53 protein-coding genes (1 of these 53 running past the window's edge) are annotated in these 57671 nt (G+C 54.2%); 47 read left to right on the forward strand and 6 right to left on the reverse strand.

Annotated features, from left to right (window positions below):
* Positions 1-47: 47 nt before the first annotated feature.
* From SNR34_RS08250 to SNR34_RS08270, 5 genes are all read left to right on the forward strand, one after another.
* Entirely contained in the window at positions 48-803 is a 756-nt protein-coding gene (locus tag SNR34_RS08250) for an ABC transporter ATP-binding protein (RefSeq protein ID WP_486181671.1), read from the forward strand.
* A complete protein-coding gene (locus SNR34_RS08255) occupies positions 800-2725 on the forward strand; it encodes an FtsX-like permease family protein (RefSeq protein WP_486181672.1) in 1926 nt (641 codons plus the stop codon). The genes SNR34_RS08250 and SNR34_RS08255 overlap by 4 nt, the downstream gene beginning before the upstream one ends.
* A gap of 457 nt (positions 2726-3182) precedes the next feature.
* Complete coding sequence (locus SNR34_RS08260; RefSeq protein ID WP_486181673.1) at positions 3183-4151, forward strand: hypothetical protein; 969 nt, start codon at positions 3183-3185, stop codon at positions 4149-4151.
* Between the two features lie 86 nt (positions 4152-4237).
* Positions 4238-4738 (forward strand): GNAT family N-acetyltransferase, encoded by a 501-nt coding sequence (locus SNR34_RS08265; protein WP_486181674.1) that lies wholly within the window; start codon positions 4238-4240, stop codon positions 4736-4738.
* Between the two features lie 43 nt (positions 4739-4781).
* Complete coding sequence (locus SNR34_RS08270; protein WP_486181675.1) at positions 4782-5216, forward strand: GNAT family N-acetyltransferase; 435 nt, start codon at positions 4782-4784, stop codon at positions 5214-5216.
* Positions 5217-5297: 81 nt separating this feature from the next.
* On the opposite strand, the gene SNR34_RS08275 is transcribed toward SNR34_RS08270, so the two are convergent.
* Positions 5298-5474, reverse strand: coding sequence for a hypothetical protein (locus SNR34_RS08275; protein WP_486181676.1), 177 nt, complete (start codon positions 5472-5474; stop codon positions 5298-5300).
* A gap of 457 nt (positions 5475-5931) precedes the next feature.
* Between SNR34_RS08275 and SNR34_RS08280 the strand changes: the two genes are divergently transcribed.
* Together SNR34_RS08280 and SNR34_RS08285 are read left to right on the forward strand one after the other, a co-directional pair.
* Positions 5932-7152 (forward strand): RtcB family protein, encoded by a 1221-nt coding sequence (locus tag SNR34_RS08280; protein ID WP_438286757.1) that lies wholly within the window; start codon positions 5932-5934, stop codon positions 7150-7152.
* A 25-nt stretch (positions 7153-7177) separates the two neighbouring features.
* The gene (locus tag SNR34_RS08285; RefSeq protein ID WP_486181677.1) at positions 7178-8377 is read left to right on the forward strand and encodes a DUF4272 domain-containing protein; all 1200 of its coding nucleotides are present in this window, start codon (positions 7178-7180) and stop codon (positions 8375-8377) included.
* A 191-nt stretch (positions 8378-8568) separates the two neighbouring features.
* Here SNR34_RS08285 and SNR34_RS08290 read toward each other — a convergent pair whose 3' ends face one another.
* On the reverse strand, positions 8569-9603 hold the full coding sequence (locus tag SNR34_RS08290; protein ID WP_339277006.1) for a LacI family DNA-binding transcriptional regulator: 1035 nt from the start codon (positions 9601-9603) through the stop codon (positions 8569-8571).
* Positions 9604-10154: 551 nt separating this feature from the next.
* Between SNR34_RS08290 and SNR34_RS08295 the strand changes: the two genes are divergently transcribed.
* The 16 genes from SNR34_RS08295 to SNR34_RS08370 all read left to right on the forward strand — a co-directional run bounded on the left by SNR34_RS08295 (position 10155) and on the right by SNR34_RS08370 (position 34001).
* Positions 10155-11537 (forward strand): ABC transporter substrate-binding protein, encoded by a 1383-nt coding sequence (locus SNR34_RS08295; protein WP_486181678.1) that lies wholly within the window; start codon positions 10155-10157, stop codon positions 11535-11537.
* Between the two features lie 116 nt (positions 11538-11653).
* Positions 11654-14584 carry an extracellular solute-binding protein gene (locus tag SNR34_RS08300; protein WP_486181679.1) on the forward strand — a complete coding sequence of 977 codons (2931 nt, stop codon included), beginning with the start codon at positions 11654-11656 and terminating at the stop codon, positions 14582-14584.
* Between the two features lie 81 nt (positions 14585-14665).
* Positions 14666-15571, forward strand: coding sequence for a carbohydrate ABC transporter permease (locus SNR34_RS08305; RefSeq protein ID WP_236416334.1), 906 nt, complete (start codon positions 14666-14668; stop codon positions 15569-15571).
* Between the two features lies 1 nt (position 15572).
* Positions 15573-16436, forward strand: coding sequence for a carbohydrate ABC transporter permease (locus tag SNR34_RS08310; RefSeq protein ID WP_236416089.1), 864 nt, complete (start codon positions 15573-15575; stop codon positions 16434-16436).
* Between the two features lie 10 nt (positions 16437-16446).
* Complete coding sequence (locus SNR34_RS08315; protein WP_486181680.1) at positions 16447-17946, forward strand: NHL repeat-containing protein; 1500 nt, start codon at positions 16447-16449, stop codon at positions 17944-17946.
* Positions 17927-18547, forward strand: coding sequence for a Yip1 family protein (locus SNR34_RS08320; protein ID WP_343259811.1), 621 nt, complete (start codon positions 17927-17929; stop codon positions 18545-18547). Before SNR34_RS08315 ends, SNR34_RS08320 begins: the two co-directional genes overlap by 20 nt.
* A 14-nt stretch (positions 18548-18561) precedes the next feature.
* Positions 18562-21159, forward strand: coding sequence for a DUF5696 domain-containing protein (locus SNR34_RS08325; RefSeq protein ID WP_486181681.1), 2598 nt, complete (start codon positions 18562-18564; stop codon positions 21157-21159).
* Positions 21156-22055: a carbohydrate ABC transporter permease gene (locus SNR34_RS08330; protein WP_486181682.1), complete on the forward strand. Its 900-nt coding sequence runs from the start codon at positions 21156-21158 to the stop codon at positions 22053-22055. The genes SNR34_RS08325 and SNR34_RS08330 overlap by 4 nt, the downstream gene beginning before the upstream one ends.
* An 82-nt stretch (positions 22056-22137) precedes the next feature.
* Positions 22138-23094: a carbohydrate ABC transporter permease gene (locus SNR34_RS08335; RefSeq protein ID WP_438286770.1), complete on the forward strand. Its 957-nt coding sequence runs from the start codon at positions 22138-22140 to the stop codon at positions 23092-23094.
* 299 nt (positions 23095-23393) lie between these two features.
* Entirely contained in the window at positions 23394-23936 is a 543-nt protein-coding gene (locus SNR34_RS08340; RefSeq protein ID WP_486181683.1) for a hypothetical protein, read from the forward strand.
* 191 nt (positions 23937-24127) lie between these two features.
* Positions 24128-25750, forward strand: a complete 1623-nt coding sequence (locus tag SNR34_RS08345) for an extracellular solute-binding protein (protein ID WP_486181684.1) — start codon at positions 24128-24130, stop codon at positions 25748-25750.
* 30 nt (positions 25751-25780) lie between these two features.
* The gene (locus tag SNR34_RS08350; protein WP_236416076.1) at positions 25781-26755 is read left to right on the forward strand and encodes an ABC transporter permease; all 975 of its coding nucleotides are present in this window, start codon (positions 25781-25783) and stop codon (positions 26753-26755) included.
* A 148-nt stretch (positions 26756-26903) separates the two neighbouring features.
* Positions 26904-27773: a carbohydrate ABC transporter permease gene (locus SNR34_RS08355; protein WP_236416330.1), complete on the forward strand. Its 870-nt coding sequence runs from the start codon at positions 26904-26906 to the stop codon at positions 27771-27773.
* Between the two features lie 64 nt (positions 27774-27837).
* Positions 27838-30258: a helix-turn-helix domain-containing protein gene (locus SNR34_RS08360; RefSeq protein WP_486181685.1), complete on the forward strand. Its 2421-nt coding sequence runs from the start codon at positions 27838-27840 to the stop codon at positions 30256-30258.
* A gap of 27 nt (positions 30259-30285) precedes the next feature.
* Positions 30286-31809, forward strand: a complete 1524-nt coding sequence (locus SNR34_RS08365; protein WP_486181686.1) for a sulfatase family protein — start codon at positions 30286-30288, stop codon at positions 31807-31809.
* Positions 31810-31883: 74 nt separating this feature from the next.
* Positions 31884-34001, forward strand: a complete 2118-nt coding sequence (locus tag SNR34_RS08370; RefSeq protein WP_486181687.1) for a rhamnogalacturonan lyase family protein — start codon at positions 31884-31886, stop codon at positions 33999-34001.
* 213 nt (positions 34002-34214) lie between these two features.
* Here SNR34_RS08370 and SNR34_RS08375 read toward each other — a convergent pair whose 3' ends face one another.
* Positions 34215-34985 (reverse strand): DeoR/GlpR family DNA-binding transcription regulator, encoded by a 771-nt coding sequence (locus SNR34_RS08375; protein ID WP_339277023.1) that lies wholly within the window; start codon positions 34983-34985, stop codon positions 34215-34217.
* A gap of 60 nt (positions 34986-35045) precedes the next feature.
* Positions 35046-35912, reverse strand: coding sequence for an aminoglycoside 6-adenylyltransferase (ant(6), locus tag SNR34_RS08380; protein WP_343259802.1), 867 nt, complete (start codon positions 35910-35912; stop codon positions 35046-35048).
* A 305-nt stretch (positions 35913-36217) separates the two neighbouring features.
* Here ant(6) and SNR34_RS08385 point away from each other — a divergent pair, with 305 nt between their 5' ends.
* The 24 genes from SNR34_RS08385 to SNR34_RS08500 all read left to right on the forward strand — a co-directional run bounded on the left by SNR34_RS08385 (position 36218) and on the right by SNR34_RS08500 (position 56895).
* Positions 36218-37189, forward strand: coding sequence for a metallophosphoesterase family protein (locus SNR34_RS08385; protein ID WP_486181688.1), 972 nt, complete (start codon positions 36218-36220; stop codon positions 37187-37189).
* Between the two features lie 18 nt (positions 37190-37207).
* Positions 37208-38065, forward strand: a complete 858-nt coding sequence (locus SNR34_RS08390; RefSeq protein ID WP_339277027.1) for an EamA family transporter — start codon at positions 37208-37210, stop codon at positions 38063-38065.
* Between the two features lie 89 nt (positions 38066-38154).
* Positions 38155-39042 carry a glycoside hydrolase family 43 protein gene (locus tag SNR34_RS08395; RefSeq protein WP_486181689.1) on the forward strand — a complete coding sequence of 296 codons (888 nt, stop codon included), beginning with the start codon at positions 38155-38157 and terminating at the stop codon, positions 39040-39042.
* 282 nt (positions 39043-39324) lie between these two features.
* Positions 39325-39879 carry a nucleotidyltransferase family protein gene (locus SNR34_RS08400; protein ID WP_486181690.1) on the forward strand — a complete coding sequence of 185 codons (555 nt, stop codon included), beginning with the start codon at positions 39325-39327 and terminating at the stop codon, positions 39877-39879.
* 480 nt (positions 39880-40359) lie between these two features.
* On the forward strand, positions 40360-41094 hold the full coding sequence (locus tag SNR34_RS08405) for a YdcF family protein (RefSeq protein ID WP_236416059.1): 735 nt from the start codon (positions 40360-40362) through the stop codon (positions 41092-41094).
* Between the two features lie 157 nt (positions 41095-41251).
* The gene (locus tag SNR34_RS08410) at positions 41252-41809 is read left to right on the forward strand and encodes a DJ-1/PfpI family protein (RefSeq protein WP_236416056.1); all 558 of its coding nucleotides are present in this window, start codon (positions 41252-41254) and stop codon (positions 41807-41809) included.
* A 281-nt stretch (positions 41810-42090) separates the two neighbouring features.
* Positions 42091-43740: an ABC transporter substrate-binding protein gene (locus SNR34_RS08415; RefSeq protein ID WP_236416054.1), complete on the forward strand. Its 1650-nt coding sequence runs from the start codon at positions 42091-42093 to the stop codon at positions 43738-43740.
* A 95-nt stretch (positions 43741-43835) separates the two neighbouring features.
* Positions 43836-45209 (forward strand): M20/M25/M40 family metallo-hydrolase, encoded by a 1374-nt coding sequence (locus tag SNR34_RS08420; protein WP_486181691.1) that lies wholly within the window; start codon positions 43836-43838, stop codon positions 45207-45209.
* A 209-nt stretch (positions 45210-45418) separates the two neighbouring features.
* Complete coding sequence (locus SNR34_RS08425) at positions 45419-45952, forward strand: hypothetical protein (protein ID WP_236416051.1); 534 nt, start codon at positions 45419-45421, stop codon at positions 45950-45952.
* Positions 45953-46040: 88 nt separating this feature from the next.
* Positions 46041-46964, forward strand: coding sequence for a TIGR01777 family oxidoreductase (locus SNR34_RS08430; RefSeq protein WP_486181692.1), 924 nt, complete (start codon positions 46041-46043; stop codon positions 46962-46964).
* A 96-nt stretch (positions 46965-47060) separates the two neighbouring features.
* Positions 47061-48062: a beta-ketoacyl-ACP synthase III gene (locus tag SNR34_RS08435; RefSeq protein ID WP_486181693.1), complete on the forward strand. Its 1002-nt coding sequence runs from the start codon at positions 47061-47063 to the stop codon at positions 48060-48062.
* On the forward strand, positions 48052-49341 hold the full coding sequence (locus tag SNR34_RS08440) for an ATP-grasp domain-containing protein (RefSeq protein ID WP_486181694.1): 1290 nt from the start codon (positions 48052-48054) through the stop codon (positions 49339-49341). Before SNR34_RS08435 ends, SNR34_RS08440 begins: the two co-directional genes overlap by 11 nt.
* Before the next feature lie 2 nt (positions 49342-49343).
* Positions 49344-50345, forward strand: coding sequence for an NAD-dependent epimerase/dehydratase family protein (locus SNR34_RS08445; protein ID WP_486181695.1), 1002 nt, complete (start codon positions 49344-49346; stop codon positions 50343-50345).
* Positions 50339-51202 carry an MBL fold metallo-hydrolase gene (locus tag SNR34_RS08450; RefSeq protein ID WP_486181696.1) on the forward strand — a complete coding sequence of 288 codons (864 nt, stop codon included), beginning with the start codon at positions 50339-50341 and terminating at the stop codon, positions 51200-51202. Before SNR34_RS08445 ends, SNR34_RS08450 begins: the two co-directional genes overlap by 7 nt.
* Positions 51199-52512: a F390 synthetase-related protein gene (locus SNR34_RS08455; RefSeq protein WP_339277043.1), complete on the forward strand. Its 1314-nt coding sequence runs from the start codon at positions 51199-51201 to the stop codon at positions 52510-52512. Before SNR34_RS08450 ends, SNR34_RS08455 begins: the two co-directional genes overlap by 4 nt.
* Positions 52513-52561: 49 nt before the next feature.
* Positions 52562-53437 carry an SDR family oxidoreductase gene (locus SNR34_RS08460; RefSeq protein WP_438286756.1) on the forward strand — a complete coding sequence of 292 codons (876 nt, stop codon included), beginning with the start codon at positions 52562-52564 and terminating at the stop codon, positions 53435-53437.
* Positions 53438-53441: 4 nt separating this feature from the next.
* Positions 53442-53588, forward strand: a complete 147-nt coding sequence (locus SNR34_RS08465; protein ID WP_486181697.1) for a hypothetical protein — start codon at positions 53442-53444, stop codon at positions 53586-53588.
* Complete coding sequence (locus SNR34_RS08470) at positions 53581-54123, forward strand: GNAT family N-acetyltransferase (protein ID WP_486181698.1); 543 nt, start codon at positions 53581-53583, stop codon at positions 54121-54123. The genes SNR34_RS08465 and SNR34_RS08470 overlap by 8 nt, the downstream gene beginning before the upstream one ends.
* A 24-nt stretch (positions 54124-54147) precedes the next feature.
* A complete protein-coding gene (locus SNR34_RS08475) occupies positions 54148-54519 on the forward strand; it encodes a hypothetical protein (protein WP_486181699.1) in 372 nt (123 codons plus the stop codon).
* A 39-nt stretch (positions 54520-54558) separates the two neighbouring features.
* Positions 54559-55053: a GNAT family N-acetyltransferase gene (locus SNR34_RS08480; protein ID WP_486181700.1), complete on the forward strand. Its 495-nt coding sequence runs from the start codon at positions 54559-54561 to the stop codon at positions 55051-55053.
* A complete protein-coding gene (locus tag SNR34_RS08485) occupies positions 55050-55220 on the forward strand; it encodes a hypothetical protein (RefSeq protein ID WP_486181701.1) in 171 nt (56 codons plus the stop codon). Before SNR34_RS08480 ends, SNR34_RS08485 begins: the two co-directional genes overlap by 4 nt.
* On the forward strand, positions 55210-55452 hold the full coding sequence (locus tag SNR34_RS08490; protein ID WP_486181702.1) for a hypothetical protein: 243 nt from the start codon (positions 55210-55212) through the stop codon (positions 55450-55452). The genes SNR34_RS08485 and SNR34_RS08490 overlap by 11 nt, the downstream gene beginning before the upstream one ends.
* Positions 55453-55532: 80 nt before the next feature.
* Positions 55533-56309: a glutamate racemase gene (murI, locus tag SNR34_RS08495; protein ID WP_339277051.1), complete on the forward strand. Its 777-nt coding sequence runs from the start codon at positions 55533-55535 to the stop codon at positions 56307-56309.
* 37 nt (positions 56310-56346) lie between these two features.
* A complete protein-coding gene (locus SNR34_RS08500; RefSeq protein WP_236416025.1) occupies positions 56347-56895 on the forward strand; it encodes a histidine phosphatase family protein in 549 nt (182 codons plus the stop codon).
* A gap of 80 nt (positions 56896-56975) precedes the next feature.
* On the opposite strand, the gene SNR34_RS08505 is transcribed toward SNR34_RS08500, so the two are convergent.
* Both SNR34_RS08505 and coaA read right to left on the reverse strand, forming a co-directional pair.
* Positions 56976-57338: a DUF423 domain-containing protein gene (locus SNR34_RS08505; RefSeq protein ID WP_236416023.1), complete on the reverse strand. Its 363-nt coding sequence runs from the start codon at positions 57336-57338 to the stop codon at positions 56976-56978.
* 60 nt (positions 57339-57398) lie between these two features.
* Positions 57399-57671, reverse strand: partial view of a type I pantothenate kinase gene (gene coaA / locus SNR34_RS08510; protein WP_236416020.1) — the final stretch only. 657 nt of this gene lie beyond the right edge of the window; only the last 273 of its 930 coding nucleotides appear in the window; the start codon falls outside the window, past its right edge; the stop codon is at positions 57399-57401.

The raw sequence follows: 57671 nt of genomic DNA on the forward strand, positions 1-57671 counted from the left end.
GGATTTCACTTTATGATGGAAGCATACCTAAGAGGAGTGGATGGGACATGTCGATACTGGAAGCAAAGAGAATTCATAAGGTTTACGGCAACAAATGGAATAAGCAGGAGGTGCTGCGCGGTATCGATCTCGGCGTAGGCAAGGGCGAATTCGTCGGCATCATGGGACCTTCCGGCTCGGGGAAGACCACGCTCTTGAACGTGCTTTCTTCTATCGATCGCGTCAGCCAGGGCACCATCGAGATCGAAGGCCAGGAGTTTACGGGCATGAAGGAGAAACAGTTGGCCGAATTCCGCAAACGCCATTTGGGATTCATTTTTCAGGATTACAATCTGCTGGATACGTTGACGGTCAAGGAAAACGTGCTGCTGCCGCTCTCGATTACCGATCTGCCTAAACAGGAAGCCCATCGGAGGTTCGAGCAGATCGCCCGAGAGCTGGGTATCTATGAATTGAAGGACAAGTACCCGTCCGAGATTTCGGGAGGGCAGAAGCAGCGGACATCGGCCGCGCGGGCGTTCGTTCATCAGCCAAGCATCATTTTCGCGGACGAACCGACGGGGGCGCTCGACTCCAAGTCCGCTTCCGACCTGCTCGGCAAGCTGAGCGACATGAATCGGGCGCGCCAGGCGACCATTATCATGGTGACGCATGATCCGCTGGCGGCGAGCTATTGCAGCAGAGTCATTTTTATCCGCGACGGGCAGATCTATACGCAGCTGCATAAGGGAGATGAGTCGCGGCAAGCGTTCTTTAACGGCATTATCCAAACGCAAGGCGTGCTGGGCGGTGTGCAGCCGTGAGTCTCAATCAGATCATTTTCCGGAATTTGCGCAAAAATTTAAAAAATTATTACCTGTACGTTTTTGCGTTGATTTTCAGCGTGGCGCTGTATTTTTCGTTTGCTACGTTGCAGTACGATCCCTCCATGGACGAAGTGGAACAATCGACAAAAGGAGCTGCCGCCATCGGCGCATCGTCGGTGCTGTTGGTCGTGATCGTCGGCATTTTCCTGCTGTATGCCAACACGATTTTTATCAAGCGGCGCAGCAAGGAGATCGGGCTGTTTCAACTGATTGGCTTGACGAAAGGCCGAATTTTCCGCATTTTGACGGCAGAGAACGCGATCCTGTATTTCGGGGCCATGGTGATCGGGGTGCTGATCGGATTCATCGGCTCCAAGCTGGTGCTTATGATTCTGTTCAAAATATTGGAGATCGAGGCGATCACGAAGCTCTATTTTTCGCCGTTGGCCTTGGCGCAGACGGTTGCCGTGTTTGCCGGCCTGTATGTGCTCATCATGCTGATGAATTACGCGTTCATCCGTGCTCAGAGCATTCTCTCCTTGTTCAAGGTTACGTCGACTGCGGAGCAGCGGATCGGCCGCATGTCCTTCGGTCAAATTGTGATGGGGCTGTTGGGGATTGGATTGATTGCTTACGGTTACGTGCTGTCCGCACGCATGTTCAGCGGGGAAGTGCTCGATATGCAGCAGTTGATGTACACGATGCTGCTGATTCTGTTTTCGGTCATTCTGGGAACATATCTGTTCTATAAAGGATCGGTAAGCTTTGTATTCAATCTGATTCGCAAAAGCAAACAGGGTTACCTTTCCATTAATGAGGTGTTGTCCCTCTCGTCCATCATGTTTCGCATGAAATCCAATGCGCTGCTGCTTACGATCATCACGACGGTGTCCGCACTCGCCATCGGCATGCTGTCACTGAGTTATATTGCGTATTACTCGGCCGAAGCACAGGCCAGGGAAAGCATACCGGAGGATTTTTCCTTTGCGCAGGCGGAGGTCATGGAATCGTTCGTATCGTCGTTAAAAGAGAAAGGCATCGAGGTTGAGGTGCAGCATAGGCAGCCCGTATATATCGAAATTGATGCCAGTCAGGTCATGCATGATTCCTCCGATGGAGAAATGTTGTCCAGTTCCGTAATTAGCGATGCCATGGTCGGCGATCTGGACGTGAAACCTGGCGAGGTTGTATTCATGGGATATGGCAACGTGGTGAGACAACTGATATCCATCGAGGAACAGGGACCGATCGTGCTGCACGGACTGCACCAGGCCCTGGATCAGCAATTGGTTGGCACGTCCAAGCAAGGCGTACTTCCAACCTATTACACCAAAGGTACGCCTGTTGCTGTCGTCGACGAGACCGTCTATGCCAAGCTGGTGCAGGATCTTGACCCGAAACTGCAGAAAGGGGAGCCGACCGATTATTATGGCGTGCGCATTATCGACCGGGGGAAAACGGAAGAGGCATATGGCGTTTTTCAATCACAGAAGCTGGAGGTGCCGAACTTCTCGCAAATCGAAATGCGGAACAATCAGCGAACCACTATGGGGTTGATCATGTTTATTGTCGGTTTCCTCGGTTTGACGTTCCTGATCACGTCAGGCTGCATCCTGTATTTCAAGCAGATGAACGAAGGCGAGGAAGAGAAGGACAGCTACACCATTTTGCGCAAAATAGGGTTCACCCAGGGCAATCTGCTTGGCGGCATTCGCTTCAAGCAAATGTTCAACTTTGGCATCCCGCTCGCGGTGGGGTTAAGTCATAGCTATTTTGCGGTCAAGTCCGGCTGGTTTTTCTTCGGCACCGAGTTGGTTACGCCAATGGTCATTGTCATGATTGTCTATGCGCTGCTGTATTCGGTCTTCGGGCTGTTATCGGTGTGGTACTATAAACGAGTCATTAGGGAATCGCTGTAGTTGGTGGAGGAAGTTAAACGGAGTTAATCGGGATGTTGCTACCGAAGCCCTCAAGCAGCAATACCGTGATTTCCAAAATCTATAGATAGTCGCATTTTACGATGTTGAATATGAAAAAAACTAGTAGGGAGAATGTACCTACTAGTTTTTTTGTGTGATGGACTGCTATGAAGTGCGGACCCTCTAAAAATTGGGGATAGCAGCGATCGGAAGAGGGGACTGCGTTCGCAGTGGCCTTGTGTGATTGATTAGTGCGGTTTATATCGTTTTAAGTTGGGAAATGAACAGGCTGAGAAAGCCAAAAATTCTTTTTATATCATGAATAAATTGCTATTATGGAAATAGGAATTTTGTCTAGAGTGAGATACATAACGGTATATTTGAATATGTTGAACAAAGTTGCATTGCTTAGCGTATGGACTGACAACTGCAATTAACTTCAGACTGGTACGATTCTATGAAAGAAAATCAAAAAATCCATGGAGGTTCTACGATGCAAGTAATAAACGGCAAATATATTTTGAGTGAAGATGAATTTCATCAGTTTGAAACGTTTATGCAATATGGGAATTTGAGAGATGCAAAATATGTTTTTGTCGGTATGGAAGAGGGGTTATGGCGTTTTAATTATGACGAAAATTTAGAAGGAAGATTAGATTTCCTCTCTCAACATCATGAATTTGTTCATTACGTAGACGAGAAGCATGGATATGAAGGGGGTTGGTATGTTACAGATACACATTCCGCTCCCGCACTTCTTACAGCTATAAATGGTAGTTTGAAAAAAAGGGGCAGGCCGGAAAGCTGGGAACTGGATAGAAAAATCGACCAAACGATGCGTATGCAAATTCGCTTAGCAGCTCTGCTTGAGGCAAACCTTGATTTTTCAGTACTAAAATATTTCACAAAAAATGATGACTATAGCACGTATCCCTTACATAAAAGGGACGGGGAAACAGCAATGTTTGACTGGTATCCGCTTCCTAAGAAAAGCAAAACGGATTTCCCTTATGTCGTTTCAGGAAAATTCGAAAACAGCAGAGAGTATTATAATTACTATGATAACCATGCAACCAATAGAAAACAGTTGATAAGAAATCTCTATGATCATTATCCGATGAATATAAGCATTATTTATGTTGGGAAAGACCGGGGACAATTCAAACTTCTTAAGCACTATGAGGACTTAGGTTTTGAATTTCATGAGTATAGCACTGGGACGATCCCTTCAGGCTTAGATTTACAGCCCGGCAACAAACCAAAAATGTTTATGATCGGTCGAAGAACCAGAGTGGATGGCCACTTGCAATTAGCTGTGATGACACCATTTTTGGGGATGGGGCAGTGCAGTTTCGATGACATAAATGTTATAGCGGCATGGTTGCATTTGGAGCAAAAAAAGGGTGCAAAAAAGGGCGGTATTTAAAAAATAGTCTGGCATAAATTATGTCTTTACGAATTTCAAACTGCTGGCAAGAAGAAGATAAATCGAAAGCAAGGTGGGGAAGAACCATGTTGACCATTCAACAAGCCGAACTTCAACACAAATCAACACTGCGCAATCTGTTGGAGCTCTACAAGTATGATTTTAGCGAATACGACCCGGAGGACGTCAATGAAAACGGATTGTATGAATATATGTATCTGGATCATTATTGGACAGAACCGGGGCGACATCCGTTCTTGTTCAGGGTAGATGACAAGCTGGCCGGATTTGCGCTCATCCGCGAACTGCAGCAAGCAGGGGAAGAAAACGTATACGAAATGGCCGAGTTTTTCGTGATGCGGAAGTATCGAAAGCAGGGCGTGGGCGCGCAAGCAGCCGTTCAACTATTCAATCGTTTCAAGGGTACGTGGAAAGTCGCCGAGATGGAAGAAAACGTGCCTGCCCAGCATTTTTGGCGCAAAGTTATTGCAGGCTATACCTGTGGAACGTATGATGAAATTCGGGAAGCGGGCTGGGAAGGGCCGATACAGCAATTTTCCAATCTACAGATTTCGAAGAGCGGCTGACGTTGCAACAGTAAACGACACACATCAAAGGAGAGCATATCGGATGGTTACCGTACGAAAAATTGAACAGCAGGATTTGCCTGCGCTCAGTCAGTTATATGATGAATTGATGGGGATGCCTGCCAATCGAGAGCAGATGGAGCGTATGTTTCGTTTCATCGCAGAGAATGAGCAGTATTATTTGCTCGGCGCATTCCATGAAGGCAAGCTGGCCGGATCGGTGATGGGCATCGAATGCATGGACCTGGTGGGGGAATGCAGGCCGTTTATGGTCATCGAGAATGTGATCGTGTCGCAGCATGTGCGCAAGCAGGGGGTCGGACAGAAGCTGATGACCGAGATTGAGCGGATCGCGAAGGAGCAGAATTGCGGTTATATGATCCTGGTGTCCGGCGACCAGCGGAAGGAAGCGCATCGGTTTTACGAGAAGCTGGGCTTCGGTGACGAGAAGGTGCAGGGGTACCGGAAGCATCTCTGATTTCGCTTTGGTGCAGATAGACAGCCGTCATCGAAGTGGATTAAAGGATGGCGGCTGTTATCTGAACTGTATCATAAGGCCTTACACCACTACAAAAATAAAAAATGCTATGATTAGAAATATAATTCCAATGGTAAAGACGGTTTTCTTCAATTCGGAACGCAACTGCTTTTTTTTAACCCCGATCAGCATTGCAGTCAAAACGATGATAACGTATGCCCCTAAGAGCCATAAAACACCACTCATAGCAGTAGTCAATCGGTTACCTCCTCAAATGAAACGAAATATGTTGTTAAAGTAGTCATCATTGCTTACCAGCATAACGTCTTCTTTTTTGTCTTTTAAAATAAAATCCTGCAATGCTTCCACTCCGAAGACTCCGAAAAAATTTCCCATGAGCCTTACATTGGAAAGATTGAGTTTTAAAGCCAAAGCAGCTATTTCACTGCAACTTGCTGTATTCTCGTTCAAAAACAGATAACAAGTCTAATTTATTCTACTTAAAGTTTCTAATCGTTGATTAAAATCACAATATGATGGAAAAATGTGAGTTTTTTAAAATAAGAAGAATTTAAGTATAACCCAACTCTATACCTGAAGGAATTAATAGTTTCCAGGTACCGTGATTTTTTGGTAAAATAAACGAAGTTATGATAACGGAACGTATGTACGTATTTATGTAATGTGCAGATGAACGAAGGAGGCTTCGATTACGATGCGTATCATCGATAACATCAAAGTGTGGGGAGAACCGCTGGAGAACGCCGTCAGCCAGGCCGTGACCTGTTCTCTGCATGGCGACGTGCTGGGAGTGGCCCTGATGGCCGACCATCATAAAGGATACTCGCAGCCCATTGGCGGCGTGGTGGCATACCGCGGCATGATTAGCCCTTCCGGCGTTGGATACGACATTGCCTGCGGCAACAAAGCGATTCGCACCAACCTGTTGTGGAGCGATATCCGTGACCGGATTTCCGGCATCATGGACCAGGTCCAGGCGGAGATTTCGTTCGGGGTGGGTCGAAACAACCCGACGCCTGTCGATCATGAGCTGTTCGACGATGCAAGCTGGAAGCTGTTCGACAGCATTGAGCCGGGGCTGCAGCAGAAGCTGAAAGTCCTTGCGCGCAACCAGCTCGGAACGGTGGGGAGCGGCAATCATTTTGTCGATCTGTTCGTGGAAGAAGCGACGGGCAAGGTATGGGTGGCCAACCATTTCGGCAGCCGCGGCTTCGGGCACAAGGTGGCGAGCGGTTTCCTCAATCTTGCGGCAGGACGGGAATTCGGCGGCAAGGCACCAGGGGAATCCATGGATCAGCCGCCTACGCTCCTCGATCTGAACAGTGAGTTGGGGCATATGTATTGGGATGCGATGACGCTGGCGGGCCGATATGCGTATGCCGGGCGTGATTACGTCATCGATCAGACGGTACGCATTCTTGGGGCTAACGTGGAATATGCCGTGCATAACCATCACAATTTTGCGTGGAAGGAGCAGCATATGGGCGAAGAGGTTGTCGTTGTCCGTAAAGGAGCGACGCCGCTTGCCCCCGGGCAGCTTGGTTTTGTCGGCGGCAGCATGGGCGATATTTCGGTCATCGTGGAAGGCGTGGACAGCGAGGAAAACACAGCCTCATTCCGCAGCACGGTGCATGGAGCCGGCCGCATTATGAGCCGTACGCAGGCCGCAGGCAAAATGAACTACAAGCTGCGCAAACGCATGGGCGGCGAGATCAGCGAACGGCAAATGCATGAGGCCATTCGGGCGTATGGCGTCGAACTCCGCGGTGCTGGCACGGATGAAAGCCCGTTTGTGTATAAAAAACTGCAGGATGTATTGAACGCCCATGCAAATACGCTAAAAATCAATCATGTGCTGCGTCCGGTCGGCGTGGCGATGGCAGGCAGCAACGAATTCGACCCTTACAAGGATTAGGCGATAGATTCAACACAAGCACAACATGGGAAAGATGGTGAACGGTATGAAAAATTGCGCATTGTACAGCTCTCGTTTTGATCTGGACGAGCTGTATGGAATGATTACCTCTCTATATCCGGAAGATACGATCGAGCAGCAACCGGACAAAACCCATATTCGGGTGACCCGCAAGAAATGGTTCAGCAAAAAAAGCAAAGGATTCAACATCATGACCAGCCAGACACATCCCGAGGAATTCGGTCCGATGATTCAGGGTATGATGAATTTCTTTGGGCAGATCGAGGCCGAGAGGCCCTTGGTCCAGGAAAAAGTGCTGATCAAATGCTCCACGCTGAACATGGTGATCGGCATCGAAACGGATGAAGACATCGACGAAACGTTCTATGGGGAACTGCTGCAGCTTGCATCCGCGCTGGATGCGGTCATTTTCTGGGGAGGAGGCTCGCTGCTGAATGCCCAGGGGCAATTATTGCTTGACATGGCTGGCCGTTCCGAAGTCGAGGATTACACGGTGACGGCACATACCAGCTATTTGCATGCCGATTTGCAAGAGACCGAGTCCGGAAAGAAAAGGAAGGCGAGATCGGAACGGATATTGGCCGAGCAGGGCATTCCCTATAACGCGAATCTGCCTGTACGAGCGGGGGAAGAGCATACGACGATTCGCAGCAAAGAGGAAGTCGCCGCCCGGGCGGTGGCGCTCTGCATTGCAGCGCTGAAGGGCGAGTGCCTCGGGGCCGGCGAGAGTGCCGAAGACACGGCAGCGCTGGTGCAGGAAGTGATCGACAAGTACGGGGCGGAACGTTTCTTTTCTCCGGCAGAACGGAATTTCGTGCACCAGCTTGGTGCCGAACATCAGGACGTCATTGCCTATTCTTGGGGATACGAAGCGTATGCGGTGATGCTGTGGGCGTTGGGGTACATCGACCAGTTGGGTGCGCCGACAGAAATCTGCAATGTCAGCCAGGCGGTAGGCCATTTGCAGCGGAAGGAGGATTTTGCCGCATTTGTTGCCGATGCCACGATGCGCGGCAAAAGCGAAATCATGGACGAGGCGGATCTTATTTATCGTTATAACTGGGTATGCGTGGATAGCCGCATCAAGGAGCAGGAGCCCCCCGCTGGCTTGATTGGCGGGGTGGCCTATGAACGTCACCGGGCGCTAAACTGGTTGATTTGTTACATGGATCAAGATTGGGACGATGTCCGCACGGATACGTAGGTCCGTCTATATAAACCGCAATAATAAATCCCACTAATGCCCTGCGAGCGCAGTACCATCTTCCGATCGCTGTTTATCCCTTTTTCCTAATCAACGAGGATAACCATCAAATACATGAATCAGCAGAAATCCCCTGTACTGGCAAACGTGCCAAGGTACAGGGGATTTCTGCATATGAAACATAGACCGCGCTATCCGTTGGGCTTGCCATACTGTTCGCGAATGATAACGTCGGCCAGGATCAGTTTTTTCTCCACGCTGCTCTCCGGGTTGAGGATGCGCCATAACATCTGGTCTACGGCACGAGCGCCAAGCAGTTCCTTATTGACGTTAACCGTGGCCAGCAGCGGAATGTTGTCGTATACGTTGTCAAAACCGGTGACCACGCACTGTTCGGGAACGTTGATTCCCAAGCTTTGCAAAGCTTCGATGGTATACAGCGCATAAAAGTCGTTGGCGCACACGAATACCTCGGGCAGCTTCCCCTCCTCGATAATCGACGAGAGCACTTGCCGAAAATCGATGTCGGGAGCGATCAGCTCCGGCCATTGGTTCATTTCGATGTTGTCGCCCATGAGCACTGCCCCGTATGCAACCCAGCGCTCGTAAAAACTTTGCGCATCCCCGATATCACCCACGAACTGGAAGGATTTAAATCCTTTTCGAATAAGGTAGAGCATGATTTCACGCATGGAAGCGAAGTTGTCGGTGAAAATGCTGTCGGATTGAAATACCGGGTCAAGGTGATCCACCATAACGACGGGGATTCCGAGCCGCTTGATCTCCAGCAGTATAGGCGTCGAGATCGTGCCGACTGTAATGATGCCGCGGATGGCATCCGGGTTCAGCAGGGTGAACAATTGGTCGGCGGAAGGCTCGGTGAGCGTCAGAATATTGATGTTCTTTTGGTTCAAACGGGATGAAATCCCGTTAAACACCGGCCCCCAATAGATGGATTCCTGGTTTTGATAGCGTACGTTGGGAAACAGGATCAGAATCGTTCCGCTCCAGCGCACGTTTTGGGGATCTTGCAGATCATTGCCGTTATGTTGATCGCCGGACAAGGTGCTGTTGTCCTTAAAATACCCAAGTTTGCCTGCAGCTTTAAGGATCATGTCCCGCGTTTGCTCGCTGACGCCCGATTTGCCGGAAAGCGCGCGTGAGACCGCAAATTTCGACAGTCCTGTAAAGTGCGCAATTTCCTGAATTGTTACCTTCGTCTTCATCATACCATCCTTACACTCGTAGTTCTGCCGTTTATCCGTAATGAGACATCAAGCTGACTCTAGTATACATGATTCATTTTCATGAATCTAATGATGGATTGCCATAACCGGACCAAAATGAATACGGGCAAATCGAGAGAAATCTACTAATCAAGCACAACCAGTCTACTGGAATGAAGTATCGTTTCGGTTCGCTGTTATCCCTTAATTTTTTGCGGTTTATATACATATTTTTTTGTTTTGTTATTTCTGTTAAATAACATGATGTGTAGGAGTAAAACGATCTCTGTAGATGAGGAATGAATTCGGGAACAGGATAATATCGTTATAACAGGGGTTTTTAAGCTTACACAACCATGATACCAGAAAAAATAGAAAAAGTTAACAACAAAAATGTTGACGCTTACATTTCCGTATGTTAAATTTTGTTTGTCATAACCAAACAATAAAATAACGAATATTGAAAATTTTATAATTTCGTTAGGTTTGGTTGTTTATTTTCTTTTGAAGGGGAAAGTGGGTTACACACATTCGGGGAGGTTGTGGGAAGCATGAGAAAAACGTGGAATTTTTTATCGCTTCTGTTATTGAGCATGGTTTTGGTTATTTCCGGTTGCAGCGGCGGAGGGGGAACTTCGCCAGCAGCCGAAAATGAGCAAAACGCTGAATCAGGCACCGACACGGGAACCGCCCAAAACAACACGGAGAGCAATACAGAACCGCCTGCGGCAGACGTGCCGGACTTGAACGGCAGGGTCATTAAGGTTGCTGCCTGGTGGGACCTGAAGCCGGCGGGGGAAACGGCATCCGACAAGGCGCGCCTTGACAAGATAGCCGAGGTGGAGAAGAAGTACAACGTCAAGATTGAGTTCGTGAACGTGCCTTTCGAAGAATACATGAACAAGTTCACGACGACCGCGCTCGCCGGCGAGCCGTTTGCGGACATCGTGCAGATGGAGTATAAATCGGCGCTTCCGGCCATTCTCAAGGGTCAATTGCTGCCCCTGTCCGAATTTACCACCGACGAGAACAATATCAACAAGGAAGCGAACCTGATGACCAAATATCCGGCCATCGCCGGCGACTACTATGCATTCGATACACCGACCAGCATCGGTCTGGGGATGCACTATAACCGCGATTTGTTCAAGAAGCTGTCGCTCCCCGATCCGCAGGAGCTTTACAACAAAGGGGAGTGGAATTGGGACAAATTCCTGGAACTGGCGAAGCAGGCAACCAAGGATACGGATAACGACGGAAAGATTGATGTGTACGGATACTCGGGTTGGGCGATTGACGCGCTTCGCCACTTTACCGCAGCCAATGGCGGAACGATCGTGGACGACGAAAATGCCAAAGAAGGATTGTCCGATCCGAAAACGATTGAGGCCGCCGAGTTCGTCAAACGACTCTATAACGTGGAAAACGTCGTGAAAGTGAAGACCGGCGACAAAACCAATTGGGAAGAGTCCAACACCTTCAAGGACGGGGACGTCGCCCTGTTCACCGCTGCGGAATGGCAGCTTGGCGATATTACGTTTGCCGCCGGCGTCGTCCCGATTCCGAACGGCCCTCAGGGCAGCAAGGAAGTGACCTACGCCAACAATGCAGCTTCAGCCAAGTTCATTCCCAAAGGGGTCGAAGACCCGCAAATCGTGTATCAAATCTGGGAAGAAACGTTTGACATCCCGCAGATCGAAGAATATCCGGGCCAGGATTACCTGGAAAGCCGTTATACCGACGAGAGGGATATCGCCATGATTCGCGAGCATATCGCGGGCACGGGGCGCATCCTGCTGGATGATGCCTATGCAGGGTATCCGATCGGCGATTATGTAAACGATATCATCAAAAACAATGCGTCCGTGACCGCCACCGCCGAAAAATACAAGGCACAGGCTCAGGCCGCTGTCGACAAGCTCGGCAAACCATAATTCCAGCACAATCGGAAAGGGGTGTCGCGTGCCCGCAATGATGCACGGATGCCCCTTTTTCCGAGGTGCCGACGGAGGCAATGCTGGCATCAGCCTTGATGAGGAGGACTCGCAGGATGGCTGGAATGCGACGACGAAAAAAAAGAATTCTCACAGCTGCGATTGGGGTGGCTGCAGCGTTGTGCGTCATGCTTGTTCTGATTAACGGCATGGACGCGAAGAGCGAGGAAGTGCCTTCGGGACCCCTGCCCGAGATACAGGTGGATGCCGTTTTGCAGCAAACCAGGCAAAAGAACGGTTACGAGCAATATTTGTCGCGGGTGGGCACGGATGCCAGGCCCGAGGTAGACATCACTATCGAGGCCGGAAGTTATGCGCGGGCCGAGGGAGACGATGTGCGCCGGCTCGAAAACTACGAAGGCATGAAGGGTGTATCGTTGTACACGGGGGAAACGGGTCTCGTGGAGTGGGAGATCGACGTTCCCGAGAGCGGGCTTTACAACCTTTCCGCCGTATATTACCCGGTTGAAGGCAAGAGCTCTGCCATAGAGCGTGCGCTCTACATCGATGGCGAGCTTCCTTTTGCGGAAGCGGCTTATTTGCAGTTCGACCGTGTATGGGGCAATGAGAAGCAGGACGTCCAGCAGGACAATCAGGGCAACGATCTGCGCCCGAAGCAAGTGGAGAAGCCGCGTTGGATGGAGGAGACGTTTCGGGATTCGGACGGTTATGAACAGGAAGCCTTTCGGTTTTATTTGGCCAAAGGCAAACATGTGCTGACGCTGAAATCTTCGCGCGAACCGATGGTGATCCGTTCACTGCGGCTGTTCAATGACAAGCAGGCCGTGCCGTACGCGGAAACGGAGGCGGCCCGGCAAACGGATTTGTCCGGACAGCCGAAGGGGATCGTCCTGCGGATCGAAGGGGAAGCGGCCACCGCCAAGTCCTCGCCCACGCTGTACCCGACCAGCGAAAGATCGAGTTCGGCCGTATCGCCGTACAGCGCTTCCCGGATTCGCGTCAACACCATTGGAGGCTACAACTGGCGCCTGCCGGGCCAATGGATCGAATGGGAAGTCGACGTGCCGGAGACCGGACTTTACCATATCGGCTTTACCGCCCAGCAAAACTTTGTGAAAGGCATCTATTCGACCCGCAAGCTGACGATCGACGGCGAGGTGCCCTTCGCCGAAATGAACAAGGCGCCGTTCCGTTATGAGAGCGGTTACCGCGTGGACGTTCTGGGCGGCAGCGAACCATATCGGTTCCGGTTGGAGAAAGGCAAACATGTCATCCGGTTGGAGAACAGCCTCGGCGACTTCGCCCCGCTGATCCGCGATGTGGAGGACAGTTTGTACAATCTGAACTCCATGTATCGCCGCATTTTGATGATTACGGGCACCAAGCCCGACGAATTCCGCGATTATCGGGTCGAGCAGCAAATCCCGAACCTGCTGGAGGTGCTTGAAGGCGAGAGCAAGCGGCTCAAGCAAGTGGCAGCCCAGCTGCGGCTGCTGTCCGGGCAATCCGGCGATCAGGAAGCGCTTCTAAAGACGATGTCCCAGCAGCTGGACGAGATGGTGGAGGAACCGGATACCATTCCAAGACGGCTCGCGGCCTACAAAACGAATGCGGGCGGGCTTGGCACCTGGGTGCAGCAGGCGAGAGAACAACCGTTGGAGATCGATGCGTTGTATGTTACGTCGGTCGATGAGCGGATTCCCGAAACCGGCATGGGGCCGATGGCCAAACTCGGCCACGAAGCCAAAACGTTCTATAATTCGTTTTTCATCGACTACAACCAGATCGGCAACGTGGCATCCTCGGAGGAACAGCGCGCGATTACGGTATGGATCGGCAGCGGACGCGACCAGGCGAATACGATGAAAGCGATGATCGACGAGACGTTTACGCCGGAGACCGGCATCAGCGTCAATCTCAAACTGGTCAACATGGGCACATTGCTGCCTGCTACGTTGTCGGGAGACGGCCCGGACGTGGCGATGCAGATCGGCAACGACTTGCCCGTCAATTTCGCAATGCGCCATTCTGCCGTGGATCTGACGCAGTTCGGCGATTATGCCGAGGTGAAGCAGGAGTTCCGCGACAGCGCCATCGTGCCTTACGAATACGATTCGGGCGTCTATGCCCTGCCGGAAACGCAAACCTTCAACATGCTCTTTTACCGCAAGGACGTGCTTGAGGAGCTGGGGCTCGACGTGCCGCAGACTTGGGAAGACGTGGAGAGCACGCTTGCGATCTTGAGCAAAAACCATATGGAGTTCGGCATGCCGGTCGTGGCTCAGGCCAACATGCAGGGGGTCAACATCCCGCCGAACTCCCAGTACGCCACGATGCTGCTGCAAAACGGCGGGGCGTTCTACCGCAATGACGGCAGAGAGTCCGATCTCGACTCGCGAATCGGCATCGAAACGTTCAAGCGCTGGACCGAGTTCTATACGGATTACAAGCTGGAACGGGAGTACGATTTCGCCAACCGCTTCCGTACCGGGCAGATGCCGATTGGTTTGAGCGACTATACCACGTACAACCAGTTGTCCGTGTTTGCGCCGGAAATTCGCGGCTTATGGGGATTTGTGCCGGTTCCCGGCACCGTCCAGGCGGACGGTTCGCTGAATCGGGACGTTCCGAGCACAGGCAGCGCCGTCATGATGCTGCAGAACGCGCAGGATAAGGACGCCGCATGGGCGTTCATGAAATGGTGGACCAGCACGCCGATCCAGGCCGAGTTCGGCCGGGAAATGGAAGGGCTTATGGGCGCAGCCGCGCGTTATCCGACGGCCAACATCAAAGCGCTGGATTCCTTGCCGTGGCCGGCCGAGGACTATGCCAACCTCAAGAAGCAATTCGAGAGCGTGCAGGGCATTCCGGAAGTGCCGGGCGGGTATTTTACGGGACGCCACCTGTTCAATGCGTTCTACAAAACGGTCGTCGGCAACGTCGAGGCCAGGGAATCCATCATGGACTACACCCAATACATTCAGGACGAGATTCGGATCAAACGCAAAGAATTCGGTCTTCCGTAAGCAGAGGGAGGGTTAACCGTGTCGCAAATATCTCTCCGGGATGGGCAGGACGCCTCTCCCGGCCAATCGCCAAGAAGGGGCATGAAGGCCTGGTGGGGCTGGAAGCTGAAGGAAGTGAAGGCAAGCAAACATTCCTATGTGCTTCTGGCTCCGTACATGCTCCTGTTCACCCTGTTTACCGTCATCCCCGTCGCGGTCTCCATCATTCTCAGCTTCACGTACTTCAACATGCTGGAGTTTCCGCGGTTCATCGGTTGGCAGAACTATACGCGGCTGTTCCTGGAGGACGACGTCTTCCTGATCGCGATCAAAAACACGCTGCTTTTTGCCATCATCACCGGTCCGGTCAGTTATATCGCGTGTTTCGTGTTTGCCTGGATCATCAATGAACTGACGCCGAAATGGCGGGCATTCATGACGCTTATTTTCTATGCGCCGTCGATTTCGGGCAACGTGTATTTCATCTGGCTGATGATCTTCTCGGGTGACCGCTACGGCATCGCGAACGGCCTGCTGATCAAGTGGGGCATTCTGCTGGAGCCGATCCAATGGCTGAAAACGGAAGCGTACATTATGCCGATCCTGATTCTGGTCCAGCTGTGGCTCAGTCTGGGAACCGGGTTCCTCGCCTTCATCGCGGGACTTCAAACCGTCGACAAGTCGCTGTACGAGGCGGGTGCGGTGGACGGCATCAAAAACCGCTGGCAGGAGCTGTGGTACATCACGCTCCCTTCGATGCGGCCGCAGCTCATGTTCGGGGCGGTCATCCAGCTCACGACGTCGTTTGCGGTTGCGGACGTGTCGATCGCGCTGGCCGGATTCCCGAGCGTGAATTACGCGGCGGAGACGGTCGTCACCCATCTGATCGATTTCGGAACGACCCGGTTCGAGATGGGATACGCCTCGGCCATTGCCACCGTGCTGTTCATGATCATGGTCGGCACGAACCTGTTGGTGCAGAGAATGCTGAGAAGGGTGGGGGAATAACATGGCCGCGATCGCTACCGGCAAAAAACGGATCAACCGCTCGCGCGCGGGCAACTTCTCCCTGTTCGCCCTATTGCTCGTCTTCGGTGCGTTTATGGTGCTGCCGCTCATCTATGCCATCAACAATGCGTTCAAACCGCTTGATGAGATTTTCACTTTTCCGCCGACCCTGTTCGTGAAAAATCCGACGTTCAGCAATTTCACCGATCTGATGAACCTGCTGAGCGATTCATGGGTGCCGTTCTCCAGGTACGTATTCAACACCGTGTTCATTACGGGCATCGGCATCGTGGGCCACGTCCTGCTTGCCTCGGCGGCGGCTTACCCGCTGGCGAAGCACAAATTCCCGGGCAAGGCGTTCATGTTCCAGGTCGTCGTCCTGTCGCTGATGTTCACGCCTGCGGTCACGGCCATTCCGAACTACATGATCATGTCTTGGATCGGATGGATCGATACGTACTGGGCCGTGATCGTGCCTGCGTTCGCCTACTCGCTTGGGCTGTACTTGATGAAGCAGTTCATGGAGCAGATTCCGGATGCGCTGCTGGAAGCGGCCAAGATCGACGGCGCCAGCGAGTATCGCATTTTCTGGTCCATCGTCATGCCTAACGTGAAACCGGCCTGGCTGACGCTGATCATCCTGCTGTTCCAGATGCTGTGGGGCAGCGACGGCAATGGCTATATCTATAGCGAACAGTTGAAGACGCTTCACTACGCGGCAGGCCAGATCGTGCTTGGCGGCATCTCGCGTGCCGGGGCTGCTGCCGCGGTGGCGCTCATCCTCATGAGCGTGCCGATCACGCTGTTTATTTTCTCGCAGAGCCGCATCATCGAAACGATGGCGAGCTCCGGCATGAAGGAATAGGGGGATCGATATGGCACGCAGCGTAAATAAACGGCTTTCAAGCCATCGTTTCTGGCAATCCGCGGTCATGCCCTTTTTGGCCGCAATAATCGTTGTGCTTGCGGATCCGGCATCCGCGGCAGCCTCTTCGGCACCGTACGAGAGCTACAATTATAACTATTGGGAAGAAGCAGTACCTTCGCCGGATGCTTATTTGCCCTTGCGGACCATTTCGGGCAGCGACCTCGGCATCGGCGAATTCAAGGACCCAGGCGACGTGAACGTCTCTTCTGCCGGGAAAACTTACATTTTGGACAGCGGCAACAGCCGGATCGTGGTGCTGGACAACGAGCTGAAGCTGCTCCGGGTCATCGACGGCTTCATGCAAAATGGCAGTAAGGAGAGCTTCAACGTTCCGGGCGGTTTGTTCGTGGATCAGCAGGAGCGCATCTATGTTGCGGATACGGGCAACGGGCGCGTGGTCGTGCTGGATGAAGAAGGCGGCCTGCTGAACATGATCGCAAAACCGGAGTCCGACATTTTGGAAACCAACTTCCAACTCCAGCCCCAAAAGCTGACGGTTGACCATGTGGGACGGGTCTACGTCGTGGCTCAGGGCGTGTACGAAGGCATTATGCAATTTGATGAACACGGCGCATTCATCGGGTACGTGGGCACGAACAAGGTGGAACGCGATTACCGCGAGTACATCTGGCGCATGTTTTCGACCAAGGCGCAGCGCGCGCAGATGGTGCTGTTCGTGCCGACCGAATTTTCGAATGTGGACATCGATCCGAAAGGGTTCGTTTATGCAACGAACATCGATCCTGGCTCAAACGAGCCGATCAAACGTCTGAATCCGTCCGGCGAGGACGTGCTCAAACGCTTTGGCTATTTCGACGTCAAGGGTGACGTCGCCTACCGCAACAGCGTCGGGCCTTCCAAGCTCATCGATGTCAAAGTGCTGGGGAATGGCATGTACAGCGTGCTCGACGCGACGCAGAACCGGGTGTTCACCTACGACGACGAAGGCCATTTGCTTTATGTGTACGGAGGAAAAGGAAATCAGGTCGGCTCGCTCAAGACCCCCGTAGCCATCGAACAATCGGGTCCGTATTCGCTGGTGCTCGATCGGGGCAAGGCGAATCTGGCCGTGTACGAACCGACCCGCTTCGGTTCCAAAGTGAATGAAGCGGTCGTCTTGCATTACCAAGGCGAAGATACGAAAGCGGTAAACATCTGGAAGGAAGTGCTGCAGCTGAATGCCAACTACGACATCGCGTATATCGGCATCGGCAAATCGCTTCTCATGGAAAAGAAAAACAAGGAAGCCCTTGGCTATTTCGAACTGGGCATGGACCGCAAGAGCTACTCGGTAGCGTACAAGCGATATCGGCGGGAGATGATGAAGGAGCATTTCGGAACGTTTCTGACCGCGGTCATCGCGTTGGTCGCGGCCGTGGTTGCCGCTCGGCTGGCGCTCAAATGGAGACGGGGAAGGGGGGCGGACCGTGAAACAGGACTATATTAAGTTTCCGATGCATCTCATTTTTCACCCCATCGATGCGTTCTGGGACATGAAGTCGGATAACCGGGGCAGGCTGGTCTTTGCTTTCGGGGCGCTTGCGCTGACGATCGTGGTCATGATTTTGCAGAAGCAGTATGCCGGTTTTCTCGTCAATTATACCGATCCTCGTACCATCAACAGCCTGCGCGAGATTTTGACGATTGCCGTACCTGTTTTCCTGTGGTGCATCGCCAATTGGTCGATCACAACGTTGATGGAGGGGGAAGGCAAGTTCAGGGAAATTTTTCTGGTTACGGGTTACTCGCTGATTCCGATTGTCCTCATCAATGTTCCGTTGATTGTCATCAGCAACTTCATGGTGGCAGAGGAGACGGTGTTCTATTATTTGTTTACCAACATCGCTTTTCTATGGTTTGCGATGCTGCTGTTTATCGGCATGATGACCGTTCACCAGTACACTGTACTCAAAACGCTCGTGACGATGCTGCTGACGGTCATCGTGATGGGCATCATCGTATTTCTGGGCGCGCTTGTGTTCAGCATGCTGCAGCAGCTGTACGAGTTCGGCTACAACATTTACCGAGAGTTGATTTTTCGCACCTAAAGGAGGCGGCATCCGTGATCAAGAGGCAGCGATTATATACGGTGCTGGCCGGCGGAGCGGCTGTCATCGTGCTTGCAGCCGGGCTGCTGTACATGAACAACAAGGGCATTCCGGCGATTGATGCGACGGCATACGTCGAGGCATCGCCGATGGCAGGGGAGGAAGCGGAGGTACCCGCAGAGAACCTGCGATACATCGATGATACGTCCGTGGGCGTTCCCGGCATGCGGCTGGTGGCGGAGGAAGGCGGACTGGGCCTCTATTACAACGAGGAAACGACTGAAATTGCCGTGCGCGACGGGCAAAGCGGCCATGTCTGGTACAGCAATCCGGCGAACAGGGAACAGGATGGATTGGCGTCCGGCTACGAGAAAGAAATGCTGTCCTCCCAATTGGCCGTTTCTTTTCGCGATGCCATCGGCACGATGGAAACCTTCCCGAATTTCAGCGCCAGCATCGGCAACAAGCAGTTTGCGGCGGCCAATCTGGAGCAGGGAATACGCGTCACATACACGCTCGGCGATACTTCGCTCGGCATCGATGCCTTGCCCCGGCTAATTGGCAAGCAGCGTCTGGAAGAGAAGGTATTGTCGAAGCTGGAGGCATCGGCGGCGAAATACGTTTCCGCCCGCTATTACCCGACCAAGGACAATCCCGATGTGCTGGAACGCCTGGACGGACAGGTATCGAAGCCGCTCGTGCTGAGCAAGATGCTTGATGCGTTCGGGAAGGCCGGGTATACCGAGGAGGATCTGGCTTACGACAATCGGGAAAATGGCATCGAGGGCGGCGGCGCATCCGATAAACCAAGCTTCGTCATTCCCGTGGAGTACCGGTTGGACCAAGGCTCGCTGGTCGTGACCGTTCCGCTTGGCCAGGTGAAGGAGAACGGGCCATACCGCATCCGCAATATCGATTTGCTGGCCTACTTCGGCGCGGCCGGAGCGGACGAGAAAGGTTACATGTTCGTTCCCGACGGCTCGGGCAGCCTCATCCACCTGAACAACGGCAAGGTAAAAGAAGAGCAATACGTGCAGCGGGTCTACGGGACGGACCCGAATGACAACTCTTACGCACGTCCCCAAGTGAGCGAGTCCGCGCATATGCCGGTATTTGGCCTGAAGAGCGGGGAGCATGCCTGGTTTGCGGTCATCGAAAAAGGGGATGCCATCGCCGGCATCGCCGCGGATATCGGCGGCCGTCAAAACAGCTACAATCACGTCTACGGCACATTCTTCCTCCGCGGGGAGGATGAGCTGGAAATGTATACGTCCCAGAATATGCAGGAAATCCAGCTGCTGAGCGAGGAGCCGTATAAGGGAGACATTCAGGTCAGATACACGTTCCTGAACGGGCCTGAGGCGAATTATTCCGGCATGGCGCGCTCGTACCAGCAGCAGCTCGTGGAACGGGGGCAGTTGAAGCCGATCGGGGAAGAGGGCGGATTGCCGTTCTATGTCAACGTGCTCGGCGCGGTGGATAAACGCGCTTCGTTCCTTGGCGTCCCATATCGCTCTCTCATGGCCATGACCACTTACGGGCAGGCTTCCGAAATGGCGGCCAAGCTGCGGGAAGGCGGCGTGAACGAGGTGCAGATGCGATTTCAAGGATGGTTCGGCGGGGGAATCAGTCACCGTACGCCAACCGCCGTCAAACTGGACGGCGAGGTAGGCAGCCGTTCCGAGCTGCGAAGCCTGTCGGCCGAATTGAAGGATTCGGGGGGCGGTCTGTACCCTGACGTGGCTTTTCAGCGGATTTACCATAACGATCCGGGTTTTGCCCCGGCTTCGGATGCGGCCCGGTTCGTGACCAAAGAAACGGCGGAGCTGTATCCGTACAATCCGGCCCTGAACCGGATGGACTTGACCAAGGACAGCTATTATTTGTTGTCGGCCGCGAAATTGCCGCATGTGGTGGACACCTTTGCAGGCAAAACCTCCGGTCTGGAGCTCGGCGCGTTGTCGCTGCGCGATCTGGGGCAGGTGTTAAGCGCCGATTATCGCGACAGCCGCGTCATTCACCGCGAGACGGCCAAAAACATCGTCAAGCAGCAGCTGGAGCGGCTGCATCAGGCTTATCCGGCGCTGATGCTGACGTCCGCGAACGCATACGCCTGGCCGTATGCGGAACATATCGTCGATGTGCCGTCCGGCTCCAGCCGGTTTAACATCGCGGACGAAGAGGTTCCTTTTTACCAAATGGTCATTCACGGATATGTGGATTATGCCGCATCGCCCATGAACACGACGGGGGACCAACGTTTGCGGAAGCAGCTGCTGCACAGCCTGGAGCTGGGGGCGGCGCCTTATTTCGAGTGGACCTATGAGCCTGCTTCGCGATTGAAAACGACGAATTACGATTCCGCCTATGCAACCGAGTATACGTACTGGCTTGACGAAGCGATCGAACTGTACCGGGAGGCCGACAGTGTGCTCGGGAAAGTGCGGAACCGCCCGATGGTGGCGCATGAACGTCTTCAGGAGGGGGTCGTCCGCGTGGAATACGGCAATGGAACCGAGCTGCTGATCAATTACACGGCGAGTCCGGTGACGATCGGCGGCATCAAGATTGAGGCAGAGGATTATGTGCTGAGGGAAGGGGTGGAAGGATGAAAACCGTTCGCATGTCGCTCAAAACGCGAAGGGCGTTGCTCGGGTTAGCCTTTGTGTCCCCGTGGCTGATCGGCTTCATTTTCCTGTTCGCCACGCCCCTGCTGCAATCCATCCGCTTCAGCCTCAGCCGTTTGTCGGTTGCCCCGGGCGGATACGAACTGGAATTCCTCGGGCTTGAAAATTTCAAAAACGCGCTGCTGGTCGACGCCAGCTTCAACCGCGTTCTGCTCGATTCGGTAGGGACCATGCTGCTGAACGTGCCGATGATCCTGTTTTTCAGCCTGTTCACCGCCACGCTGCTGAACCAGAAGTTCAAAGGCAGGACGGCGGCGCGGGCGATCTTTTTCCTGCCCGTCATTCTGGCCTCCAGCGCGGTTGCGGCCGCGGAATCCGCCGGACTCATCAACCTGATGGGCGATGCAAATGCGGTCGAGGCGTCCGCCGGCGGCGGCACGTCCTTCAACGTCGTTTCCATCGTGCGCATGCTGGCCGACGTCGGCTTGCCTGCCGCGTACGTGGACTACATCGTGGAAGCCATCATGCGCATCTACGACATCATCAGCAGCTCCGGGGTACAGATTCTGATTTTCCTGGCGGCGCTGCAATCCGTGCCTGGCTCGATGTACGAGGTGGCCAAGATGGAAGGCGCGACCGGCTACGAATCGTTCTGGAAAATCACGTTTCCGATGGTAAGCCCGCTGATTCTGACGAACGTCATTTATACGATCATCGATTCGTTCGCAGGCAGTCCGGTGACGGAAATGATTTACCAGACGGCCTTCAAAACGCAAAATTTCGGACTCAGCTCCGCCATGTCCTGGCTGTATACGCTGGTGATCGGCCTGGTGCTGGTCGTTGTCGGCTGGGTGCTGTCCCGCCGCGTTCATTACAATTGACGGTTAATGCAGAAGGAGGCATCAGACTATGGCCGTGCCTGGCACAGATCGCATGGTGGTTGTCCCGAAGCCGAACTATCGCATGCAGAGGGTCCGCAACCAAACGTCGGATCTGCTCTATTCCATCTTCAGGTATGCGCTGGTCATCGGGATATCTTTTATCATCCTGTACCCGTTGTTTCTTAAAATTTCGGTGGCGTTCAAGGATAAGCAGGACATCTATAATCCCACCATCTACATGATTCCGCAGCATTTCACGCTGGAAAATATCAAACTGGCCGCCCAGGTGATGAACTACTGGCCTTTGTTGGCGAACACGCTTCTGTTCGTCGCGATTACGACGCTGTTGACGGCCATATCCTGCGCGCTGGCGGGATACGGGTTCGCCCGATTTTCGTTTCCGGGCAGCAGCGTGCTGTTCGTGCTCGTCATCCTGACCATCCTCGTGCCGACGAGCACGCTGATGGTGCCGATGTATTTGCATTTCCGCAGCTTTGACATTTTGGGCATCATCGGCCTGTTTACCGGGAAAGAAGGCGTTAACCTGCTGAATACGTACTGGCCGTCGGTGATTACGGCAGCCACTGCAGGCGGATTGAAAGCAGGGCTGTTCATTTATATTTTCCGCCAGTTCTTCAAAGGCATGCCGAAAGAGATCGAGGAGGCGGCGCTGATCGACGGTGCGGGCGGGTTCCGGACGTTTGCGCGCATCATGCTGCCGAACGCGGTGTCGCCGCTGATCACGGTGATCCTGTTTTCGTTCGTGTGGCAGTACAACGATACGTTCTACTCGTCCCTGTTCATGAGCGAAAGTCCGCTCATCTCGCTGAAGGTGGCGTCGCTGCCTGCGCAGGCGAACCAATGGATTCCACAGTTGATGGGATTCGGTTCGAGCTCGGGCATGAAGGCAGATCCGAACTACGTGGCGATGATCGTGGATACGGGCATATTGTTGGCCATTGCGCCGCTGATCATCCTCTATTTGTTCGTGCAGCGTTATTTCGTGGAAAGCATTGAACGTTCCGGCATCGTCGGCTGATTCGGTCAGCCTTCGAAAATGAATTTATGAATGTCGGGCGATAAGCTGTTTTTTTTGAATAGAATGTGGCTTGTGGTCGAAAAGGCGTTCCTGTCAGTTTTTGAGCTGATACGGGATGCTTTTTTGCGTGCCGAAGCTTCATGGAGCGGAATTCACGGACCCAATTTTCTCCGACATGAACCGGAAGGGGACGAACCATTTATGCTGACGTATTCCATAAAATGGTTCCCAAGAAGGTTCGACTCATGTACACTAGCACTATCATTGACAAAATCGATGCCAACGGAGGCTCAACTTCCATGAATCATCCAAGTGCCTATCATTATTATGACAAGCGGTTCGGTCCGTTCCGCAATCTGTCGAGCCTGAGCGAACGCGAGGCGGAAACGGTCACTGCCGGGCTGCGTGAGGAAGGACGCAATTTCGCGAGTCGGCGATCCGCAGATTACATGGTTGTTCGGCGTAAGCTTGAGCGGAGAGCGCGAGAGCTGTTTATCGCCAAGGGTGGTCGGCCGATGAACCCGTATCCCCATTATCTGACGCTGGGAGCATGCGATTGGCTGGAATCCTGGTACGCGGAGCCGGATCGGATCAAGATTGGCTGGGAGCAATTGCGGGCCGATGCGGTAAGTTTTACATATGGCGATCTTTTTCCGACCATGCGCTACGAAGACGGCAAGCCTTACCGGAAGAAAATATATACCAAAGCTGAAATCTTGGACGTGGTTCATACCTACGGCTGGCCTCAGGATTGGAACCGAAATGGTAACCAGGGTCCGGAACGATACATCGAGGTCCAGATCTGGGACGAAGATCTGATCAGAGAGCACGGAAGGGCTTGAATCCCTGTGCCATGGCGGTCTTCCCTGCTTGCAAAAAAGTGCAATTGCAGGAAATTCGGGCATTCGTTATAGTGTGTGAAAGCTTTGATCGATACGGGAAAGGCTTGCCGAGCCCGAAAATCAAAGCCCATTTTTCAAGCCTTAATCCGATTAATTAGATAGGTTTAAAAGGCTAAGGGAGGACGAAACCGATGCTGCACATGGAGAAAAAAAGGAATGAACAACCACCGGCGGTCAAACGCAATAACCGCAATAATCGCAACCTGGCTTGGATCATCTCGGTGGTGTTGGTGATGACGGTGGTGCTGAGCGCGTGCGGCACCGGATCCAAGGAAGAGGCGCAAACCCAAGGCGGTGCAGTCCCTTCAAACGATCCGCTCGAACTCAGCATCATGACGATTACGCCGAGTGCCGTGCCGGCCGCGGACGACAATGTGATCAAACGGGAAATCGAGAAGGCCACCAACTCCAAAATGACCATTCAATGGGTATCCAACAACATCTACACCGACAAATTGAATCTGACGCTCGCTTCCGGGGATATTCCCGATTTGATCATGATCAACGATCCTTTTGGCAGCACGTTTACGAAAATGGTCAAGCAGGGCGCCTTCTGGGATATCACGCCTTACATTCAGGATTATCCAAACCTGAGCAAACGCATTCCGGACATTGCCTGGGAAACGACCAAAGCGGCAGACGGCAGCAATTACGGCATACCGCGGCCAAGGCCGGTGACGGGGGATTCGTTTTTCATCATCCGCAAGGACTGGCTCGATAAACTGAATCTCAAGGTACCGGAAACGACGGATGAGCTGTTTGAAGTGATGCAGGCGTTTGTGGAGCAGGACCCGGACGGCAACGGGAAAAAGGATACCACGGCGCTGGCTGCCTACGTCAGTCCGGACGATCTGGGTTGGGGCGGCAATCTGGGGCCGGTGCTCGGTGCTATCGAGAGCTCGTTCCTTGGCATTAACGGCAATTGGAAGTGGGACGAGGCTCAAGGAAAGCTGGTATATAGGGAGCTTCTTCCCGAAGTCAGGGAGTCCCTGCAGTATCTGACCAAGGCGTATGCAAACGGCATGATGCCGGAAGACCTGTTATCGCTCAAGCTGACGCAAGCAAGAGAGCTGTTCAAGCGCAACCAGGCGGGAATCATCGTGGACAAAACGGGCACCATGCGCAAAATATACGCCGACGATCTGAAAAAGGTGGACCCCGATTTCAAATATACGGATTTCTATCCGCTTACCAACCTGAACGGGTATAACCCGAAAGGTGCGGGGTACAACGGCATTCTGGCCATTCCTTCCAGCGTGCCGGAAGAGAAGATGAAGCGCATTTTGCAGCTGGTCGATACGTGGATGAACCCTGAAGTGTTCGAAATTCAGCATTACGGCATCGAAGGCGTGCATCATACGGTCGTGGACGGCAAAAAGGTGGCGAACAGCGAAAAACTGACGGCGGACAACGCTTCGGACTTCAACCATATCGTAAATATCATCGACTTGCCGTGGGATACGACGGCGGAGACGGAAGAAGAGACGCAGGCCAACGAATTGTTCAAAAAAGTGGAAGAGGAACGTGACCAAACGAGCGTGGCCGACTTGACGGCAGGATTGCAGTCCGAGACCGGGCAGAAGATTCTGCCTGAACTGAACAAAAAAATCCAGGATTTGAAGGCGAAAATCATTCTGGGCCGCGAACCGATCGAGGCATGGGATGCATTTGTGGAATCGCTGCGCAGCGACCCGAACGTGCAGGCCATGACGGACGAGATGACCGAGGCGTACAAGAAACGGAATGGCCAATAATGATGCATGCCAAGGAAGGAGGTGCGGAGCATGAGTTTGCATGAGCAGCGCATGGGCGCGTTCGGGAAGAAGCGAAACCGAATCAAGACAAGGAAAAGCGGCGCGAGTCTCTTGTCCGCGCTCAAACGCGACCGATCGTTATACCTGCTGGCTCTGCCTGGCCTGGCATTCTTCCTTGTCTTCAAATACATGCCGATGTGGGGCATCGTGATCGCTTTTTTTGACTATTCGCCCTTTCGTGGGCTTCAAGGCAGCGAATGGGTAGGCTTGCAGCACTTCTCGCATTTTTTCAGCAATCCGGATTTCCTGTTATTGTTCCGCAACACGCTGGCCATCAGCTTGCTGAACCTGCTGCTGTTCTTCCCGTTCCCGATCCTGATCTCGCTCTGTCTGAACGAGCTGCGAAGCACAGTGTACAAACGGCTGATTCAAACGGTCATCTATATGCCGCATTTCCTGTCATGGGTCATTATTGCGGGACTGACACTGCTGCTGTTCGCCAAAGGGACAGGGATCGTCAATGAATTGTTTGCCCTGTGGGGCTGGCCGCGCTTCGATCTGCTGACGAACCCGGATTCCTTCTGGATCATGGTAACCCTGCAGGCGATGTGGAAGGAAGCGGGATGGGGAACGATCGTGTTTCTTGCCGCGATGGCCGGCGTGGATACCCAATTATACGAGGCGGCGAGAATGGACGGGGCGGGAAGACTGCGCCAGATCTGGCATATTACGCTGCCCGCCATCCGAGGCGTGATCATCGTGCTGTTTATTCTGCGGCTGGGAGACATCATGGAAGTGGGGTTCGAGCAAATTTTCCTGATGTATAACGGCGCGGTGTCCCAAGTGGCCGAAGTGTTCGATACGTATGTGTATCGGATGGGTATCGAGCAGGGGGATTTCAGCTACAGTACGGCGGTCGGGCTGTTCAAATCCATGGTTGGCCTTGTGCTTGTCGTGATTTCCAACCGCATCGTCAAACGTCTTGGGCATGAAGGCGTATACTGATCTGCTAAGAGCTGCAAGGACTTAAATAAACCGCAAAAACATACACACGTTAACGGAGAGGCAGAACCAATCTGAAGAAGCGAAGCGGTCACTTGAAAAGCTTTCTGAAAGAAAGCTGCATCATATGGAGAGGAGGTTGCAGGGCGTGCTGCACGTAAAAAGAAGTGAACGGATCGGCGGGTGGCTTAATGCCATCGGGCTTGGAGTGCTTGCCGCCGCCATGTTTTTCCCGCTGTACTATGTGCTCGTCGTTTCGTTGACGGACCCGGGGGAATATTTGCAGAAAAAAATCGTGCTGTTCCCGGAGCGTTGGTCCACCGAGGCTTATGAATACCTGCTGTCCACGCCGGCCTTTGCCCGGTCGCTGGGCAACAGCGCCTTTCTCGCGACCGTGGGCACGGCGCTCAGCCTTGTCGTATCCTCATCGCTCGCGTATGCGCTGTCCCAGCGCAGATTCCGCTTCCGGCGGACGATCATGCTGCTCATCGTGCTGACGATCCTGTTCAGCCCGGGCATGATCCCGAATTATTTGCTCGTACGCGAGCTGGGGCTGATCAATAACATTTGGTCGCTGATTTTGCCCGCGCTGGCCAACGGATGGACGGTGTTATTGATGAAAAACTTTTTCGACAGCCTGCCTGAGGAAATCGGCGAGGCGGCAGCCATCGACGGCTGCAGCGCCATTCGCACATGGGTGACCATCGTGCTGCCCTTATCCCTGCCGGCCCTGGCGGCCTTTGGCCTGTTCTTCGCGGTCGGCTTCTGGAACCAATTTTTCACGGCACTGCTCTATTTGAACGATTCGGCCAAATGGCCCATTCAGGTGCTTCTGCAGAACATGCTTCTCGGCGCGTCCAATATCGATCTGGTCACGCCGGGGCAGCAGGTGGAGACGCCTCCGACCGAAATGCTGAAGATGGCGGCGATCATCGTGGCCATCCTGCCCGTGCTGGCGGTGTATCCGTTCCTGCAAAAACATTTTGCCAAAGGAGCATTGATCGGTTCCGTGAAGGGATAGGTTGGCACACGCATGGTGTGGGTGGGTATCAACGCCATATTTATGCAAGGGAGGAGGGATCAACATGTTCATCAAGCGTATGGTCCAAGGGCTTCCGGGAGGGCGGTATTTCAGGCGCAGCCTGCTGACGATGCTGATGATCGCGTGCATTCCGGGTATCGTTACCGGCGGGCTGCTGTATATCTGGATCAACGTGCGCATGGAAAGCATATTGCAGGAGGCGCACGCGAAACAATTGGAGCAGAGGGCCCTCTGGGTCGGAGAGCAGCTGGATACGCTTGAATTGAACTTTTCGCAATGGGCGTTCGACCCGGTGTTCGACCATCGGCTGAAAGAGCTGGATTTTATCTACAAATACAAGCAGGTACACGAGTTGTACCGCCTGCTGCTCATGATCTGCCACTCGAATCCGTTGATCGACGACGTGAAGTTGTATCTGAAAGAACCGAGAGCGGTCATGATGAATTCCGAACGGTACGATTTCCTGACAGCGCCTGCGGAGATCAGCAGTTATGAAGGATTGCTCAGGCGTGCCCAAGGCGCATACTGGACACGCTCTGCAGACGGCGCATCGCCGATGCTGGTCAATCGCCTGCCTGCCGGCGCCGGGGACACGATCGGAGCATTGATCCTGACCGTGGACGCGGGGCAGCTCGAAAGCATGTTGGGTACGTTGTCCCCCTACGCTGGCGGCACCACGTTTCTGCTGAATGCGGACGGAACGCCATTGTTTCCGCAGGATCGGGAGGTATCGGCCTTGCAAGCGGCCGTCGGCCTTGAGCGGAATCGGCTGGCAGACAGCGGAAGTCCGAACTCCTTCCTGATGGAATATGAAGGAACGACGTATTCCGTGCTTTCCGGCGATTTTCGCAGGTTGGGCCACGACTGGATTTACGTTTCGGCCTCTCCCCTGAACGAGATCGTGGCGCCGATCGTGAGTGTGCCGAGATTGATTTTGGCGGTCAGCGGAGCAGGGCTGCTGCTGGCGCTCGCGTTATCCTGGATCGGCTCGCTCCGGTTGTATCAACCTTTGCAACGTTTGCTGCGACTGTTTACGGGCATAGAGCCTGCCGGCATAGAACGTGGGCGCCAAGAAAGCATGCCGGGCAACGACATGCTGTCGGGAAAGCGCAGGTCAGCGTCACGAATGGATGAAATGAAACATATCGAACAGCACTGGCTTGGCGTGAAAAGGGAGCGCGAATCATTGCAGCAGCGGTTGGAAGAACAGCTTCCTCTGGCGCGGAACAATTTGCTCCAGCAGCTCACGCTTGGGCAGCTTCATTCCTCTTCGGACCGCGAATGGCGGGCCAGGCTGGCTGAGCTGGGATGGGCCGTGCAGGATGAACACTTTATCGTCATGCTGTGCCATATCCGCCCGGTCACCCTGCTGCAGAAAAACGGAAATCCGTTTGGCAAGGAATCTCCGGAGTGGATCGGCATCATGGCCGCCGACATGCTGACGCAGCGGGCCGGCGAATTGCCTTGTCTCTCCGAGACGATCAACTATCACGATCTGTCCATCGCGCTGCTGCTGGCCGTTCCGCCGCATGGGGAATCAGGCATCGGCATATCCCGATTCAGGGAAGAAGTGTGCCGGATCGGGCAGCAATGGATCGATGCCGTTCAGGCGGAATGGGGCGTGCGGGTCACGGTGGCCGTCAGTCAAGCATGCGCCGATGCGACCCATCTTCCAAAGCTTGTTCAAGAGGCGCGCGCAGTGCTGAGAAAAAGGCGATTTTCTTCCGCTTCTCCGCTCACCGACATGGCCGAGAATGCCGAAGAAGCCGGTATGGAGCGGGCGTTCTATCCGCTGGAGCTGGAGCAGGATATCCTTGCCGCATTGCGAAACGGAAGCGAGCAGGAAGCAATGGATCGATTTCGCGATTTTGCGAATCGTTATGCCGCTTCCGCATCGCCCGGGGAGCAGGTTCGCCAGGCCATGTATCAGCTGCTTGCCCATATCCAGCATGCGCTTGCGCAATTGGGTGAAGATCCCGTGCGGCTGTTCGGGTTGGGGCTCTATGAAGAAGTGATGGAGCTTCATGATCTGGAGGAGACATGCGTGTGGTTCAGGGAGCGGATCATTCGCATTTGCGTGGAGGAATTCACCGGGCGGGAGGAGAAGCAGGTACAGATGGCGGTCCATCACATGAAGGAACATGCCGAAACGCAGTATGCCGAAGCGCTGTCCCTGGACGAACTGGCCGATGCTCACGGAATCCATGCCTATACGCTCAGCCGGGCGTTCAAGCAGGCATTCGGGCAAAATTTCGTCGACTATCTCACAGCCGTCCGTTTGGAGCGGGCCAAGGAGTTGTTGAGGACGACCGACGTCAAAATCAGCGAAATTGCGGAACAGGTCGGTTATCAGCCAAGTTATTTCAATCGTTTGTTCAAGAAAAGCGAGGGCACGACACCGAACCGGTATCGACAGGACCTTCAAAGGCAGGACGTGCATGCTCGGGATGACCGTTCCGTCTAAAAAAGCCAAAGGAGCGTGAGAGGCGACGTGTCACAGGAATCGCATAATCAGCCGGACATTATTTTTCTCATGACAGACCAGCAGCGATGGGATTGCATCGGTCAGTATAACGAATATATACGCACCCCGAATATCGACCGGATTGCCGCCGAAGGCATTACTTTTCAGGAGGCCGTGTGCCAGGCGCCCATGTGCGTGCCGAGCCGCAGCTCGATGATGTTCGGGTATTACCCTTCGCAGCTTGGCGTGCGGACGAACTACGGCGGGCTGTTCGAAGAAGACAGGCTGCCGTCGGAACCGCTGCCGGAGCTGATGCGCCGTGCAGGGTATCAGACCGCCGGCTTTGGGAAAACGCACTGGAACCATGCCGAAGGCGTGGAAGAACCGTCTACCCGCGGATTTGAAGTGCGGGCCGTCGGATTGGCGCGCACAAGCGGCCATTACGAACAGGGAGCGACCATGATGGGAGACACCCATGCCGAGGATCTGGAGGCGTACCATCGGGAGACGAAGGATTTCGGCGGCGGCGAAGAAAACGCGAACGGTTATACCGGGATGACGAGCCAACTTGAGATGCATCAACACCGGGACGGATGGGTTGCGGAGCAGGCGCTGCAATTTTTGGAAGACGGCGTGGATCCGGATCGTCCGTTATTTTTTTACTTGTCGTTTCTCAAACCGCATGCCGGCTTCAATGTGCCGAAAGCATTTGAGGATCTGTACCGGCTGGAGGATATCCCCGACATCGCGCAGCCGCCCTGGCTGGACGAGCCGGACACGCATCTGTCCGCATCCGATGAATTAAATCCGCACAGCCGGCAATCGTATCTGGACAAAAGGCAGGTGTGGGAGCAGCGCAGTCCGGAAGAACGCAAACGGACCACGCTGAGATATTGGGCGAACTGTTCCTGGCTGGACCATTATTTCGGGCGTGCCCTGGAGAAGCTGGAGCGGCTTGGCAGACGACGGGACACCCTGGTTGTTTTTCTGTCGGACCATGGTGAGATGCTGGGCGAACGGCAATACCGGTTTACCAAATACAACCTGTACGACAGCAGCGTCAGAGTGCCGCTCATCCTTTCCGGATCCTACATACCCGAGCGGAACCGCGGAACCGTCGACGCCAAACCCGCAGAACTGGTCGATGTGGTGCCGACGCTCATGGAGGCAGCCGGGCTTGAACCGAACCCGATGCTTCCCGGCGTCGATTTGCTGGGCGGGCTGCGGCATCGCGGCACGTTTTGCGAGTTCCACGGCAAAGGCGTAACCGCGCCTCATTCGGCACCCGCGTATATGTGGCGGACAGGGGAATGGAAGCTCATTTTGTATATCGAAGGCTCCGTCGCGCAGGCAGCTTCCCGGGTTCATGAAACCAAAGGAGAGCTGTATCACTTGCTCACAGACCCCAATGAGTGGGACAACCTGTATGAGCGCGAAGAGCACGCGCGGATCAGGGAGCAGCTGAAGACCGAACTGTTGATGCATCTCGCGGTCAGCTGGGCCAAAGGGCCGTTTTTCTACGATCGCGGCGGACTGAAACCGTTGAGGTAGATTGCCTGCGACGGACGTGACCGTGGTTACATCTTGTATTGGACCTTTAGGCGTGGATGCGCGTGCCGCTCCACATGAATTACTCTGTTGACCGGGTAACCGGAGGCAAAGCCGTTGGCTGCCAGAATGCTTGCAGGACGAAATTCGATGCGGGCAGGGCGGAAGTCGGACTTTGCCTCTTTTTTATACCAGAGATTAATCACGATGGAGGCGAGTTTGCGATGAAGATGTGGAGAACGGCGAAGAGGGAAGAAGGGAAGAACAGCACAGGCGGAGAAAACGGGCCGAGCACAGTGCATGCAGCAGGCAAAACAGACAAGGGGTGCAGAACGGCCCGCGGAAGCAAACGGATGTTGATGCTGCTGCTCAGCGGCGTCATTGGCGCGTTCCCGTTGGCAGGAAGCTTGGGATGGGACCCATATGCCCATGCGGAAACAACGTCTGCGCCCCGTTTGGTGGAACAGCTCGGGCGAGGGTTGACCGCCGTTTATTTGGGAGAGGGAAAAGTTTACCTGAGCTGGCGTTTGCTCGGTACCGAATCGCAGCAAACCACATTTGACATTTACCGCAGAACGGGCTCGGAAGAAGTGAAGCTGAATGACGCGCCGCTTGCCCAAGGCACGAATTTTACGGACACGGGAGTAGACGTTACGCAGAGCCACGGTTACGTGGTGAAATCCGTTGTGAATGGACAGCTGCAGGATATTAGCGAGGAGACGGTTATCGCTGCGCAACCGGAGGTTCGCAACTTCTTCAGCATTCCGCTCGAGCCGATGACCTCCAATCCGTCCGACTATTTCGTGCAGCATGGCTGGCCTGGCGATCTGGACGGAGATGGGGAGTATGAATTCGTGGTGACCCGCATCCCGGTCAATGGGGGCAACAAATATGTCGAAGCGTACAGTCTGACCGAAGGGTTTCTCTGGCGCATCGATCTGGGACCTTACAGCGTCACCGCGATCGATACGTATAACGCTCCGCCCGCATCCGTTAGCGAGTTCAGCGTTCCGGGCTTGGGCGGTTGGCGCGATAACGACAATGTCACCGTCTTCGACCTGGACGGCAACGGCAAAGCGGAGGTGCTGCTGCGCACGTATGAAGGCGTTGCGTTCGCGGACGGGAATGTCATACCTGCCACGCCGCAGCGTGAACAATACGTGTCGGTCGTGGACGGTCTCAGCGGAACAGAGGCTGCCCGGACGACGATCGTGAATGACTACGCCGCAGACGGTCCGCTGAGCGGGCATTTCGGCATCGCTTATTTGGACGGCGTGCATCCGAGCCTGGTGACTGCACTGAAAAATCGTGCAGCCAGCCGCGTGTTCCAGTACGTAACGTCAGCCTATGATTACAGGGACGGCGCGCTGACCGAGCGATGGAGACATGCCGGGGCAGACGGGGAGTTTTTTCATCAAATCCGCATACTGGATCTGGACGAAGACGGTCGGGACGAAATTTCCTTCGGCGGCTGGGCGCTGGATGATGACGGAAATACGTTGTACAGCCTGCCCGGCGTCGTGCACGGCGATCGGTTCCATATTACGGACATCGATCCGGACCGTCCGGGACTGGAGCAGTACGGGATACAGCAGGCGGAGAACGGCAACGTCAACCAGTTCCCTTGGTTTTATGCCGATGCCGCTACAGGGGAGCTGATCCGCACGGGCGAAGTGCCCCAGGACGTGGCACGCGGCACGGTTGCGGACATCGATCCCCGGTATAAAGGGCTTGAGTCATGGTCAAGCTCGGGCAGCATTTACAATGTAAACGGCGAAGTCATCAGTGCGGTTCAGCCTTCCACCAATTTCCGCATATGGTGGGACGGAGACGTATTGAGCGAATTGCTCGACAAAAACGTTGTGGAGAAATGGAATTGGGAATCGGAAGAGACGGCCAATCTGTTCACGGCAGAGGGCGTGCGCGTTAATTCGAGGAACGCCCCCGTGCTGTACGGCGATTTACTGGGCGACTGGCGCGAAGAAATTCTGTTCGAAGCCAGTGACAACCTGGAATTGAGATTATATACAACGACCATCCCGTCGGACGTCCGTCTGTACACGCTGCCTCATAATCCCGCATACCGTAACGGTCTCGCGGTCAAAGGATACATGCAGTCGCTGCTGACCGATTATTATCTGGGCGACGGAATGACGCCGCCGCTGTTGCCCGATATCCGCCCCGTATCGCAATAACCCGTTTACGAGAGATCCGGCAGGAGACGGCGATTCTTCGCTCAATGATGCGTGGCACAACGGAACCCGGTAAGGGTCAGATGCGCTGTTCGCAAGCACTCCTTCAAAATGATCACGAAAAGAAAACCAGCCCTGCATGACCTGCGCCTCCATTGTTAGTCCTGTCTAACAAATGGGGGTGCAGTTCAATTGTCAAGGGCTGGTTTTGCACGTTCAATCGCTCCGCACGACATCGATTTCGAGCTGTTGCAGCGCCTGCAGCCAATCGGCCGGGCAGCATTTGTCCGTAACCACCATCGAAATACTTTCCAGTGGCGCAATGCGCGCAAAGGTCGAGCGCCCGAATTTCGTATGGTCCGCCACCAAAATCGTTTCCTCGGCCCGCTCCATCATCGTGCGGGATATTCGGGCTTCCTCCAGCAAATAGTCGGTGATGCCGTCCGTTAGCGATATGCCGCCCGCGGAGATGAACGCCTTGTTGACCTTGAACTGGTTCAGCAGCTCATGCGCGATCGGGCCGGTGGAGGCCTGAACGGCAGGCTGGATGTCTCCTCCCGCAAAAATGATTTTGCCTGCGAATTGTTCCAGTGCGCAGTTCAGAATCGGGACGGAGTTGGTGATGACGGTGACCTGGGAACGGGCTCTCAGCTCGCGCATGATCTCCAGCGTGGTCGTCCCGTTGTCCAAGAGGACGGTCTCTCCATCCTCAATCAATGCGGCCGCCGCGCGGCCGATGGCCTGTTTCTCGGCCGATTGCAGCTGTGATCGTTTCTGGAAGGGGGCTTCATTCATTCCAGCGCGAACGCGGACGGCGCCTCCGTATACTTTGCGCAGCTCGCCTTCCTTCTCCAGCCGGTCCAGATCCCGCCGAATCGTCTCGGTCGAGACCTGGAACAGCTGAGCCAGCGTTTGCACCTGAACCTTGCCTTCGATGGCCAGCCGGGTAAGAATCGTATGTTTGCGTTCCTCATAGGTTAGGGACATGATGCGGTGCCTCCTGTAGTTTACGTCGTTCTGCATTTCAATACTCGGGGGACACGGTTGTTAACGGTGTTTCAAATCGCGATGAATCCGTTCCGTATATTCCGTAATTACCTCGTCGTATGGGGGATAAGGGTAACCCTGCCGGGATGCGACCGCTTTCGCGTATTTGCGAAACAGGTCGTAGATGACGAAGAGGGATGTCCACATCTCCTTATATCCGTGTTGCGAATAAGAAGACAGCAGCGCCTGCCAGTCTTCCTCCGGCAAAAAGCGGTCGATGAATTTGTAGTTTTTCCCCACGCTAAAAGAATAGCCTTGTTCCGCCCCGATCTGCCAACTCATCATGCGCAGCAGATTCGGTCTGGAAATGTTGTTCATGTGATCCGCGGCAAACAGAATCTCTTTTCGTGCGAGGCCCTTGACGACATAGGTGGCGACGAACCAGAACTCGTTGCAGCAATCGTCGAAGGACCTGGCCGTAGGCGGTTTGATCCAGTAGGACTGATCGGTGGGTGCAGTTTGCTGCTGCTTCGCAGCCCGGCCGTCCTTGTCCAGCAGCACGCGAACCAGTCCGTCGCTGTCTTCGAAATAGGCTTCCGTTTCGTTCAGAGGAATGAGCGTCAAATCCAGTTTGTGCCCATCCGCCATAATCATGAGGTAGGAGAACCAGTTGCCGAGCTCGGGCGGGAACAGCTCCATGTCCTCGGGCTTTTGCATCATGAGTCTTTCGCCAAAAACGTCGAGCCAGGCATCGTTCGACTTGAAGGAGTCCAGTTCGGTCACGAAAAAGGATATGTCGAAATCGCGGAACGGGTCTGGCGCAATGTTGGGATTGGTTCGTGAGCCTTCCAGCGTGACGAGGCGCACGCGTTCATCGGATTTTGCCGCGTTCAGGATGCATGCCAGCATGTCCTGGTCTGTTCGCATGATGCATTCCTCCATTGTGTATATAGGTTGAACCCATGATTTTTACACAGAGACACTACGCGGTCAGAGCCATCCTCCAATCGCTGTTATCTCCAAATTGTTTCTGTTCTCTCTCCGTTTGGTGCAAAATTCCAGTTCAATCTATATCGTTTGTTATTTTGTTGTTGTGTAGTTCGACGCAAAGGCCGCGCAATCCTTCTAGTTCGTAGTTGACAGATGGAGGAGTCAGGAATAATATCATAACAAACAACATGAAACCACACAAAACAACAATGTGGATTTCAGGCATGGGCAGGAGGCGCAGGATGAAACAGCCATTGGCATTTGGGGAAAATGGAAGCTTTACGATCGTGCAGTTTACGGACTTGCACTGGAAAGACGGTCGGCCCGAAGACGAACGCACGCGCCGGATGATGGAAACGATCGTGGAGGCCGAACGGCCCGATCTCGTCGTGTTTACGGGAGACGTGATCTATACCGGCCCGGTCGATCCGGGCAATCAACCATGCGAGCATCCGGAGCAGGCATTCCGGGATGCGGTGTCCGCGATTGAGGAACGGGGCATCCCCTGGGCGTTTGTATACGGGAATCATGACGCGGAGAATCGGATCACCCAGCAGGGGCTGATGGACGTCATTCAGGAACATGACCACAGCGTCACCGAACCCGGGCCGACGTCCATTGCCGGATTGGGCAATTATGCGTTGTCCATCGCCGGTACGGACGGCAAGGCGGCAGCGCAGCTGTATTTTCTGGATTCGGGCGCCTATTCGCAGATCGAATCCATCCCCGGTTACGGCTGGGTTCAGCCGAATCAGCTCCAGTGGCTGATGGATGAATCCACACGCGCCAATCCCGGCCGCGCACGCGGGGAGAAGCTGCCAGCCTTGGCGTTTTTCCATATCCCGATTCCGGAATATCAGTACATGTGGGATACGCAGACCTGTTACGGCGTGAAGCATGAACCGGTGTGCTCCGCTCAAGTGAATTCGGGCCTGTTTGCGGCTATGCTGGAAATGGGGGACGTGATGGGCGCCTTTTGCGGGCATGACCATGTAAATGATTTTCACGGGACGTACCACGGCATTCGCCTCTGTTACGGGCGTTCCAGCGGACACAGCACGTACGGACGTGACGGCATGCTGCGCGGGGCGCGGGTCATCAGGCTGCAGGAAGGGCAGCGCTCGTTTGATACATGGCTTCGTCTGGAAGACGGTTCGACGGTTGCAGAGCAGCCCGAACATGCTCCGGAAACGGCCGGGCAGCAGCAAGCGTAAGAGAGGACGAAGACAACGATGATTTTGCCGATTACGCTGGTGTTGGCATCCGGCATGGCTCATGCGATATGGAGCATGTTTACGAAACGCAGCTTGAACAAAAGCGTTTTTCTTTGGTCGATTATGATGATTCCGACGGTGATTTTGCTTCCCACATTAGTAATGGAGCTTGCGGAACAAACACTGTCCACCGTGGCATACGGATTGTTGGTGGTATCTATGGCGCTGCAGGCGCTGTATTCGTGGCTGTTGTCCAAGACGTACGTTCTGGGCGACCTGTCACAAATTTATCCGATTATGCGGGGGACGAGCACGCTGCTGGTCCCGCTGATCGGCGTCGTTTTTTTGAGGGAAGCGCTGTCCCCGGCGGGATGGATCGGCATTGCCTGCATGCTTGGCGGTTTTGTTGCGTTGAGCGGCATCGGCGGCAGGTCAGTGGCGGGCCATTCCGGAGTACAGGGGTTGAAACCGGTGCTGATGGCGCTTTGCGTCGGGCTGTGTACCACCAGCTACGTGTTTGTGGACAAGTTGAATCTGGAGCACCTTTCGCCGTTGTCCCTGCTTGAAGTAACCAACATCGGTTTCGTGGCGGGACTTACGCCAGCCATGCTTGCTTCAAAACAATTGCGGCAGGAATGGAAGGCCAATCGGTCGACCATCCTGCTTGGTGCGCTGCTGAACCCCGGGTCGTACCTGCTGTTCCTGTTTGCGCTGGAGCAGGCGCCGATGGCTCGTCTTGGCCCGCTGCGTGAGGTAGGGACGGTGTTTGCCGCCTTTCTCGGTATTTTGCTGCTGAAGGAGCAGCAGGGCAGGAAACGCATCCTTTGCTCAATCGTCATATTCGGCGGCATCCTGTTGATCGGCATGTGGGGATGAGGGCCATGTCTGATTTTTGAAGCACCGGGGTTCGGGAATATCATGTATACTCTTGGGGACAACGTATTTTTCAAGAGGGGGAGTCATGGTTGAGCGAGTTTAGCCTGGAGCAGATTCATTTGCGTGATCCTTACATATTGACGGTACCGTCCCGAAAGAAATACTACCTGTACGGTTCGATCGGAAAAAACGTATGGAACGGTCCGGCTATCGGTTTTGATGTTTACGAGAGCGAGGATCTTGTCCAGTGGCAGGGACCGATTCCGTGTTTTCGTCCGGCACCGGACTTTTGGTCCGATCATCACTATTGGGCACCCGAAGTCCATGAATGGGATGGACGGTATTACATGTTCGCCAGCTTCAAGGCCGAGGGCATACCGCGGGTAACCGGGGTGCTGGTTGCGGATCAGCCGGAAGGCCCGTTTGAAATATGGGCGAAAACGCTGACCCCGCCGGAATGGGAGTGCCTGGACGGCACGCTGCATGTGGATGGACAGGGCGACCCGTGGATGATCTTTTGCCGGGAGTGGGTTCAGGTTGAAGACGGGGAGATGTATGCGGTCCGTCTGAAGCCAGACCTGTCGGCAGCGATCGGTGAACCGGTTCTGTTGTTCCGGGCTTCCGAAGCCCCATGGTCGGTGGGCAGCGGGGACGAAGGCCGCCGTCATGTGACGGACGGACCTTTTTTGTACCGGATGCAAAACGACGAGCTTGTCATGATGTGGTCCACCATGGGGGAGGCCGGATATACGATGGGCATTGCGCGTTCATTATCGGGGCGGCCCGAGGGGCCGTGGAAGCAGGACGAGACGCCGCTGTTTGCCAAAGATGGCGGACATGGCATGTTGTTTCGCACGCTGGACGGCAAACTCTGCCTGACCATTCATACGCCCAACGAACATCCGAAGGAACGCCCGGCCATATTCCGCATTGCGGAGCAAAACGGGAAATTCAGCCTCATAGACAAGTTGGGTTGAGCCGGGTTTGATAAATTCAGCGAAGTGACAAGGTCGATTAGAAACCAATAAGCATCGTATGCGGGAAAACCCCTTTGGTTGCCCAGGCTGCAAACGTCTGTACGGATGGATGTGAGCGGGGCTGCGGAAGGGGTATTTGCGTTTCTTAAAGGGGTCTTTGGCTTGGTTAGTTATTCCGGGAACCGGGGTTTGTTTTATTTGGGTCAGCCGGACGTGATATAGTGGTAAGGTGATGATTTGGAGATTACATGGGATCTGTGGGGGGAGGGCTTGGCTTAGGCGATGATACGGTTGGAGGATCGGCTGAAAGAGGACATCTCCGAATACGCGCAGCTTCTGCAGGATCTGCGGCGGGTACGGGCGCTTGGCTTGCCTCAATGCTGCATTGGCGCGGGATATATTCGCAATTATATATGGGATCGTTTGCATGGTTATAAGCATCGTGACTCGCATACCGATATCGACGTAGTTTATTATGATCCGGAGGATGTGCGGGAAGAACGGGACGTGCAGATCGAGAGCGTTCTTCGTCGTGAAACGGGGAATCCGCTCTGGTCGGTGAAAAATCAGGCCCGGATGCATCTGCGCAACGGTACGGAGCCGTATCAATCGACGTTGGATGCCCTTCGGCATTGGCCCGAGGTGATAACGGCGGTAGGCGCTCGCCTGAATGAGCAGGACCAACTCGACATTTGCGCGCCGCACGGACTGGAAGACTTGTACGGTCTGATTGTGCGTCGAAGTCCCTTTTTTGCGGACCGGAGCGCATATTTGCGGCGTGTGGAAGGAAAAAGTTGGCATCTACAGTGGCCGAAACTGACGATTATTCGGGATTAGCCTTGGGCAAATTCATCGAGTATTTCGTTCGTGGAGCTGTGGGGGGGAGTGGATGCCGATTGATAGAGAACTGGATGGGATGTTCACGTGTTAACGAACCTGAGGCGTCTTATTCGGCGGCATTGATGTGGTTTCGAGCGCTAACGAACCGTAGAGACGCTATTTGGCTGGATTGACATTAAAAAGACTCGTTCGGTCTACTTTAGCGTGCCTGAGATTCGTTAGCCTTCAACATGGGCGAAATCTGGCCGAATAAGGTGTGTGAGTTTCGTTAGAGTCTCTCCAGCGCCTGCTTTCCGTTACATGATGGGAAGGATACGTGGTAACTCGCGATTCGTGCAATCCGTCTATCCATCGCGATTGGAATTTGGTTCCTTGTTTGGCCGCAACGAAACTTCATATGATTTGTTTATAGGATATACGGGAGCTTGAGTCAGAGTTCTGGCGTAAAGCTCAAGGAAGGAGGACAGGCCGGAGTTCATGAAACAATTCATGCGCAGCAAAGGGTGGATATTGGATATCGTTTTAGTGGTTAGTTTTATGCTCTTTTTATCGTTCTGGGGAGCACGGTTTCCCGTCATGTTTTTCGGCATGCTCAGCGCGGCGTTTATCGTTCTGCGCCGTATTGATTATAAGAGACACGTGGTGTTCAAAAGAATTCTGCTGATCGGCTTCGGCATCGCTGCCGTTTCGTTCGTCATCATAGAGGCCCTCGTATTTACCCAGCTGCACTCGGATGATCCCGAAGAGGCCGATTATGTCATCATTCTCGGATCAGGCATCAAAGGCACAGAGCTCTCGCTGACCTTGAAGCAGCGACTGGATGCCAGTCTGGACTACATACGCGCTCACCCGGATATTCCCGTCATTGTATCGGGTGGTCAAGGACCGGGGGAATCCATTACCGAGGCGCTCGCCATGAGAACATACCTTGTTGAGGAACAGGGCATCGATCCGGGACAGGTGCTGATGGAAGACAAGTCGACCAGCACGCAGGAGAATCTCGCCTTTTCCAAAAAGATCATTGAAGATGCAGGGAACGAACATCCTGAAATCATGCTGGTAACGAGCGACTACCACATGTTCAGGGCCAAATACCTGGCTTCCAAAAACGGATATGCATCAGCATACGGCATTTCGGCGCCTTCGCCGATGCATCTGAAGCCGGTCAACATGATCCGCGAGTATTTCGCGGCGATCAAGGCCTTTCTCTAGATGCGGGAAAACAGGCAAACGCCGGCTCGTTGTTCCCGATCGGGTATGGCGGCCCTTGTTGTTTGGACCGATAAAGGTTTGGCGGATACGCATGAGGTTGGGGAGAGCCCCAGCGTGGCAATCCGCGAACATCTGCGGAAGGAGTGATTTATTTCAGATGAAGACACATCTACTGTTGTTCGAAGGTTATGTTTCTTTTGAAATCATGCTGGCAAGTTATTTTATGAAGACGCAAGGGGAAATCGTAACGGTGGCGCCGGATCGGGGACCGCTTCGATCTTACGAGGGATTGTCCGTCAACCCGGACCACCTTTTCACTGAGCTGAACCCCGCTGAAGTTGAATTGCTTATCATTCCTGGCGGTGATGTCACATCGCTGCTTGACAGGCAGCCATTGTTTGAATGGCTGCGGGCGCTCGATCGGAATGGATCGGCGCTGGCCGCCATTTGTGCAGGCACATTGCTGCTGGGCAAGGCCGGCTTATTGGCGGGACGCTCGTTCACCACCAATGCGGAGACGGAAATGAGGACCATCACTTCGGAAGGGCATTACATGGATGCAAACGTGGTCGTTGACGGGCGTCTCGTTACGGCCAAAGCGCAAGGATACGTTGATTTCGGCATTGAGCTCGGCAAGGTCATGGAGATCTATTCGGGTCCGGAAGATTTAGCGGAGACGGTCGAAGTATTCAAGTATTTTGGCGACTCAAAATGATCAAAATGATCAAAATGAAACGAAAGGACGTTCTTGTCGGCATCTTGCCGAGGGGGCGTCCTTTTTGAGTTAGCCCGCTTCTCTCGGTGAGAAGCTTACCGAGTATATGATTTTTCAATAACGTTATAGATTGTTTCGATTAAACATCCAGGAAGGGATCAAGTATCATTTAATACCAAGTATATCAATTGAATTAATCAATATTATAACGCGCAGGCATCATGGGCTAATGTTGCGGATCAAGCAGCACATGAATGTCTGACAGGGGGAGTGGGGATCGCATGCGCACACGGATACGCTGGGCTTCGGTCATTTTGACATTGGTTTTGTTGTTGTCGGCTTGCGCGAACGGTTCGGGCGGGGGTCAAGGAACGGCGACGAACAGTCCGACAGAAGGGTCTGAAGCATCGGGGAGTACGATAGCCAAAGGAGGGGACGTCACTTACGCGCTCGCCACCTCGCCGGATACGTTGGACCCGGCACGAAGCGGGCTTGCGGTTGCCATTCGCGTTTACCGGACGATTTTCGAAAATTTGGTGGTAAAAACGAACGATGGCACGATCAAACCTTGGCTGGCCACCGAGTGGGAGGAGTCGGAGGATCACAAAACGTATACGTTCAAACTGCGTAAGGGAGTGACGTTCCATGACGGCACGCCATTCAATGCCGAAGCGGTGAAATTCAGCTTGGACCGTATTCTTGACCCGAACACCAAAGCCGGCAATTCGGCGGCATTAATCGTTCCTTACGAAAGCTCCGACGTGATCGATGAATATACAATCCAACTGAATTTATCCGAGCCTTCGCGTGCATTTCTCGGCAATTTGAGCCAAGCTGCGCTGAGCATCGTATCGCCAACCGCGGTGAAAAAGTACGGCGAGCAGTTCGGACAGCATCCAGTCGGTACAGGACCTTTCAAATTCATCAAATGGGACGAGAACGTGCAGGTACAGGTTGAACGCAATGCCGACTACGCTTGGGCTCCAGAAACGGTTGAAAATAAAGGAGCACCATATCTAAACACGCTCACGTTCAAAATCATGCCGGAAGAAGCCACTCGCGTGGGCAGCCTGCAAAGCGGACAAGTGACGGCCATCGAGACGGTCCCGCCCCAAAATGTGCTGACATTGGAGCAACAGCCCGGTTTTCAATTGCTGAAAGTGAACACGCCAGGTCTTCCTTATACGTTGTTCATTAATCAGAAAAAAGAACCATGGAACGAATTGAAGGCCAGGCAGGCATTGCAATACGGCATCGATGTCGGTTCGATCGTGAAGACGCTGTATCTGGGCACCTATGAGCAAGCCTGGTCTGCGGTGACGCCTTCCATATTGGGTTACGATGCTTCTCTGGAAAATGCGATCCAGCCCGATCAGGCGAAGGCAGCGCAACTGCTGGAAGAGATCGGTTGGAAAGTCGGCGCGGACGGCATTCGTGAAAAGAATGGACAGAAACTTGTCTTGCATTACGTGGACGGTTCGCCGAACCGGGAAAAGCGGAATGACATTGCTGCAATGATCCAACAGCAGCTCAAAAAAATCGGCGTACAGGTCGAAGTGGAAATTACGCAGGATGTCGGTACCGTTGTGCACACGAACGGGGACTACGATATCTATGGCAACAGCCAGGTCAAGGATGATCCGCATGCGCTGCTTCCTTTCTATCATACAGCTGCTCCGGGAGCGAGGGCTACACTGTCCAATCTTTCCAGTCCGGAAGTCGACGAGTGGCTTGAACAAGGGGCGGTTGAATTCGACGATGCCAAGCGGGCTGAGATATACGGCAAAGTGTTGAGGTACATCCACGATCACGCGATTATCATTCCGATATACATCTTCCCGTATGTGGTAGGAGCTAGCGATACGCTGAAAGGATTGCAATTTGATGGCTTGGGGTATCCGATCTTCAACGATGTATACGTTCAAAAATAGACGCATTGTCCGGATAAAACGAACTCTTCCCTTTATTGAGACTGCAAGACGAAACGGAATTGTACACAGAAAGGATGAGAAACTTGGTCAAAGGCGTGGATTCAATTATTTCCCGGAACGAAGAGCTGTATTTGGAGCGATTGTTCAAGCTGCTGCGCCAGCCAAGCATCAGCACGCAAAATATCGGCATGCTCGAATGCGCCTCCCTGGTACAAGAGTTGTTCACGGATTGTGGCATCGAAAACCGCCGTTATGAAACGGAAGGGCATCCGATCATTTACGGGGAATACCTCCATCCCGACAATGAAACCACCGTGCTTATGTATGGCCATTATGATGTGCAGCCTCCCGATCCGCTGGACGAATGGGCAACTGCTCCTTTTGAACCGACGATTCGAAACGGCCGCATCTATGCACGGGGAGCGGGCGACAACAAAGGACAATTCGTTGCAAGCATACTCGGTGCAAAGACGTACCTGGATTTCCACGGACGATTGCCCGTGAACGTCAAATGGATCATCGAGGGAGAAGAGGAAGCCGGGAGCCGTCATCTGGCAGCTTTCGTAGAGCAGCACCGCGCGCTTCTACAAGCGGACCTGGTCTATACGACAGACGGTTCTTCCCATGAGTCGGGAGCACAATCCATCCTGCTCGGCGTGCGCGGTGCTTTGGGCGTGGAGCTGGTGGCGGAAGAAGCGAGATGGGACAACCATTCGGGCAACCTCGGCAATATCGTGCCTAATCCGATATGGCGACTGGTCGAGTTGCTGCACACGATGCGCAGCGGAGACGAGGTGACCATTGAAGGGTTTGCCGATGGAGTGAAACCGCCGACGGAGCTTGAAGAAAAGATATTGCACGACATCCCCTACGATCTGGAAGGGGTTCGACGCAAGAGCGGCTATGCTGCGCTGGATATCGATAGCGATACGTATCATCGCAGGCTGATGTTCGAGCCGACGCTGAATGTGAACGGATTGTTCAGCGGTCATACAGGCAAAGGAGGAAGGTCGATCATTCCGGCACGCGCCACAGCCCGGTTGGACATTCGTCTCGTTGCAGGACAGGACCCCGATCAGGTATACGAAGCGCTCGCCCGCCATGTGCGAAAACATGATGCCGGCATTACGCTGACGCGCAAAGGGGCGGTCCCCGCTTCAAGGACGCCCGCAGACCATCCGGCCGTGCTCGCCATTGCCGAGGCATTGGAGCAATCCACAGGGCAACGTCCTGTCATTCAGCCCAGCCTTGGCGGCACGCTGCCGGACTATGTGTGGACCCAGATTTTGAACGTGCCCTCCGTTATTGTTCCATATGCGAATTACGACCAAAACAATCATGGTCCGAACGAAAACTTGGAAATCAGCACTTTTTTCAGGGCGATCCGCAGTACATGTTACGTGTTGGAGCATTTGTCGCGCGTTTCTTTCAAGAGATGGTCGGGACAACCAGGTCATGCAATCCGGTGATATAAATGAACGAAAACGCAAGTGAGGGTGTGTCACAGCTCGCAGCTTGCGTTTTTTGCGATGTTTTGGTTGAGAGGCACTACCTTGTTTCGCCACATTAGCTGGTATGCATTGCTCGTCTGCTCAATCACTCCTTATTTTCGGGCAGAGCGCTTGCGCCGTCATGTTATAATAGTGTAAATCATAACCAAACGATGCAGGAGTGTACGATGATCAAAGACTATATGTTACCCCGACTTGTTCAAGAACATAAAATATGTGCGGAGCAGATGGAAGAAATCGTACGTTTGCTTGCTCAAGCTCCGCTTCTGTACGACGATGGACGCTCCATTCAGACAGATGATTTTCTCGCCGGTCTGGAAATGCAATTGACCCCGGAGGAGCGCCGCGCCGTGACGGAACTGTATGAACTGGCTGTAACGGCCTGTCGGCGCTGTGCCGACGAAACGGCCTACGAGCAGTTGCAGGATGTGCTGGGACTGCAAGCGGAGCTTTGGCAGGAAGGCGTGTTGTCCGTATCCGCATGGATGGTTTGGCTGGAGGAAATCGGTTCAGGAAAGCGCGTATTGCCGGAGTATGACTTTGTCGCCATGCTCGGTTCCTTGCCAGAGGGCTTCATGATTCATGATTTTTACGATGTGCTGAGAGAGCAGCTTGAGCAAAACCCTGCTCACGATTGGGCACGCCAAGAATGCGCGAAATTATACGCGGCACTGGGAGCAGGGAATACGCGGAACGAATAATCGAGGTCGCGATCGCTTCCATGGGCAACAAATGTGCAAAAATGAGCAAACCAGTAAGGCGATTTCGGCGTTCTTACTTGTATATGGAATGTTCGCAGTACATTCTGCGCGGAAACGGGGCGATTCGATGGGCAAAGTGGTATTGGCGGGAGGCACGGGGTTTGTAGGGCAGGATTTTGCGGACAGATTCGGCAAGCTCGGGTACGAGGTGCTCATCATCTCGCGCCAACCGGGGCATGTCGGCTGGGAAGACCGATCAGGCATTGTCCAGGCTCTGGAGGGGGCCGAAATGTTGATCAATCTGGCCGGAAAATCCGTGAATTGCCGTTATACCGAGGAGAACCGCAGGGTGATTCTGGAGTCCAGAACACGGACAACCCGGGCACTGGGCGAGGCCGCGCTGGCTTGCAAACAGCCGCCGAAGGTTTGGATCAATTCGAGCACGGCGACGATCTACAGGCATGCCGAAGATCGCCCGATGACGGAAAAAGAAGGCGAGATCGGTACAGGGTTCTCTGTTGACGTCGCGAAAGCTTGGGAGCAAGCTTTCTTTGAGTTTCAGCTGCCTTCCACGCGCCAGATCGCCCTTCGCATAGCCATCGTGCTGGGCAATGGCGGGGTGATGCAGCCGCTCGCGAATCTGGTCCGCTTCGGCTTGGGTGGTGCGCAGGGATCGGGACGGCAGCAGTTCAGCTGGCTGCACATCGAGGACTTGTTCCGGATAGTCCAGTTTCTGCAGCAGCATGAGCAGTTGGAAGGTGTCTTTAATGCTTCTGCGCCCCATCCCGTAACGAACCGCCAGTTGATGGCGAGTTTGAGAGAGCAGATGGGGGCGAAAGTCGGCTTGCCTTCGCCGCGCTGGATGCTGGAACTCGGCGCGCGCTTTATTCGAACCGAAACGGAGCTTGTGCTCAAAAGCCGCTGGGTGCTTCCCGAGAGGCTGGAGCAGGAAGGGTTTGTGTTCAAATATGACACGCTTGATAAGGCGCTTGCGAGCATTTTGCAGCGATAGCTTTAACAGGTTCGGTTTGTTCGTATGACATGAAGATGTGGAAGAGGCAGATCGTCTGCCTTTTTTCCGTTACATAAATAGAAAGAGGTTGGGCCATTGCAGCTTAGAAGAGTGAAGATCGTTGGAACCGGAAAGTATCTTCCGGTACGGAAAGTAACGGATGAGGAACTGGATGCTCGCCTGCAGGTGCCTGCAGGCTGGGTTAGCAAAGCGACGGGTGTGGGCGTGCGTCACTATGCCGAAGGAAAGGAAACGTCGTCGTACATGGGAGCAAGGGCGGCGGAGGCGGCACTGGCGGATGCCGGGTTGCAATTCACCGATGTGGACTGCCTCGTGTGTACGAGCGGCACGAAGGAGCAGCCTCTGCCAAGCACGGCTGCGTTCATCCAGCAGGCCATGGGAGAGCAGGATTCGGGCATCCCGGCCTTTGACATGGACGCGACTTGCCTGAGCTTCCTGAACGGTCTGGACGTGATCTCTTATATGGTAGATGCGGGCCGTTACCACCGGGTGCTGCTGGTTGCCTCGGAGATTGCTTCGCCGGGACTAAACTGGGCAGACAAAGAAAGCGCCGCGCTTTTCGGGGACGGGGCAGCGGCTGTTATTATTGAGCGGGCTGCCGACAACGAGAGTTCCCGGATCGTGCATGCCTCGATGAAAACGTACAGCCGGGGAGCGCGCTACTCGGAGATTGCCGGTGGAGGAACAAGGCTTCATGCGGCCCATTACGATGCTTCCGCACCGGAGCCGTATTTGTTTCATATGGATGGGCAGGCGATTTTTCGTATGGCGTCAAGGCTGCTCCCGGGATTTATGGATGACTTGCTTGCGGCTTCCGCAACGCGGATGGAGGATTTCAAACTGGTCATTCCCCATCAGGGAAGCGCGATGGCGATGAGGCTGCTTCGCAAAAAACTGGGCATTCCCGCGGAACGGTTCATGGACATCACGCGCAATCATGGCAATACGATTGCCGCGTCCATTCCGATGGGGCTGCATGAAGCCATTCGCCAGCAGCGCATTCAACGGGGCGACAGGGTGCTGATGGTGGGCACGGCTGCGGGATTGTCGCTGGGGGGACTCATTTTTGACTATTGACATTGCCGTGCAAGGCCATATGCGCTCTACTCCCCTTCGCGTGTTATTGACGGGCGGGCGTGCGCCGGTGACGCTTGATTTGGCGCGCATGCTTAAGCGGACAGGCCATAAGGTATATGTTGCCGAGAGTATGAAACACCATCTATGCAGTGCGTCTTCCGCGGTAGACCGGTGTTTGGCGGTACCGCCGCCACGCCAAGAGCGGGCCGCGTATTTGGAGGCCTTGGAGAGCTTGGTAAAGTTTCATCAGATCGATGTGCTGATCCCGATGTGCGAGGAGATTTTCCACGTGGCCCGGGGGGCGGAGCGGCTGCGCGAGCACTGCCGTGTTTTGGCTCCGGCCATGGAACAGCTGCATAGGCTGCATCATAAACATGAGTTTATTTTGCTTGCCCGCTCGCTGGGTCTTCCGGTTCCCGAAACTCGCCTGATCGAGAGTCGTCGGCAGTGGATCAAGGAAGACGCTGACTTGCAGGCAAAGGGGCACTGGGTATGGAAACCGGTGTATTCCCGCTTTGCTTCCAAAGTGCGGCTGCCGAAAATGCGCAGCGGCGGGAATCGGCGTGGGGCATGGAGCATGCTGCTGCACGATCTTTCCCAAATCCGGCAATCATACCGGAATGAACCGCCGGAAGGCGATCGTTTGTCCCCGGCTTCTCCTTGGGTCGCACAGTCTTATATTGAAGGCCGGGGAGTGTGCACCTACAGCATTGCGCATGAAGGCTTGGTGGTGGCGCATGCCGCTTACGAGAATCGTTTCCGGACAGGCCGGGCAGGAGCCAGCGTGCATTTTGAGCATCTGGAACATGAGCAGGCACTGCGTTGGGTCAGGCGTTTTGTCGAGGGGACGAACTATAGCGGCCAGATCAGCTTCGATTTCATGGAAACGCCGGATGGCCAAGTGTTTGCCATAGAGTGTAATCCCCGTGCCACGAGCGGCATTCATCTGTTTGGTTCGGGGGAAGAGCTGGTCAGCGCCTTGTTAGCTCCTGAACGTCTGGCGAGCGAAGGGCGCATGGTTGTTCCGGAGCCTGATGCCAAGGCCATGCTGCTGCTGCCGATGCTGGGCGTCGGACTAAAATATGCGTGGACGCCGTCCCGATTGCGGAAATGGGCGCATGCCTGGAAGGGCGCTCGCGATGTCGTATACGCTCGCGGGGATGGAAGACCCTGGCTGCAGCAGCCGCGCATCGTGCTGGACGCATGGCGGCTTGCACGGAACCATCGGGTTTCCCTGACGGAAGCCCTGACTCATGACATAGAATGGAATGGTGAATAGCAATGAACAGAGCATTGGTAACGGGGGCCACCGGCTGCCTCGGCCGCAACCTGGCCGTCAGGCTGGCTTCGGAAGGTTGGGAGGTTACCGCCATGGGGCGCGATTCCGGCTTGGGCCAGTCGCTTCAATCGGAAGCGGAGGGCATTCGGTTTGTGCGCGGCGACCTTCGGGACAAACACGCTGTCGAACAGGCATGCCAAGGACAGGATGCGGTGTTCCACTGCGCGGCATTATCGTCGCCATGGGGAGCGTATCGCGAATTTTACGGCAGCAACGTGGAAGGCACGCAAAATGTAGCCGATGCGTGCCTGCGATCAGGCGTGCAGCGATTAATTCATGTATCCACGCCAAGCGTGTACTTCGGATACGTTTCCAGGCATATGATTCATGAGGATGATCCCTTGCCGCCGAGACCGGCGAATCATTATGCGGCGACGAAACGTTTGGCCGAACAGGCTGTGCTTCAGGCCCACGCCGAAGGAATGCCTTCCATTATCATTCGTCCGAGAGCCATCTTCGGCCCCTATGACCGGACGCTGTTCCCGCGGATCGTGGCGGCGAATGCCAAATCGGGCGTGCCGATGATCGATGGCGGACAGGCAGAGATCGATCTGACGTGCGTCGATAACGTCGTGGACGCGCTGCTGCTTTGCTGGAAGGCCGACGAACAAGCGCTTGGCAGGGCGTACAACATATCCAATGGCGATCCAAGGCCGTTCAAGGACGTCGTTGCCGACTTGTTCGCGCTGCTCGAACTGCCTTTGCGCACGCGCCGCATATCGCTTCGGGCGGCGTACGGAGCCGCGGCGGTGCTCGAAGGAGTGCATCGCCTGCTGCCTTTTCTCGGGGAGCCGATGCTTACCCGCTATACGGTCGGCTCGTTAGCCGTCACGCAGACCTTGGATATTAACGACGCGAAGCAGAAGCTCGGGTATGCGCCACGATTGTCCGTGGACGAAGGCTTGCGGAAATTCGCGGATTGGTGGAGGGCTGCGACATGCTGACATCGACCGCCGTTGAACTGCACCTTGGCGCTGCGGGGTACTGCACGCATCCCGAATTCCTGACACTGCGCGGCGGAAGCCTGCGCCCTGTTTCCTTTCCGGCCGGTTTCGCCTGCATCGTGCATCCGGTGCATGGACCCATGCTGCTGGATACGGGTTATAGCTCGCGTTTCTTCCGGGAAACGAATCGGCTGCCCAATGCGCTGTACCGTCATATTACGCCCGTCGTCTACAATGAAGGGGACAGTGCCGTTCAGTTTTTGGCGCGGATCGGCCTGCAGCCGGAAGACATTCGCTATATCATTCTCTCGCATTTCCACGGGGATCACATTGCGGGCGTGCGGGATTTTCCGCAGGCGAAAATGATCTATTTGCCGCAGGCCTACGACGCCGTTCGTTCATTGGGCTCGATCGCCGCCGTGCGGGCAGGCTTCCTGTCCGGATTGCTGCCGGAAGATTTTGAGGCCAGATCTCTTCCCGTGACAGGAAAGGCGAAGCGAGTGGAAAGCCTTCCGGCAGATTTTCCATTTCCGGAGGTGTACGATCTGTTTGGGGATGGCAGCATATTGGGCGTTGATGTTTCCGGACATGCCGCAGGCATGATGGGACTGCTGCTCAGCACGGGCAGGCACGATTATTTCCTGTGCGCCGACGCTGTCTGGTCCAGCAGGGCCTTTCGCGAACAACGCAGGCCGCATGCGTTTGCCGGCCTCATCATGTCGGACCGGGGGGAGTATCGGCGCAATTTTGACCGGTTGATCGCGATGCATCAGCGATTCCCTCACATTCGAATCGTGCCCAGCCATTGCCGCGAAGCGCTGCAAGCCTGGGGAACGGCCGAGGGGGCGAACCGATGAGCACGTTTCGCATATTGCGCCACTACGCATTGACTCGGGGGCTCCGAACTTGGAGGACGCGCCAGGCGCTTGAGCGCTGGCAGGAGCGGCAGATCGTTCGCCACGTCGATCGCATCCGCGAAAGCTCTCCTTTTTACCGGGAATGGTGGGCAGGGATTGCGTCGTCTGACTGGAGAAATTTCCCGCTGATCGACAAAACGCTGATGATGCAGCATTTCGATCGGCTCAACACGGTCGGCATATCGAAAGACGAAGCGATGGCCCTCGCCGGAGAGGGGGAGGAAACGCGCAATTTCAAACCATCGCTGCAGGGCATGACGGTAGGTCTGTCTTCGGGAACGTCCGGCAACCGCGGATTGTTTCTGGTGAGCGAGCGCGAGCAGGATGCCTGGACGGGTACGGTGCTGGCCAAGCTGCTGCCTGGCGGGCTGTGGCGGAAGGCGCGGATCGCGTTTTTTCTGCGGGCGAGCAGCAATTTATACGAATCGGTCCAGCGCGGTCGGCTTCAGTTTCAATATTTCGACCTGTTGGAGCCCGTTCATGAACTGATTGGGCGGTTGGAAGCGTATCGGGCCACGGTGTGGGTTGCGCCTCCATCCATGCTGCGCATGTTGGGCGAGGCCTATGCGAAAGGTACCTTGACCGTCAGACCTGACAAAATCATCTCGGTAGCCGAGGTGCTTGACCCGCTGGACCGCAGCGTGCTGGAGCAGACGTTCGGCCAGACGATCCATCAGGCGTATCAGTGCACCGAAGGTTTCCTGGGGGCGTCCTGCCGCATGGGCATGCTGCATCTCAATGAGGACGTCGTGCATATCGAAAAGGAATACATCGATCCGTCCACGCGGCGCTTCGTGCCGATCGTTACGGATTTTTCCCGCACTTCGCAGCCCATTGTGCGTTACAGGCTGAACGACATTCTGACCGAGGCGGAAGGGCGCTGCGCCTGCGGTTCGCCGTTTACCGCCATCGAGCGGATCGAAGGACGCTGCGATGATATGCTTTCTTTTTTGCATCGCGTGACCGGAGAGCCTGTGCCCGTATTTCCTGATTTTGTTGCTCGGGCGGTCATCGCCGCTTCTCCCGCCATTTTGCATTACCGGGTGGTGCAGCGCGTCGGTGGGGAACTGGAAGTCTCCATACGGCACGTCGGGGCAGAAACTACGGAACAGATCGAGACCAAGGTATCGGCAGAGCTTTGTGCATTGGCTGAACGTTTGGAATGCGACTTGCCCGACATCAGGCATGTTCCGTATACATTCGAACCTGGCGTCACCAAGCTGCGCAGGGTGGAGAGAGAGCGGGCATGACGATCCGCCAAGTGGAAGGAAATTCGTTGAAACGGGAAGGATGATCGGGGTGACGGAACGAAAGAGGGGGCAAGATGAACCTGTTGCGTTGATTACGGGCACGTCGAGCGGTTTCGGCATGCTTACTGCAGTGACGCTGGCCAAACAGGGATACCGGGTCGCAGCAACGATGCGTGATCTCGGGCGCAAGGAGGAACTGGCAAAACGCGCCGAAGAAGCGGGCGTCCTGGATCGGCTGCATTTTATGCGATTGGACGTCACGGATACCGAATCCATCCGGGAGGCGGTTGCTGAAGCGTTGCGGATTCGCGGGCGGATTGACGTGCTGGTGAACAATGCGGGTTTTGCCGTGGGCGGTTTCATTGAGGAGCTGACGATGGAGGATTGGAGAGGCCAGATGGAGACGAATTTGTTCGGTCTGATCGGGGTGACTCGCGAGGTGCTCCCGGGCATGCGGGTCCGCAAAGATGGACTGATCATCAACCTTTCCAGCGTCAGCGGATTGTCCGGTTTTCCGGGGTATGGGCCATATGCGGCTTCCAAATTTGCCGTGGAAGGTTTCACGGAGAGCCTGCGTCATGAGATGCGGCCCTGGGGCGTCAAAGTGGTGCTCGTAGAACCTGGTGCTTATCGTACGCCCATCTGGGGCAAAGGGCTGGGTAATATCAGAAACCGCGAGGATTCGCCATACAAGGAGCAGTTGGACGCGGTGCTGAATTATTCCCGCCGGGCTTCGCAGACCGCCCCAAACCCGCAGGATGTCGCGGATCAGATCGCCCGTATCGTGCGTATGCGTTCTCCGCGCCTCCGTTATGCGTTGGGCAAAGATTCGGGCATGCTTATTTTCGCAAAATCATTCTTGCCTTGGAAATGGCTGGAATGGATCATCGCCCGTGGATTGGAACAGTCGGCGAAACGAAAGTAATGGGATGGCCGTTCAGGTTACAGTTACGTTTCAATACATGTCGGAGGTGCGCGTTCACGAAAATGCTTTTGTGTTTTTTACGGGTTGGGCAGACGTGAAGAGACAGATCGATTATCCTTACGAGGTGAATGGAGTGGCGGAGCATGAATGAACGAGTGGACTCATCGAAAATCATTTTTCGCGGCATTCTGCCGGATGAGGCAGAAGCATATTGGCCGTTGCGGCTGGAAGCGCTGAAAAACCATCCCGAGTCGTTCGGCGCTTCCTATGAAATGTCTGTACCGATTCCGTTGGAAGAGGTTCGGGAACGCATTCATACCGATCCCGACGATTATATTTTGGGAGCCTACACGGAAGAAGGCCTGCTTGCAGGCATGATGGGCTTCAAAAGGGAGCAGGGAATCAAGTTGAAACACAAAGCATTCATTTGGGGAGTTTATGTGTCGCCGCCGTTTCGCGGCCAAGGCATAGCTTCGGGTTTGCTGAAAGAGGTATTGGAGCGCGGCAGAAGGCTGGACGGGCTGCAGCAGATCAACCTGAGCGTGGTTGACTCGAATGAATCCGCCAAACGATTGTATGAACAGCACGGGTTCGAGGTATACGGCATTGAAAAAAACGCGCTTTTCGTTCAGGGCCATGGATATGATGAAGCCCATATGACGTACTTCTACGTTAAAAGTTCTTAACGAGAAACAGGAGGGGGCAGTTGCATGTGCAGATATGCGATGAAAGGACCTTACAAGGAAGTATTTGCCTGTTTCGCGTGCCGCAAATCGTTCAAACAAACTTCCAAATATGATCTGGAACCCGGGGTTTATGAGACGTTGGAACCTGTTTGTCCCCAGTGCGGCATGCCGATGCACAGCATGGGTCAGGATTTCAGGGCGCCCAAACAAAAGGACGTGAAGCAATGGGCAAAGGTGATCACTTTGTATGAGCACGGCTTCACGTATCATAACTGTGGTTGTGGGGCGGGATACCGTCCTGCAGAACCCCGGGAGCTGCCGGCTTTTTTGGAAGAGCATGCATCCAGAAAACGAAGTGACGGCGAAAGACTCTTGCAGCGTTTGTTGAACGGATGACGTTCAGGGAAAGACCCGCGAATGGAGGACGGACATACGATGATCCGCATGTATGAACAAAAGGACCTGCAACATGTCATTGCAGCACATATTCGTATTTATCGCGAGGAGTATAATTATGATGAAGGGTTCGCCGCCTTTGTGAAGAATGCAGTTCAGCAGTTCGGGCACGCTGGAGATCATGAGCATGAAATGATGTGGGTCGTGGAATTGGATGGCCGGCATGCAGGATCAATCGGGCTGGTCAGAGCGGACGAGCATACGGCGCAGCTTCGCTGGTTCCTGCTCGAACCGGGGGCACGGGGACAAGGCTGGGGGCGCAAACTGCTGGAGCAGGCCATTCGTTTCGCAGAGGAGCGGAGTTATGGCCGAATCGTGTTATGGACCAACGAAGCGTTAACCGACGCTCGCCGGTTGTACAGTTCCTTCGGTTTTGAGATCGTAGAGCGACAGACGCAGCATTTGTCCGGCCAAAACGTAAATGAAGAGAAATGGGCTTTACGTTTGAACCGGAAACGGGAGGGAGCAATGTGACTAACCATCGGATGTGGAAGAAGGCGATCTTTGCGGCAGCGGGCGGAGGTTTGCTCCTGGCCATGTTGTGGGATGTCTCCGTTCAGGGTAAACGAAGGGATTGCCGTATTGCGAATCGAGCAGAGCTTCCAGCAAATCACCAGCTCCTCGGCCAGTATGGTGCATAGCAACCCTCACGCGTATATTGCCTCCAGCGCGGATGCTTATAACCAGTTGTTGGATTTGGATACGACCGGATTGCGGGTTCTGCTGCAGCGGTTGGAAACGAGTCCGGACAATGGCCTGCGGGAGTGGATCATGGCGAAAGCCGGCTCTAGCCTGCTGGGAGAAGCTAACCCGGTAGAAACATGGGAGAGTGGCAAAGACTGGCTCAGACAGTATAAAATGAAGGCAGAGTAAACATTCCTCACCTCCAGTCATCATGAACAGGAATCACGACATTCCTGAAAGTCGAAACCATACGTAATGAGGTGAAACCTTTGAATAGTAAAATTGCATTTTTTGATTCCGGCATCGGCGGCCTGACGGTGCTGCACGAGGCTCTGAAACGACTTCCGCAGGAACAGTTTCTGTATTATGCGGATACGCTTCATGTTCCTTATGGTACGAAGCCGGCCGACGCGGTGCGCGGACATATTTTTGATTGTGTGGAAGCCATTATGCAGGAGCAGGTCAAGGCGCTTGTCATTGCCTGCAATACGGCGACAAGCCTTGCGGTCAGAGATCTGCGGAGCAGACTGGACATACCGGTAATCGGCATGGAGCCGGCGGTCAAACCCGCTGTGGAAATGAATCGAAAGAACGGCAAACGTGTACTGGTGTTTGCTACTCCGCTAACCTTGAGCCAAAGCAAATACAATGCGCTGGTGTCCCGGGTGGACGATCACTACAGCGTGGACTCGGTTCCGCTGCCCGAACTTGTCGAGTGGTGCGAACAGCTCGATTTTGATCCCGACAAAATCGCCGGCTATTTCCGTCAAAAGCTGGAGGGTCTTGACATGAAGCAATACGGAACGGTGGTGCTTGGTTGTACTCACTATCCGTACTACACGAACATTCTCGAATCCGTTTTGCCGGACCATGTGCAAGTCATTGACGGAAGCCAGGGCACCGTCAAACGGCTGAAGCAGCTGTTGGGCGTTTCCGACCAGTCAGGCAAATGGGATGAAAGTCAAATTTCTTTCCTGAGCTCGTCGGGTCGGGAAGAGGATCGTGAAAAAATGAAACGTGCGCTCGCCTATTTGGAAAGCTGCTAAAGGCGCATCAGAGCTACAGAATGCAGGAGGGGTGGCCGTGCAGTCCATTTATCTCATTCGACATGCCCAGGCTTCGGGCCAGGAGCCGGATGCCGAGCTTACGGATCTTGGTTTGGTCCAGGCTGAACGTTTGGCGGAGCTGCTGGCCGACTCCGCGATCGAATATATCGTTTCCAGTCCATGGAAACGGGCGATTCATACCGCTGTCCCGCTTGCTCGGACGGTGATGCGGCATATACATACCGACGAACGTCTTCAAGAGCGGGTGTTGAGTACTCGGCATCTGGACAACTGGATGGACGTCCTTGCGCATACATATTTGGATGAGGATTGGGCAGAAGAAGGCGGGGAGTCATCCCGAATCGCAACGAGCAGGGGAATGGAAGTGCTGAAGGAGTTGTGGGGCAGATCCGAACAACGCGCAGCAGTGATCACCCATGGAAACCTGTTGTCCTTGTTGATCCGGACGTACGATCCGAGCTTTGGCTTTGAGCAATGGAAGATGCTTTCGAATCCGGATGTATTCGTGCTGGAGAGACAAGGGAATGGGGACGTTCCCATGCTCCGCCGATGCTGGAACGGCTAAAAGCAGCAAAAGAGTGCTCAAGCGATAAGGATATCGACTGGAACACTCTTTTTGTTCTATAAACAGACTCTTAAACGGAATTAAAGGACGGCAATCAACAGGATGACCCATCCCGCGAGGAAAGCAACGCCGCCAAGCGGCGTAATCGCGCCGAGTTTGCGAACGCCGGTGATGCTTAGCGCATACAGGCTGCCCGAAAACAGGATAATGCCCGCAAACAACAACCAACCGGCGACGGAAACAAGATGGCTTTGTTCCAACCGATCGGCTAGTAATCCGATCAGGATCAGGCCAAGACCGTGAACCAAATGATACAATACACCCGTCTCGTAAATTTTGATCATATCGACGGACAATCTGCGTTTAAGAGCATGTGCCCCGAAAGCTCCCAGGGCAACGGCCAAAAACATCATGATGCTTCCTAGCGCGATCAATGTTTGCATGCGACTCGTCTCCTTTAGAATCATTTCTCGATTTCAGCAAGTGCAATAATATCCTGTTGCTTACAGCTTGCGCAGGCGGATGCGCTGAATGGAATGGTCGGCTTCCTTTTTCAGGATCAGGCGAGCCCGCCCTTTGGTTGGCAAAATGTTCTCATGCAGGTTTTTGGCGTTGATGTCCTGCCAGATTTGGCTGGCGGTGCGCACGGTCTCCTCTTCGTCGATGTTGGCAAATCGGTTGTGGAAAAAGGACCCTTTGTCCTGAAAAGCCGTAGCGCGCAGCAGCTTGAACCGCTCGATGTACCAGTGCCGAATGTGTTCTTCTTCTGCATCGAT

This window comes from Paenibacillus sp. XP01 (genome assembly GCF_057364885.1).

Coding starts and splice junctions, on each gene's coding strand:
- SNR34_RS08445 (WP_486181695.1), top strand. CDS start 49,344: ATGAACAGAGCATTGGTAACGGGGGCCACCGGCTGCCTCGGCCGCAAC.
- SNR34_RS08470 (WP_486181698.1), top strand. CDS start 53,581: ATGAATGAACGAGTGGACTCATCGAAAATCATTTTTCGCGGCATTCTG.
- SNR34_RS08465 (WP_486181697.1), top strand. CDS start 53,442: ATGGCCGTTCAGGTTACAGTTACGTTTCAATACATGTCGGAGGTGCGC.
- SNR34_RS08250 (WP_486181671.1), top strand. CDS start 48: ATGTCGATACTGGAAGCAAAGAGAATTCATAAGGTTTACGGCAACAAA.
- SNR34_RS08265 (WP_486181674.1), top strand. CDS start 4,238: ATGTTGACCATTCAACAAGCCGAACTTCAACACAAATCAACACTGCGC.
- SNR34_RS08360 (WP_486181685.1), top strand. CDS start 27,838: ATGTTCATCAAGCGTATGGTCCAAGGGCTTCCGGGAGGGCGGTATTTC.
- SNR34_RS08260 (WP_486181673.1), top strand. CDS start 3,183: ATGAAAGAAAATCAAAAAATCCATGGAGGTTCTACGATGCAAGTAATA.
- SNR34_RS08315 (WP_486181680.1), top strand. CDS start 16,447: ATGGCACGCAGCGTAAATAAACGGCTTTCAAGCCATCGTTTCTGGCAA.
- SNR34_RS08430 (WP_486181692.1), top strand. CDS start 46,041: ATGTTCGCAGTACATTCTGCGCGGAAACGGGGCGATTCGATGGGCAAA.
- SNR34_RS08350 (WP_236416076.1), top strand. CDS start 25,781: ATGAGTTTGCATGAGCAGCGCATGGGCGCGTTCGGGAAGAAGCGAAAC.
- SNR34_RS08505 (WP_236416023.1), bottom strand. CDS start 57,338: ATGCAAACATTGATCGCGCTAGGAAGCATCATGATGTTTTTGGCCGTT.
- SNR34_RS08450 (WP_486181696.1), top strand. CDS start 50,339: ATGCTGACATCGACCGCCGTTGAACTGCACCTTGGCGCTGCGGGGTAC.
- SNR34_RS08285 (WP_486181677.1), top strand. CDS start 7,178: ATGGGAAAGATGGTGAACGGTATGAAAAATTGCGCATTGTACAGCTCT.
- SNR34_RS08490 (WP_486181702.1), top strand. CDS start 55,210: ATGGTGCATAGCAACCCTCACGCGTATATTGCCTCCAGCGCGGATGCT.
- SNR34_RS08305 (WP_236416334.1), top strand. CDS start 14,666: ATGAAGGCCTGGTGGGGCTGGAAGCTGAAGGAAGTGAAGGCAAGCAAA.
- SNR34_RS08370 (WP_486181687.1), top strand. CDS start 31,884: ATGAATTACTCTGTTGACCGGGTAACCGGAGGCAAAGCCGTTGGCTGC.
- SNR34_RS08455 (WP_339277043.1), top strand. CDS start 51,199: ATGAGCACGTTTCGCATATTGCGCCACTACGCATTGACTCGGGGGCTC.
- SNR34_RS08425 (WP_236416051.1), top strand. CDS start 45,419: ATGATCAAAGACTATATGTTACCCCGACTTGTTCAAGAACATAAAATA.
- SNR34_RS08340 (WP_486181683.1), top strand. CDS start 23,394: ATGAATCATCCAAGTGCCTATCATTATTATGACAAGCGGTTCGGTCCG.
- SNR34_RS08345 (WP_486181684.1), top strand. CDS start 24,128: ATGCTGCACATGGAGAAAAAAAGGAATGAACAACCACCGGCGGTCAAA.
- SNR34_RS08295 (WP_486181678.1), top strand. CDS start 10,155: ATGAGAAAAACGTGGAATTTTTTATCGCTTCTGTTATTGAGCATGGTT.
- SNR34_RS08480 (WP_486181700.1), top strand. CDS start 54,559: ATGATCCGCATGTATGAACAAAAGGACCTGCAACATGTCATTGCAGCA.
- SNR34_RS08385 (WP_486181688.1), top strand. CDS start 36,218: ATGAAACAGCCATTGGCATTTGGGGAAAATGGAAGCTTTACGATCGTG.
- SNR34_RS08300 (WP_486181679.1), top strand. CDS start 11,654: ATGGCTGGAATGCGACGACGAAAAAAAAGAATTCTCACAGCTGCGATT.
- SNR34_RS08400 (WP_486181690.1), top strand. CDS start 39,325: ATGATACGGTTGGAGGATCGGCTGAAAGAGGACATCTCCGAATACGCG.
- SNR34_RS08405 (WP_236416059.1), top strand. CDS start 40,360: ATGAAACAATTCATGCGCAGCAAAGGGTGGATATTGGATATCGTTTTA.
- SNR34_RS08415 (WP_236416054.1), top strand. CDS start 42,091: ATGCGCACACGGATACGCTGGGCTTCGGTCATTTTGACATTGGTTTTG.
- SNR34_RS08330 (WP_486181682.1), top strand. CDS start 21,156: ATGAAAACCGTTCGCATGTCGCTCAAAACGCGAAGGGCGTTGCTCGGG.
- SNR34_RS08390 (WP_339277027.1), top strand. CDS start 37,208: ATGATTTTGCCGATTACGCTGGTGTTGGCATCCGGCATGGCTCATGCG.
- SNR34_RS08335 (WP_438286770.1), top strand. CDS start 22,138: ATGCAGAGGGTCCGCAACCAAACGTCGGATCTGCTCTATTCCATCTTC.
- SNR34_RS08310 (WP_236416089.1), top strand. CDS start 15,573: ATGGCCGCGATCGCTACCGGCAAAAAACGGATCAACCGCTCGCGCGCG.
- SNR34_RS08410 (WP_236416056.1), top strand. CDS start 41,252: ATGAAGACACATCTACTGTTGTTCGAAGGTTATGTTTCTTTTGAAATC.
- SNR34_RS08280 (WP_438286757.1), top strand. CDS start 5,932: ATGCGTATCATCGATAACATCAAAGTGTGGGGAGAACCGCTGGAGAAC.
- SNR34_RS08475 (WP_486181699.1), top strand. CDS start 54,148: ATGTGCAGATATGCGATGAAAGGACCTTACAAGGAAGTATTTGCCTGT.
- SNR34_RS08290 (WP_339277006.1), bottom strand. CDS start 9,603: ATGAAGACGAAGGTAACAATTCAGGAAATTGCGCACTTTACAGGACTG.
- SNR34_RS08375 (WP_339277023.1), bottom strand. CDS start 34,985: ATGTCCCTAACCTATGAGGAACGCAAACATACGATTCTTACCCGGCTG.
- SNR34_RS08270 (WP_486181675.1), top strand. CDS start 4,782: ATGGTTACCGTACGAAAAATTGAACAGCAGGATTTGCCTGCGCTCAGT.